Here is a 57671-nt window from a genome sequence, read left to right as displayed (position 1 = left end):
CTCTTTGTATATGTCCGAGAATGGTCGCTCTTGCTCCTATGCCTGTAACTTCTTCAATTTTACTTGCTATTTCATTTGCGCCTCCAACACCTTCTGCAACTATTATTAAATTATGCATTTTTCCACGTAGCTTACCTTCTAAAATAGTTTTACATAATGAATTTATGTCATATCCTTTTTCAGGAACTATTATACTTTCTGCTCCACCTGCAAGTCCTGCATAAAGCGCTATATCTCCGCAGTTTCTTCCCATAACTTCTACTATGCTTACTCTTTCATGAGAAGTAGAGGTATCTCTTAATTTATTTATAGCATCAAGTACTGTATTTACTGCAGTATCAAAACCTATAGTACAGTCTGTATAAGAAAGGTCATTATCAATTGTTCCCGGAATCCCTACCATCTTTATTCCATACTTTGATAACGCTTGCCCTCCATGAAAAGATCCATCTCCTCCTATAACTACTAATCCATCTATTCCAAAAGCATTTAATATTGCAACTCCCTTTTTTTGTCCCGCTTCAGTTCTGAATTCTTCTGATCTGGCAGTTCTAAGTATGGTTCCACCTCTATGTATGATATCAGCCACACTTCTTCTATCCATTTCGAAAATTTCTCCATTTATAAGGCCACTAAATCCTCTTTGTACTCCCATTACAGATAAACCTTTATCTAAACCTGTCCTTACCACTGCTCTTATGGCAGCATTCATGCCAGGTGCATCTCCACCACTGGTTAAAACAGCAATCTTTTTCATAACAATCCCTCCGCAGTCAAATTTTCAATAAGAATTTCTTCTAATATTATTGTTTCTATGTAAAATTATATCCACAATAACACTTTTTAAGCCGCTTGGACACTTTTCGTCCCACTATCTTTATAATGAAAACATCTAATACTACCTATAATTAATTTTAATAAAATTATGACTTTTATGCAATCTTTTCCTATAAATATAATTAAAAATAAGCAAAACATTATGAGATAATTATCTCCTAATATTTTGCTTATTCTTATTAGACTTTATACTACCTTAATATTTTCTATGCCAAATTGATTTTTTAAAAATGTAAGAAGTTCTTTTTCTCCATTTACCCAAAGTTCTTTATTCATTACAAAGGCTTTATTGATACTTTTTACATATAAATATATCGGAACATTTCCTTTATAACTTGGACATATTATCTTTAACTGTCTTAAACTAGGCTGAAGTTCTTCTTCTGTATCTATCCTAATATATACTTTTTCAATGCTGCTGACTAAAAGCTCACTTATGTCCTCACATAATATTTTAGGCGCTTCATCTTCTCTAATGGATACCCTTCCACTAGCCAGTATTATGGCATCTTCATTTATAAGCTGTCGAACTTTATTAAAGACTTTAGGAAATACCACAAGTTCAATAATTCCATATAAATCTTCTAACTCAACAAAAGCCATCATATCATTATTTTTAGTAAGCTTTTTATTTACAGAAGTGATTATGCCGCCTATTTTTACCTTTTGTCCATCCTTTACTTTCTTGTCCTGCACTAGTACTCCCTCACTATCTTCTTCTAAGGTTCCTGAGGAAATTATTTCTCCAATATTAATACTAGTCTTGTTCTTTAAAACTTCCTTATGCTCTTCCAAAGGATGTCCAGAAAGATATAAACCTGTCATTTCCTTTTCCATAAACAGCAAATGTTTTTTATCAAATTCTCTTATCTCAGGATATTTTATATCTATTGGATCTATTTGCTCATCTCCAAAATCTGAAAATAGGTTTATTTGACCTTGTATGTTCTTTTTCTTATCGCCATTTATTCCGTCCATTACCTTTTCATGTACAGCCAAAAGCCTTGAACGATATACTCCAAAGGAGTCTAAAGCTCCTGCCTTTATTAAACTTTCCACTGCTCTTTTATTTATTACACCTAGGTCCACTTTGTTGCAAAAATCTAGTAAATCTTTAAATTTACCCTTTTCACTTCTAACCTTTGCTATATTTTCAATAACATTAACACCTACATTTTTTATAGCTGCTATTCCAAATCTAATTTGTTCTCCCTGAACAGTAAACTTTGTGTAACTTTCATTTATATCTGGAGGAAGTATTTCTATTCCTCTTTCATTTGCAAATCTTATATAAAAAGCGACTTTTTCACTGCTTCCCATTACACTGTTTAGCATTGCTGCAATAAATTCTGTTGTATAATATCTCATCAAATATGCTGTTTGATATGCAACTACGGCATATGCTGCTGCATGAGATTTGTTAAAAGCATAACTCGCGAAATCCATCATTTGATCAAATATTTTATTTGCAGCTGCCTCACTAATACCATTTCTTAAACATCCTGGTACTTCTACATTGCCATTTTCATCTATAATTCCATATATGAAGTTTTTGCGTTCTTCTTCCATAACTTTGTGCTTTTTCTTAGACATAGCACGTCTAACTAAGTCCGCACGCCCCATGGAGTATCCCGCTAAATCTCTAACTATTTGCATAACCTGTTCTTGATATACCATTACTCCATAGGTGACATTTAGTATATGCTCAAGTTGAGGAGTTTCATATTCAACATTTTCCGGATGCCTTTTATTTTCAACATACCTTGGTATTTCCGCCATAGGACCTGGTCTGTAAAGACTTATTCCAGCTATTATATCCTCAAAAGAATCCGGTTTTAAATCCTTCATAAAGGATGTCATCCCCGAGGACTCTAGCTGAAAGGCTCCTACAGTTTTTCCTTCGCCAAGCATCTTATATACATTTTTATCATCAAAGCTTATACTATCTAAATCTATTTCTATTCCTTTATTTTCTTTTATCATATTTACCGCATCTGTCATAACAGTTAGTGTTCTAAGACCCAAGAAATCCATCTTCAAAAGCCCAAGCTCTTCTAAAGTTCCCATGGTAAATTGAGTTACAATGTTTCCTTCGTTTCTTTGAAGTGGCACATAGGTTACTAAAGGGTTTGAGGCAATTACAACTCCTGCCGCATGAGTAGAAGTATGTCTTGGCAGCCCCTCTAAAGCTCTTGCCACATCTATGAGATCTTTAGTTCTTGTCTCTTCTTCATAAGCTGTACTAAGTTCTGGATTTAACTCTAATGCCTTATCTATGGTTATGTTCAGCATAGTTGGAATCATCTTAGCTATTCTATCCACTTCAGAATAAGGATAGTTCATTGCTCTACCTACATCCCTAATGCATGCTCTTGCTGCCATAGTTCCAAAGGTTACAATTTGAGATACATTTTCTTTACCATACTTATCTACTACGTAATCTATTACTTCCTGTCTTCTTTCGTAGCAAAAGTCAGAGTCTATATCTGGCATACTTATTCTTTCAGGATTTAAAAATCTCTCATAAAGCAAATTATACTTAATAGGATCAATCTTAGTTATCCCCAATGTGTATGCGACTAAGGATCCCGCTGCACTACCCCTTCCAGGACCAGTTGGTATACCGCTTTCTACTGCAAATCTTATAAAATCCCAAACTATAAGGAAGTAATCCACATACCCCATTTGATTTATAACTCCAAGCTCATATTCAAGCCTTTGAATAAGCTCTTCAGTTATAGTTTCATATCTTTCCTCTAAGCCTTTTAAACATACATCCTTTAAATACTCATAATGATCTTTTCCTTCAGGCAGCGGAAAACTTGGAAGCTTGGATTTATGAAACTCATAATCAAAATTACACTGTTCTGCAATCTTAACGGTATTTTCCAGTGCCTCAGGTACGTGAGAAAACAATTGATACATTTCCTCAGGAGATTTCAAATAAAACTCATCTGAAGGATATCTCATTCTCTCCTCTTCATCTACAGTTTTTGCTGTTTGTATGCAAAGAAGTACATCATGGGATCTATAATCTTCTTTTTTAATATAATGGACGTCATTAGTTGCAACCAGTGGTATATCAAGTCTTTTCGACATTTCGATTATCTCTTTATTTACCTTAAGCTGTTCTTTCATGCCATGATATTGAAGTTCTAAGTAAAATCCATCTTTAAATATTTCCTTATATAGCAACGCTGTTTTCTCTGCCTTTTGTATATTATCCTGCAATATGTAGGCTTGTATTTCTCCACCTAAGCAGGCACTTAATGCAATAAGCCCTTCGCTATGTTCTCTTAAAACTTCATGATCCACTCTTGGTTTGTAATAAAATCCTTCTATGGATGCCTTAGACACTATCTTCATCAAGTTTTCATAGCCCTTTTCATTTTTCACTAAAAGAACCAGATGATATATGTCATTTTCTTTGTCATTTACTTTTATGTGCATAGACTTTGGTACTACATATATCTCACAACCTATTATAGGCTTTATGCCTTGCTCTTTAGCTTCTTGATAAAATTCTACACATCCATACATCACTCCATGATCCGTTATAGCAATGCTGTCCATACCTAATTCCTTAGTTCTTTTTATAAGATCAGGGATTTTTGCTGAAGAATCTAAAAGGGAATATCCCGTATGTTGATGCAAGCTTACCCACTGAGGCTGATTTACCGCTTGTTCCATAATACCTCTCCCTTCCTTAGTATATTTAGTTTAATTTAAAATTTAGCTTCTATTTTAAATCTCAAGTCGCCAGCGGCTAGCACCTGGTTACTGGTCACTGGTTACTAACTACGTATCGCCTTGGCCAGCATCATACATTTTGCTATTAAATCACCCTTGCCATTATTCATCTCCACTTCTACTTTATAAAAACTTCTTCCAACTATTTTACAAGAATTTCTTCCATAATCCATTATTTCAGCATATATATCTACCTTCTCATCCATCTGCAGTGGCTTTACAAAGTAAGTAGATACATTATCAACAATTAAATTAATGGTGTCTCTTTCCTTAATTGCAAGCATTCCCACTGTAGTTAATAGCATGTTTAATGCCCCCCAGGATGCAGTACCTATGGGATCAAGCATTTCAGGTACAATCTTACCCGAGAAACAAACTTTGTCCTCTCTCTTTTCACAATTAAACTTTTTAAGTATTATCGACTCTAAGTTTTCTCCCACTTGTAGCTGATTACTCACACGCTTGAGGGCTCTTATTATATTTTCCCTTTTTAATACACCAACTAGTTTTTTATTATAATTTACCGGACAAAACTCCATTGCTTGACTTTCCATTAAATGTGCTGCATATGCTGCAGTGTCGCCAATTTCCAAAAATAAAAAATTCTTATCCATTATTCTCTCTATCTTTTCATCATCCCCTATTTTAGATGAAAGATTTCTAAGTCCTACAACCCCCACCAGCTTCATATCATCATTTACTACAGGAAATAAAGCTTCTGAAGCCTCTAATGTAAGCTCCTTAAGTCTTGTTATTTTATCTTCAGTCTTTAAAAAAGGATACTGTATATCCATAACATCCTTTACCAATACAATATCCTTCTTAACCATAGTTTCAGACATGGCCTTATTTATCATAGTAGCTATAGTGAAGGTATCGTAAGGAGTTAATATTACTGGAAGCTTAAATTCATTCGCAAGGTCTTTTATATCCTCACTACACTTAAATCCTCCAGTTATTATAACACCACAACCTTTTTCTAAAGCCAATCTATGAACTATTTCTCTATTTCCTGCAATTATGATACATCCTTCATATATATACTCGCTTATTGCTTCGGGAGTCATTGCCCCTATTACAAATTGATTTAGAGTTTTATGGATTCCATCTTTGCCTGCAACTAAATTCCCATTAATTATATTTACAACTTCTCCAAAAGTCAGCATATGTTCACTTTTTCTTTCAAGCTTTTCTATTCTAACGGTGCCGATTCTTGGGATAGTTGTTACAAGACCTAATGCCTCACATTCCTTAATTCCCTTGTAGGCAGTTCCCTCACTTATATTTAAGTTAGATGCCATAGTTCTTACAGAAATCTTGGTTCCCACTTGAAGGGAAGTAATATAATTTATAACTTTATTGTGCTTAGACATATTACTTACCTTCCTTTCTCAATTCTTCTGCAATTTTTTCAATTCTTCTAAGCCTGTGATTTACACCAGATTTGCCCACAGGAGGATTTAACATTTCCCCTAATTCTTTCAGGGATTCATCTGGATATTTTAACCTTACCTCTGCAATTTCACGTAGGTTTTTTGCAAGTCTTTGAAGACCTACTTCCCTTTGTATAAGCTTTATACTTTCTATTTGCCTTACCGCTGCATTTACAGTTTTACTTAAATTTGCAGTTTCGCAGTTAACCAATCTATTTACGTTATTTCTCATTTCCTTCATAATACGTACATTTTCTAATTCTAAAAGAGATGTATGAGCTCCAATTACATTAAGAAGATCTATTATCTGTTCTCCTTCTTTTATGTAAATTATATAGCTGTTTTTTCTTTGTATAACTTTAGAATTTAGTCCATAAAAATTTATTATATCACTTAGTTTTTTTGCATATTCTTCATTATGTGTAACAAATTCTAAATGATAGGTTTTTTCTGGATTACTTATACTTCCTCCCCCTAAAAAGGCTCCTCTTATATAAGCTCTTTTAGTAGAATCATCTGGTATCATTTCATCAGAAATACCATAGTTTAAAGAAAGCATTCCTTCTTCCTCTATTAAAACCTCTGTTTTAGTTAAAATTCCTTTAACATCTGAATCTTCTGTTATAACTACAATGTATAAGTTATTTTTTTTAAAAGAATTACTTCTCTTCATCATTATTTTTGCATGAATATTAAAGTACTCCTTAAGTAATCTAAAAACAACTCTTGCAATAGCAGCATTTTCTGTGGTAATTTTAAAGCTTATCTTTCGGTTACTTCCAAAAGTTAATGTCCCACTTGCTCTCATTATTGCCGATAGCTCTGCTAAAGCTTCTTCCTCTGACAATTTTGTATATCTACACACTTCGTTTTTTACTTTAGCTGAAAATGACATATTTTTTACTCCCTATTCTTTTTTTCTTTTAATCTTTCAGATAAATAGAAGTATTCTATAATCTTCTTTTTATCGTACAGCAATGTTTTTTCCATTATAGTTTCTATTATCATAGATGCTAGCTTTTCAGAGTTATGTCTTATAAAACCATTTTTGATACTTATTAAATCCCCATCAATTCTTTTAATATTCATAGAATTTATCACATCTATATCTACATTAACCATATGTGACTCTTCTTCCTTATATTTTCCTTGAAGCCCCTCTTCTACTCCTCCATTATTTACTATTACATAGTCAATAACTTCATCTCCTGCATGTCTAAAAATAGATTTAATATGGTCGCTTACAGCATAATTATCAGTTTCTCCAGGCTGAGTCATTATATTGGAGACATATATTTTAATAGCAGTAGTTCTTTTAAGAGCAGAACTTATATCTTTAATAAGCAAGTTAGGAATAACACTTGTGTATAGGCTTCCCGGTCCTAGTATGATAGCATCAGCTTCTCTTATGGCATTTACAGCTTCCTTAAGCGCTCTAGCATCTTTAGGTTCTATAAAAACCCTGTTTATTGGGCTTTTCTGCCTTAATGCTTCCTCAGGAATCATAGACTCTCCTTCTACTATGCTTCCATTCTCAAGTTCAGCCTTTAATACCACATTCTCTAAAGTAACAGGGATAACCTTCCCTGTTACCGCAAGAACTGAGCTCATCTTTTGAACTGCCTCTTCAAATGTAGTTGATATGCCGTCCATAGCAGCTAAAAACAAATTCCCAAAACTTTGATTCTTAAGTCTTCCATCTTTAAATCTATATTGAAGTAGTTCCTCCATTAAAGGTTCTGTATCAGATAGCGCTAAAATACAGTTTCTTATATCCCCTGGAGGCAGTATTCCAAGGTCCTCTCTTAAGTCTCCAGAACCTCCCCCATCATCTGCAACAGTAACTATTGCAGTTATATTAGAGGTATAATATTTTAATCCTCTAAGCATTGTAGAAAGCCCTGTTCCTCCTCCTATTGCAACTATTTTAGGGCCCTTTACTAGTAATCTTTTTTCATATATTAGTGTTTCTAACTTTTTTGAATCTAAAGACACATTTAAATAACCTTTATTTATAAGTGCAATAATAGAGCGCATTCCTTGAGTTACAGACATATATAGTACAAATAGACCTAGTGTAATTAAAAACACATAAAAAGCCATATAATAAAAGCTATATAATCTATGTCTTACAAACTCTAAAAGAGCAAATGCAATAAAAAGTATTCCCATGGCCCCAAGTAATATCCATCTTTTCACCTTGATTCCCGGCCTAAGCCAATCTAGTATTTTCATACCTTTTTACCACCCTTATTGATATCTTCATTTATATCTCTGTGGTCTAAACTAGCCTTGTGTCCATCTTCTTTTAGCTTTTTATATATAGCATTTGCAATGGCAACTGATCGATGTCTACCACCAGTGCAACCTATTGATACAATAAGCTGTCTTTTTCCTTCCCTCTGATAATTTGGTATTAAAAAATTTAACATATCCTGTAGCTTCTCAATAAAATCCTTAGTTTCATTATATCCCATAACGTACTCTACCACAGGAGTATCATTTCCTGAAAACTCCTTAAGCTCTGGAATATAAAATGGATTAGGCAAAAATCTAACATCAAATACTAAGTCAGAGTCTACTGGAATTCCATATTTAAATCCAAAAGAAAGCACTGTAATCATAAGCTGAGTTTCCAGCTGTCCTTCTTCCCCATAGACCCTTGTGATTTCTTCTCTTAATACCATATTTGTAAAGTTAGAGGTATCTATTATATTATCTGCGTTATCCTTTACCTCTCTAAGTGCTTTTCTTTCCTCTACTATTCCGTTTAGGATTCTGCCCTCTGGTGCTAATGGGTGTTTTCTTCTGCACTCTTTAAATCTTTTTACTAACACCTCATCTGAAGCATCTAAAAATAAAATTTCATACTTATAATTTTGGCTTTTCAAATAACTTAAACTTTGAAATAAGTCATTGAAGAACTCTCCACCTCTTATATCAATTACTAATGCAATTTTATCTATCTTTCCCCTCGCCTCATAGCAGACTTCTGCAAACTTAGGTATGAGGGTAGGTGGCAAGTTATCTATACAAAAGTACCCTAGGTCCTCTAAATTTCTAATAGCTTGAGTCTTTCCTGCACCGGACATTCCTGTTACAATTACAAATCTCATTTCTAACCCTCCTTACATCATTTATAGAAATCCTTCATTACACTTCGCAATTTATTTAAATCTTTTATTATTTATTATAACATATTTCAATTACCAATTATGAATTTTAAGCTTTGAATTTAGTATGGAAATTTTATCTGAAATAGCTATTATTAATTGGTATAAATATGTATTAATATCTGTTAAAAATAAAAGTTAAGGATATATACATATGTACTTAATCCTTAACCTTTAAATGTAATATTATTTCTCTTCGCCTACTATCATAACTTCTGTATGAAGATCAACGTTGAAATTTTCTTTTACTGTTTCTTGAACCTTTTTAATCAAGTCTAAAATATCCTGAGCATTTGCATTTCCCTTATTTATAATAAATCCTGAATGCTTTGATGAAACTTCTGCATCCCCTATGTTTATGCCCTTTAGCCCACTGTCTTCTATTAGCTTTGCCGCAAAGTAACCCTCAGGTCTCTTAAAAGTACTTCCCGCAGAAGGATATTCTAGTGGCTGCTTTTCTGTTCTTCTTCTAGTCAAGTCATCTATTCTTTCATGTATCTTTTCACACTCACCATTTTGAAGCTCAAAGGTTGCTTCAAGTACCGTATATCCGTATTTAATAATGGCACTCATTCTGTATCCAAGTTGTAATTCTTCCTTAGATAACTTCTTTATTTCTCCATCCTTATCTATGACAAGCGCTTCTTTAATTATTTGGGATACTTCTCCATTATATGCTCCTGCATTCATAGTAAGTGCTCCACCTATACTTCCAGGTATTCCAATTGCAAATTCAAATCCTGTAAGGCATTCATCTGCCGCTGCCTTCGAAGTCTTTGAAAGTGATGCACCAGCCCCTGCTGTTACCTTATTCTCACTTATACTTATGTTATCAAGTCTTGTAAGTTTGATAACAATCCCTCTTATTCCGCCATCTCTTACAAGAAGATTTGATCCATTTCCTATAATGAAATATGGTATATGATTTTCATTACAATGTTTTATTAAGTATTGTATATGCGAATAATCCTTTGGAGTTACTAATATGTCCGCTGGACCCCCAACTTTAAAAGATGTATGTGATTTCATTGGTTCATCTATTTTTACATTTTCTTCACCTAAAATATCGTACAATTTTATAGCAAATTCTTTATAACAGCTCATAGTATATTCTCCTTAACATCAAAATTAATACATAAATAAGTATAAAGGATAAGCACCACTTAATCAATATTTATAAAGTCAATTAATAATGAATAAGGTGGAAATAAGTCATTAATGTGGAAACTAAGTTATCTGAATTTTATCCAATTTTATAGAATAATAATCAGCAGCTTCCACCCATTAATTATAACTATTAATTATACTATGCATTATCTTTAAAAAATTCCACTATATTTTGTGCGGATTTTTTATCTATAGATGGAGTTTCTAAAATTTCCTCATAACTTGCCTTTTTTATGCTTTCTACGCTGCCAAATTTCTTTAACAGTTCTTTTCTTCTTCTTTCTCCAACTCCTGGTATATCATCTAATATAGAATGAAAAGTTGTTTTATTTCTCAATGATCTATGATAGGTTATTGCAAATCTATGAACTTCATCTTGAATTCTGGTAATAAGTCTCATTATGTTAGAATATTTTTTAATAGGAAGCTCTTCATTATTATATATAAGCCCTCTTGTATTGTGTTTATCATCTTTTACCATACCACATACAGGAATATCTATATTAAATTCTCTTAATACTTCCAGAGCTATATTTACCTGCCCTTTTCCACCATCCATGAGTATTAAATCAGGAAAAACACAAAACTTTCCCGAGCTTACCTGGAGATTTTTTTCACTTATCGCCTTAATTTCATCTAGTCCATGCTGAAACCTTCTTGTAATAATTTCCCTCATACTTCCATAATCATTTGCTCCAACTACACTATTTATCTTAAATCTCCTATAATCACTATTTTTAGATTTACCATTTTCAAAAACCACCATACTTCCAACTGAGTCCATCCCTTGTATATTGGAAATGTCATAAGCTTCTATCCTCTTTGGAATGTCTTCTAAGTTTAGTATTTCACTGAGTTCTCTTAAAGCTACTTCATAAAGTTCTTTATCTTGAAGTATTTTAATTTTAAACTGCTCTAAAGTTATCTTTGCATTCCTTCGAACCATATCTAAAGTGTCTTTTTTATCTCCCTTTTGAGGAACTTTAATCCAAACTTTAGAACCACGCTTCATAGTGAGCCACTGCTCTAAGAGTTCTTGTTCATCAATATCCTCTACATATATGGACTTAGGGATAAATGCTGCTGCCCCATAAAAACTTTTTATAAAGTCCGATATTATTTCTTTATCTTCCATATCCGCTGAATTTTCTATAATGAAGTGTTCTCTTCCAACTATTTTTCCTTCTCTTAAGAAAAACACCTGAACGCAAACATCTTTTTCATCTTTGTAAAGACTTATAAAATCCTCATTTTCAAAGTTAGAAGTTATAATTTTTTGTTTTTCTGTTACTTTTTTTATGGCATTTATCTTATCTCTAAAAGCCGCTGCCTTTTCAAATTGGAGACTTTCTGCTGACTTTTCCATTTCAACTTCTAAATCTCTTAAAATACCTGCAGACTTCCCAGAAAGAAGACTTGTAATATCACTTATTATACTTTTATACTCTTCCCTACTTATAATCTTTGCACAAGGTCCTTTACAGAGACCTATATGATAATTTAAACAAGGTCTTACACTTTCTTTATCATCTTCTTTTATGACTCTTTTACAAGTCCTTATAGGAAATATCTTTTTTATAAGTTCCAATGTTTCATAAACCGCCGATACATCAGTATATGGACCAAAATATTTTGCTCCATCCTTTATAACATGTCTTGTTACAAATACCCTTGGAAAGTCTTCTGTAGTTGTTACCTTTATAAATGGATAGCTTTTATCATCTTTAAGTAATATATTGTATCGAGGTCTGTGCTTTTTTATTAAGTTACACTCTAATATAAGCGCTTCCATTTCTGAATCGGTAACTATATACTCGAACTCCGCTATATTTTTAACCATAGCCCTTACTTTTTCCGAATGATTACGTGAACTTTGGAAATACTGTCTTACTCGATTTTTAAGCACCTTGGCTTTTCCCACATAAATAACTTCGCCTAAAGCATTTTTCATTATGTAAACCCCAGGTTTATCTGGTAATACTTTTAAATGATATTCAAAATCAAACATCTTATCACCTCTCTTTTAGGTTTTAGGATAAAGGATTTAGGTGCTAGGTAATGTAAAAACTTTGCATAGCAAAGTTTCATCTAATCCTAGTACCTTTCACCTAGTACCTAATTAAATATTCTCGGAAAACTATATATAACATATAAAAGCCCCGCTACAATTATCAGAGTTTCTATAAAATTTCCTATAAAGGAATTAGTCTTAAATGTAATTGGAAGTTTAATGTTTTTTTCCTTGAAAGGATATAAAAGAGGTACTCCCCTATTTGTTGCCATGTCACAAAGTAGATGAAGACCATAACCTAGCATAAAGTAATAAATTAAATTTCTTATTTCATATGCATTTCCTATATATGCTATTTGAAATGCAAACAATATCATTCCCATAAGACTATGAGTAAGACCTTTTCTATGAGATGAAACAGCTATTAAAAGCAAAAATATTCCTATAGTCTTTATATAAGGTTCTTTATCATATAAAAAACTATACCATAAAAATATAATACCACTGCAAGCATATAATACAACCTTAGTCATCTTATTTTTAAAAGGCAGTATATATTGATTAATTATGCTTTTAGGGTGATCTATATCTGGAAGCAGTGATGCAAATGTTACTACAGCTAATCCAGTCAAACTAACCTTATCAGGTAATTTATTATAAAGCAGCAAATAAGTAACTATACCTACACCTGCATGTGTCTTTCCTTTCATAATTATCCTCTCTAATTTTCTACGACTTTGAATTATTTATTTTTTTGCTTATTTTAACCCTATTATACATAAACCCATTAATAATTAATAGCGAACATAGAAGATTTATGTTGAATACTTACTATTCAACAGTTAATAACTAATAAGCATTTCCTATATTTTCAAATGGTATATTGACATTTTATTATATTGGTGCTAAACTACCAACCATACAACAAAACTGCGACGAGAAGAAGTAGAAATCATATGTTTTCAACAGAAAGCTACCGGGTGATGAGAGGTGCAGAAAACAGATTTTGAATACATCTCTGAGTGGCACACTGAAAAGATTTTATATCTTAGTAGGCTGTTGCCGGGTGCGACCGTTACATCGCTAAGGTATAAGCACTTTTGTGCCGTACCCGATGAGGTTTACACAGTGATGTGTAAATAAAATTGAGGTGGTAACACGTGAGCAATTCTCCCGTCCTCTGCATAATGCAGGGAACGGGAGTTTTTTATTTTATATCAATTTATTGGAGAGGATGAACGTAATGGAAAATGCACAGGAACAATTTAAAATTATTATGAAAGGGGTAAGTCAGGTTGTTAGCAGCGAAAATTTGATGCAAAAGTTAGAAAAAAGTATTGCATCAAATACCCCCCTTATAGTTAAGCTTGGTCTAGATCCTTCTGCTCCAGATATACATTTAGGCCATGCTGTTGTACTTCGCAAAATTAAGCAAATGCAGGACTTAGGCCATCGTGCAGTAATTATAATTGGAGATTTTACAGGCAGAATTGGCGATCCATCAGGTAAAAGTAAGACACGCAAACCGTTGACTACTGAGCAAGTACTAGAAAATGCGAAGACTTATAAGAATCAGATTTTTAAAATCCTGGATAAGGAAAAAACTGACCTTAGGTTCAACAGTGAATGGTTATCAAAGCTAAATTTCGAAGACATACTAAAGCTTGCAGGTAAAGTTACTGTTGCTAGAATACTTGAAAGAGATGACTTTGAAAAAAGATATAAAAATAATGAACCTATTGGACTTCACGAATTTTTCTACCCACTGATGCAGGCATATGACTCTGTAGAAATAAAAGCAGATATCGAAATGGGGGGCACAGATCAAACTTTTAATATCCTTATGGGCCGAACCCTACAAAAAGATTATGGTCAGAATAGTCAAATTGCATTATTTATGCCCTTGCTTGAAGGTACAGATGGAATTGAAAAAATGAGCAAAAGTCTCGGCAACTACATTGGCATACATGAAAATGCGGTTGAGATTTACCAAAAGACCATGACTATTCCAGATAACCTTATTATTAAATATTTTGAACTTGCAACAGATATTCATCCAGATGAAATTGAATTAATTAAGATAGGGCTTAACAATCCAAATACTAATCCTCGTGATGTTAAAATGAGACTTGCAAAAGAAATAACAGCCTTGTATTGCGGATCAGATGAAGCAGAAATTGCTGAGGATCACTTTAAAACTGTTTTTCAAAAAAATCTAATACCAGATGATATAGCTGAATTCAATTTATCCTCTGATTGTCTTATAAGCCATGGCCAAATTGATCTTGTAAAAATCGTGGTTATAAATGGGCTTGCTAAGAGTAATAGTGAAGCCAAACGACTTATTACCCAGAATGCCATGAAAATAGATGGAGAAAAGTTTAATGAATTTATAATGGTAAATCCACATAATAGCTTCACCATTCAAATTGGAAAATCTAAGTTTATTAAAATAAAAATATAGGGAAATTGCAAAGCAATTCCCCTATATCTTATTCTCAATGGCATTTACAACTTGACTATCTATAATATCTGCCATATTTAAAAGTATATCCTCTATTCCCTTTGGTTCAAAGTTACCAAATTGACCATGATGAGAAAGTATTGAGTAACATATATCATCTAACTCTTCCTCTGAAAGAACATTGCCTACTTCTACATTTATTTCTCTTACATATCCTGCTCCAAGTACTAAGTGATCTAACTTTATGTCTTTTCTTCTTATTATTCCCTTATAATCATATTCCTTAGTTTTCATTATATCGTGAATAATCGCCTTAAGCATGAGTCTATCTTTATTAATTACCTTAGCTGCACTCATATAGAAGGGATTTGTTATATAATCCTTCACTACGTTCTCTACAGCTTTCATAACTCCCACCGTATGAAGGAACAGCCCCCCTCTTTTGTTGCCATGAAATTTTTCGGCTGCCACACAATTTATAAAGGCATCCCATCTCTCATCATTATAACCCATAGCTCCAGTGGCTGCGGTGGCTATCTTTTGATATTTTTCTTCCATATCTAACACCATATAATTAAAATAATCTATTAATTCTTCTGGTATATCATATTGTGGTACAAAATCCTCATAATCTACTCCTTCCATAGAAACGGAGTTTATCATTGGATTTCTTACTTGAACATTTCCATTAAATCTAGCTACGATACCTGTTACATTTATTAACGTATTTACCTCTACTATCGTATTTAATTTATCATAGTTGGTCCATACAGGGAAGGCTATACTTCCTGTGTTATCTTGCATTATAAGTAATAAGTAGGGGGTCCCATCTTTTTTATAACCAGTTCTTTTATCACTAACTAAGGCATTAAAATCCACTTGTTCCCCATTTTTAAGCTCTCCTATTTCCTTTATCTTCACCAAAATTCCCCTTTCCATAATACTTATTTTGATAAAGCTTCTTTTATAACTCCTGAAGCTATGCTTGCTGCTAAAACTCCTCCTTGACCACCATCTTCAACTATAACTGCCAAGGCTATTTCAGGATTCTCATATGGTGCAAATCCTATAAACCATGAATGAGGCTTTGCTCCACTTCCTTCTTCTTTATGGTCTGCAGTACCGGTTTTACCTGCTACCTTTATTCCGTATACAGATGCATTTCCTCCTGTACCTTGAGCCACAACTTCCCTCATATAATTTTTTATTATCTGTGCATTTTCCTTTGTTGTAACATCATCTATCTTCTGTGGTTTCACTTCACTTACTAAGCTGTTTTTACTATCCATAACCCCTTTTACTATATGAGGCTTCATCATAGTTCCATCATTTGCTATGGTACTTGCTACTAACGCCATTTCCATAGGAGTTGAAAGTACTGTAGACTGTCCTATAGCACTTTGAGCTATATTACCTTTTTCATAACTTTTAAAGGATGGAAATTTACTATTTTCAATTACAACTCCATCTGCTGGTATATCTTTGTTGAAGTAAAACTTTTCTGCGGTATCTTTAAGTTTGCTATTTCCAAGATCAATACCTAAACTTCCAAAATAAACATTACTTGAATGTATAAAGGCTTCTTTAAGACCTATATTGCCCAAAACTTCTCCATTATAGTTCTTTAGAGATTCCTTTTCATTAAATACCAGTACCCCTTTATCTTGAATTTTTTTATTCCTGATATCATCGATATTTTCCAACGCGCTTATCGCAGTTATTACCTTAAAAGTAGAACCTGGGGGATACATACCTGAAGTTGCCCTATTGAGCAATGGCCTATCTTTATTGGAATTAATATTTTTCCAATTCTCCTCAAGATTATTAGGATTAAAGGATGGCTTTGATATTAAAGCTAATATTTCTCCTGTTTTTGGATTCAGCGCTACCACTGCCCCCTTGTTATTTCCTAAAAGTTCATAAGCCTTCCTTTGTATATCAAAATCTAAGGTAGTTTTTAAATTACTCCCGTATTTCTCTTTTGTCTGTCCTGGTAATTTTAATATATTCAATAAAGTATCTCTTATGCTGCTTGTAGATAATTCTTTATCATATCTTCTTTCAAGTCCAGTAATTCCATACCTAACATCTACATATCCTAAGGCATGAGCAAATGCTTCTCCACCTTCATAGCTTCTCTTTTGAGTTTCGGTATCTACTCTAGTACTTTTAGAAAGCACCTTCATATTTCTATCAAATATACTTCCTCTTAAAACTTCATCTCTCTTCGCCCACATACGCGCATTATATTGGCTATTTACAATTTTCGGTGCAACCATTACTTGAAAATATGTTATGTATGATATTAACCCCACAAAACATATTAAAAATACTATCAATACTTTTTTTATATTATCTGATATATCCTTCATAATCTTATCTTCCCTCTTCAGAAACCTTTTGTATTATACCTAGTGCAAAAAACGTACTAAGCATGGAGCTTCCACCATAACTTACCATAGGCAGTGTTATACCAGTTAGCGGTATCAGGTTTATTACCCCTCCAATTATAACAAATACCTGGCAAGCTATCATCGCACTGTATCCAACTGTAATAAGTCTTGAAAAATCATCTCCTGCATATATAGCTGCTCTCATACACCTGTAAAAAAGTAAAAAGTATATAAGTATAATGGCAAATCCCATTAGTATTCCAAGTTCCTCACATATTACAGAAAAAATAAAATCTGTTGTCCTTACGGGTATATATTTAGGATACCCAAGTCCTAATCCTGATCCTGTAAGTCCACCCGATGCTATGGCTAAGAGAGACTGTACAACTTGATAACTTTTATCCGTAGCATATGGCCAAGGATTATTCCAAATCAAAACTCTAAGCTTTACATGGTCAAATAATCCATAGCTTACAACTGCTCCTAGTGCAAATAGTATCAGACAAACTAATACGTATTTAAAATTAGATGTAGCTATGTATAGCATAGTAATGGATATTCCAAAAAACATTAATGCACTTCCAAGATCCCTTTGCAAAACCATAAATCCTAAACTTAACATAACAACTATTCCTGGTTCTATTAAGTTTTTAAAGTCTTTATAATCCTTTAAGGACGCTGATAAATATGCAACTAAAAAAAGCTTTCCAAATTCTGACGGCTGGAAGGCAAATCCTGCAATACTTACCCAGTTTTTTGCCCCATAAGTCTCTTTTCCCATGAGTGTACCCATTGCCATAAGTATTACGGTTATACCCAAGTATACATACTTAAATTTTACGAATCTTTTTAAGTCTGGCAGGATTACAACTATTAATATAAAACCTGTAACCCCTATAGCAAACCATACTATTTGCTTTACAGCAGTTGCAGTATCTATTCTGTATAGCATTATAATCCCTATAACCGCTAAAATACTAGAGAATATAAATATAAATTTATCTCCTTCTGAAAAAAATCTCCTTATTATAAAATAGGAATATCCTATAAGAAGACAGGTTGCCAGTGCCATAAGCATTGCACCCTTATCAAAAGGCTCCTTTATTATTGTTAAATTAAAAAACCCTACTATACAAAGTAAATATGTATATTTTAAGAGCTTTTTTTCATCTTTTCTGGTATCCAAAAGACCACCATCCCAAAATTAAATTAAGAACTTAAGTACTGTATTTCCTATTTTTATAATGTCTCCTGTTTCTAAGTACTTCTTTCCTTCTATTTGATCATCATTTACCAAAGTACCGTTAGTACTTCCTAGATCTTCAATGATATAATCTCCAGACTTCGCATAAATCCTTGCATGTTTTCCAGAGACATAAGGATCGTCTAGCATAAATGTATTATCTTCTTTTCTTCCTATGGTTATTTGACTTTGGAGAGGGATTACCCCTCCTCTTTTTAAATTATAACTATTTCCAGGTTCTATGATTTCTAATCCTGCAGCCTTCTTTTGAGATTTTTTTCTTGTTCCACCCTTTATATCTTTATTCATTATTCTAAGGGCTGTAAAAATTATCATATAGACTATAGCTATTATAATTAAAGTAAATATTGGGCTTAGCTTAGCCAACAACATAAATCACCTTCTTTTTATCATTTCAACATCTTTTTAAGATAAAATCCTGTATAGGAGCCTACAGCTTCACTTATATCTTCTGGAGTTCCTGTTGCAATTATAGTTCCTCCCTTTGCTCCACCCTCCGGTCCTAAATCTATTACGTGGTCTGCACATTTTATTACATCTAAATTGTGCTCTATAACAACTACTGTATTTCCTGTATCTACAAGCCTTTGAAGTATAGTTATAAGCCTGCTTACATCATCTATATGCAGTCCTGTAGTTGGTTCATCTAATATATACAGGGTCTTTCCTGTACCTCTTTTTGAAAGCTCATAGGCAAGCTTAATTCTTTGCGCTTCTCCACCAGATAGCTGAGTTGAAGGCTGCCCAAGTCTTACGTATCCAAGTCCCACATCCATAAGTGTTTGAAGCTTATTTTTTACTCTTGGAATATTCTCAAAGAACCCTAATGCTTCCTCTACAGTCATACTAAGTAAATCATCTATATTTTTACCCTTATATTTTACCTCTAAAGTTTCTCTATTGTATCTTTTACCCTTACAAACTTCACAAGGAACATATACATCAGATAAGAACTGCATTTCTATCTTTATTATACCATCGCCCCTGCAAGCCTCACATCTTCCACCTTTTACATTAAAACTAAACCTTCCCGGCTTATATCCTCTTAATTTAGATTCTGAAGTATTTGAATATATTTCTCTTATTATATCAAACATTCCAGTATAGGTAGCTGGATTTGATCTTGGAGTTCTTCCAATAGCACTTTGATCAATATTGATTATTTTGTCGATATTTTCTACGCCTTCTATATCCTTATGTCTTCCAGGCATATCTTTAGAATTATTTAGTTTTTTGTTCAGCCCTTTATATAGTATTTCATTTACTAGTGTACTTTTACCTGAACCTGAAACCCCAGTAACACAAGTTAAAACTCCCAGTGGAAATTTCACATTTACGTTTTTTAAGTTATTTTCGTTAGCACCCTTTATGGTTATATAGTTACCTGAAGTTTTTTTTCTTTGACTTGGTAATTCTATTTTCTTTTTACCGCTTAAATATTGACCAGTAATTGATTTTTCATTTTTTATTATATCATCAATAGGGCCTTCTGCAACTATTTCTCCACCATGTTCTCCTGCTCCAGGACCAATGTCAACTATATAATCTGCAGCTTTCATGGTATCTTCATCATGTTCTACCACAATTAAAGTATTTCCTATGTCTCTTAAATGCTGTAATGTGGATATTAGCTTGTCATTATCCCTTTGATGAAGTCCAATACTTGGCTCATCTAATATGTATAAAACCCCAACCAAACTTGAACCTATTTGAGTTGCAAGCCTTATTCTTTGTGCTTCTCCGCCAGATAAGGTTCCTGCAGTTCTAGCCAAATCTAAATAATCAAGACCTACATCTATAAGAAAGTTTAATCTACTTCTTATTTCCTTTAATATTTGGTTACTTATTATCTTTTCCTTTTCTGTAAACTCTATTGAATTTATAAACTCCAATTCTTCTCTTATAGCCATAGTTGTAAATTCATATATATTTTTCCCTCCAACTGTTACTGCCAGAGGTTCTGGGCTTAGCCTTGCACCTTTACATTTTGGACAAGGATTATTACTCATATAGTTCTCTATGTCATTTTTCATAGCTTCTGAATTAGTTTCAAAATATCTTCTTTTTAAATTGTTAATAACTCCTGGGAAGGCATGATAAAAATCTGAAGTCTTACCATCCTTAGTGTATGTAACTTTTATCTTTTCTCCATTCAAGCCATATAAAAGCATACCTACTATTTCAGGAGAAAGCTCTTCTATTGGAGTATCTAATTTAAAGTTATATTCCCTTGATAAAGATTGTAATATACCGTAAGTCCAAGACTCTTCCTTTAATACACTGTTAGCCCAAGGCAGAACAGCGCCTTCCATGATACTTTTGCTCTTATCAGGAATTACTAAATCTTCATCAATTTCCAATAGTGTTCCAAGTCCATCACATTCATTACACTTTCCAAATGGCGCATTGAAGGAAAATGTTCTAGGAGATATTTCTCCAACGCTTATACCACAATCAGGGCAAGCAAAATTTTCACTAAATAAAATATCTTCTACATCAATTATATTTATGATAATAATACCTTCTCCAAGTTTTAAGGCTGTTTCAATAGAATCTGATAACCTGCTTCTTATATCATTCTTTACCATAAGCCTATCTACTACTACCTCTATGGTATGTTTTTTGTTCTTTTCAAGTTTTATCTCTTCATCCTCTAAATCCACAGTATTTCCATCTATTCTAGCTCTTACATATCCATTCTTTTTTATATTTTCAATTAACTTGACATGTTCACCTTTTTTACCTCTTATAATAGGACCTAAAACTTGTATTTTAGTTCTTTCAGGTAATTCTAATATTTTATCCACCATTTGATCTATTGTTTGCTTTTTTATTTCCTTACCACAACTTGGGCAATGAGGAATTCCAACCTTTGCATATAAAAGCCTTAAATAATCGTATATTTCTGTTACAGTTCCAACGGTAGATCTTGGATTTCTGCTAGTAGTTTTTTGATCTATTGAAATTGCTGGGGAAAGTCCCTCTATGTATTCAACATCTGGTTTATCCATTTGACCCAAAAATTGCCTTGCATAGGATGATAAAGATTCTACATATCTTCTTTGTCCTTCTGCATATAATGTATCAAAGGCAAGAGATGATTTTCCTGAACCTGAAAGTCCAGTAAAAACTATAAACTTATCCCTTGGGATTTCAAGGCTTACGTTTTTTAAATTATGAACTTTAGCATTTTTTATAATTATTTTATCAATCATAAATTTATTTCTTTCCTCCTTAGTGTACTACTCCTTCACTATTTTCTTTTTCAATTTATAAATCATATCTCTAAGTCTTCCAGCCTTTTCAAATTCAAGTTTCTTTGAAGCTTCTTTCATTTCATCTTCATATTTCTTTATAAGTGATTCAACACTATTATTACTTGCTTTAACTGCCTCTTCTAAACTATCATAAGTAGCACTGTCTTCTACAACCTGAGTTGCTTCAATTACTTCTCTTATATCCTTTATTATAGTTCTTGGAACTATTCCATGCTTTTCGTTATACTCTATTTGTATTTTTCTTCTTCTATTTGTCTCCTTAATTGCTCTGTCCATAGATTTAGTTACTGTATCTGCATACATTATAACCTTACTTTCTGAATTTCTTGCAGCTCTACCTATTATCTGAATTAAGGACCTATCTGATCTCAAAAATCCTTCTTTATCTGCATCAAGTATTGCAACTAGAGCTACCTCTGGAATATCAAGTCCTTCTCTTAAAAGGTTTATACCTACAAGTACATCATACTCGCCCTTTCTTAAATCACGAATAAGTTCCATTCTTTCAATTGTCTTTATATCTGAATGAAGATAATTTGTCTTTATATTCATTTCTTTAAAGTATGCTGTTAAATCCTCTGCCATTTTTTTAGTTAGAGTAGTAACCAGAACTCTAAAACCTTTATTAATAGTTTCTTTTATACTTGAATACAAATCATCTATTTGACCCTTTACTGGTTTTATAATTATTTCAGGGTCTAGAAGTCCTGTAGGTCTTATAATTTGTTCAGCTACATTTGTTGAATGTTCAAGTTCATAATTTGATGGTGTAGCGCTTACAAAAACTACCTGGTTTATCTTCTGCTCAAATTCCTCGAATCTTAATGGCCTATTATCATAAGCCGAAGGAAGCCTAAATCCGTAATTTACTAAGGATTCCTTCCTCGATCTATCTCCCGCATACATAGCTCTAACTTGAGGTAAAGTTACATGGCTTTCATCTATAAATAACAAGAAATCATCTGGAAAATAATCTATTAAGGTTTGAGGGCAAGTTCCAGCTGCTCTTCCATCAAGTATTCTTGAATAGTTTTCTATACCGCTGCAATATCCTACTTCTCTCATCATTTCTATGTCAAAATTAGTTCTTTGTTTAAGTCTTTGAGCTTCTAATACCTTATCCTCTGATAAAAGCTCCTTTACCCTTGCTTCAAGTTCTGCTTCAATTTTTCCTATGGCCCCTTCTAGTCTTTCCCTAGATGTAGCAAAGTGAGAAGCTGGAGTAATAGCTACATGTTTTCTTGTTCCAATTATTTCTCCTGTCAATGCATCAAATTCTCTTATTTTTTCAATTTCATCCCCAAAAAAATCTACTCTTATCCCCACGTTTGTGGATGAAGCAGGGAATATATCAAGAACGTCTCCCTTAACCCTAAAGGTACCACGTGTAAATTCTATATTATTTCTCTCATATTGAATTTCAATAAGCTTTTTTAAAACCTCATCTCTATCCTTCTCCATACCTTCTCTTAAGGAAATTGTAAGATTCTTATACTCCTCAGGATTACCAAGGCCATATATACAAGATACAGAAGCTACAATTACAACATCTCTTCCCTCTAAGAGGGCAGAGGTTGCTGAGTGTCTTAATTTATCTATTTCATCATTTATAGAAGCATCCTTTTCTATGTAAGTGTCTGTTTGTGCAAGGTAAGCTTCTGGCTGATAATAATCATAATAAGATACAAAATACTCCACAGAATTTTCAGGAAAGAACTCTCTAAATTCAGAGCAAAGCTGTGCTGCTAAAGTCTTGTTATGCGCAAGTATTAATGTAGGTTTTTGAACTCTTTCTATTATATTTGCCATTGTAAAAGTCTTTCCAGAACCTGTGACTCCAAGTAGCGTTTGAAATTTTTCTCCATTCTGAATTCTTTCTGCTAAATTATTTATTGCTTGAGGTTGATCTCCCGTAGGTTTAAATTTTGAATGTATTTTAAACTTTCTCATTACCTATTCATCACCATCTTCTTTATCTTTTTTTGCTTTATCTAATATATCAGAAAAATTCTCCTTCTCAAAGTCTCTCATTGATTCAGGTTTATCAACTTTTGTTGGAACAATAAGTATACCAAGTATAGTTTTCCCCTTTTGATAAGGATGTTTACTTGTTTCTCTTATCTCACCTCTTGGGTTTCTTATTTTAAAGAATATACTTTCAGGTTTAGAATTTAAAATTCTACTTATATCTTCCTCAGTTTTTACTTCTTCTTCATTTATTTCCACAATTGTATCTTCACCTTTAATTTCCAAAGCTTTTCCAATAGAATTTGGAGATACTTCAAGTACCATAATTCCATCACGGCTAACATATTTTGCTTCCATTGTATTCTCAAAATGAGCCTGAATTCTAATCATTGCTTCGTGCCCTACTGGTGCAAACACCACAGCTAAGGCCTGAAAAAATATATTTATATGAGCAAGTTGTGCCACTAAAAATAATGCCATGCTATAAGCTATTACAAATAGTCCAGACATTAAAGTCTTTTGATTTTTAGTTTGAGTAAAAGTATTTGACTTATAACCAAGCATACCATAGAAAGGTATAAGAGCTACTACTGATTTTTTAAGTATTTCACTTGGTATTGATGTCTTAACAATTGGCCACCAATTAGGCATAGGTTCTGTAGTACCTAAGTCTGCTATTAAGCTTGTATTTATCATAATAAATAAGGCTACTGGAACGATCCAATATCTCCTAAAGGCAAATCCACCTTGAATCTCTCCCTCAACCTTTCTAAACACTGGAATATTGCCCCTTTTTCCATCTATAATAATTAAAATACCTTCCACAAAATGAAGTACTGCTACTGTAGCTATTAAAGACGGTATATCTACTCTTAAGAAAGTATTTTCTCCTACTCCTGCATTTTGATAAACTACGGTAAGTATTATACTTAATGTACCTAAAATTGCAGCTGAATATGAAAAACATATAAATTTAGGACTAAATATAGCAAGGAATATAGATGTCATAAACAATATTTCAATAACTTCAGTACCATAATATATTACACCTAAGTAGGACATCATAATACTTGCCAAAATTCCTGCAAATATTCCAAGTACTAGCTGAGAAATTGTTAATTCAAAAGGGGAGTACAAGGGCTCCCCAATTATCATCTTTTGCATTATTGATATTTTTCTATTCCGTTTATAAAGCATAAATACTAAAACTGCTAAAAAGAATATATAATACGGATCTGTCAATGTAATTGCTAAAGTTCTTAAAGTATATATTAAAATATTCATTTTATTGTATTCCCTTCCTAGAGTTTTCCCTTTATTATTTCAAGAGCCTTTTTAAATTGAGGATCTGTAGTTCTATCATAAGGCTTCTTTAAAAGTTCCTCTGGATATTTCACTTCTATATCTGGCTTTATTCCTGTGCCATGAATATTTTCTCCATTAGGAGTATAATACTTAGATACTGTCACCTTTAAGGCTGTTCCTTCTCCTGTTTCAAGAACTGTTTGAACTACACCCTTGCCGAAGGTTTTTTCTCCTACCAATGTACCCGCTTTATAGTCTCTTATAGCTCCAGAAAATATCTCAGATGCACTAGCTGACCCTTCATCTGTTAAAAGTACTAAAGGTACTCCTACATATTTACCTCCAATTGAATTATATTTCTTTTCTCTTTTATACTTATCAATTGTTGAAACTATAACTTTATCCTTAGGCACAAAATTTGAAACCATATCAACACATTCATCTAAAAGACCACCTGGATTTCCTCTTAAATCAAGTATAAATGCCTTTGCTCCCTTTGAATTTAATGTATCGAGTTCCTTTTTAAAGTTTTTAGATGTGTTTTCATCAAACATACTTACAGCTACATATCCAATATTATTATCTAGCATTTCACCTTTAACTGTAACCATATTAATTTTAGCCCTTTTTAGCTTTACATCGAAGTTTCCCTTTTCTTCCCTAAATAGTGTAAGAGTTACTTCCGTTCCTTCTTGGCCCTTCATCATGGTTACTGCTTTATCAAGTTCTTTCCCACTTACAGCAGTTCCGTTTACCTTTTCTATTTCATCTCTTGGAAGAAGTCCTGCCTTTTTAGCAGGAGACTCTTCAAATATATCTACTATTACTATTTTGTTGTCCTTTGACTGTACTTGAAGACCAACTCCGCTATAATTCCCTTCTGTCTGAGTATTAAATTCGGTATATTCCTTTTTATCCATAAACACTGTATAAGGGTCATTTAAAGCTGAAGTCATCCCCTTTATTGCGCCTTCTTCAATAGCTCCATTGTCTATCTTTCCATCATATAATTCATAAAGTACATTTTTTATTTCGTAAAGCTTTGAAAACTCAGTAAAGCTATTATAATCATCCCTGCTAACTATAACTTTTCCATTGGGCATCATAAGCGATACTGTATTAGTTCCTAAAAATGTAATAGCATTAGTTACTATTACAATTAAAACCGTCGTTATTACCCACCTTTTCTTATTCATAAAACAATCACTCCTTATCCTTTCAAGTACAAACTATCTACTAACTCTTCTATATATATGTTTATATAAACTTAAGATAATTATAACACTAAATTTAAATAATAATTAGTAAATAATTGATGATAAATTCATCTTAATGAAACTTTTGCCTATAGTAAACTAGTATAAATCAAATTAAAGCCGCTTTACAGCGACTTTAATAATTATTAGAGTTATATTTTTCAGTTACTAGACTAAAGGTACTAGGTACTAGGATTGGATGAAGCTTTGCATAGCAAAGTTTCTATATTTCCTAGCTCCTAGCACCTTATTTCTTAATCCTAACTTTTATACTGCAAGGAACTTTCTAATTGCAAGTATACTTCCCAATGCTCCTATTACTATTCCTGCAATTACAAACTGCCATGATATAGTAGTTATCACATATATAGGCTCAACAAGTTGTATCATCATAAGGCTTGAAGACATTCTAATATATACTGCATTATATGCATAATAAAGTACACCACAAGCAACTACTGCACCGATAACTCCCATAAGCATACCTTCTATTATAAAAGGCCATCTTATAAACCAATCCGTAGCACCTATGTATTTCATTATGCCTATTTCTCTTCTTCTAGAATACACCGTAATCTTAATGGTATTTCCAATTAGGAACAAGGATACTCCTATTAATACTATAAATAAAGCTAAACCGACCCACTTAATGGTGCTTGTAATTTTAACTATAGTATCTACTATCTTTTTACCATCCTGTATTTCATATATACCTTCCATCCCCTTAACACTTTCTACTACTTTAGATACCATTTCAGGAGACTTTACCTTTACAACAAAGGCATCTGGTAGAGGGTTGTCCTTTTCGAGTCCTTCAACAAGAAGCTTATTTTCTTCTCCTATTTGTTCCTTAAATTTTTCCATAGCTTCTGCCTTACTTTCAAAAGTAACCTTTACTACTTCATCTAAAGAATCTATCTTCTCTTCTACTGCTTTCTTTTGTGCAATAGTTACATCTTGATTGAAAAACACCTTTGCTTCAACTCTAGATTCTACATCTTTTACTACTTGCTGAACATCTAATATTGTAAGCAAAAATACTCCTAATATGAAAAGAGTTGCAGCTACAGTTGCAGCTGATGCAATACTTATAGTTCTATTTCTTTTAAAACTTTTTAACGCATCTGAAAAAAAGTGTTTGCAGGTATTAATCTTCATATCCGTATGACCCCCTTTGTTCATCTCTTACCAAATTACCTTTTTCTAAAGCTATTACCCTTTTTTTCATATTGTCTACTATGTCCTTCGCATGGGTTGCCATTAATATTGTAGTACCTGCTCTATTTATATCATTAAGTATGTCCATTATTTCCATTGACGTATCTGGATCTAAGTTCCCAGTAGGTTCATCCGCTATAATAAGAGCTGGATTATTAACTAAAGCTCTTGCAAGTGAAACTCTTTGCTGTTCTCCACCTGATAACTCATGTGGAAATGCCTTATGTTTATTTGACAGTTTAACCATAGACAGAACTGCTGGCACCTTCTTTTTTATATCTTTCATAGGAGCTTCTATAACTCTCATTGCAAAAGCTACATTCTCATATACATTTAGGTTAGGTATAAGTCTAAAGTCCTGAAAAACTACCCCTATTTTTCTTCTATAATAAGGTATATCCTTTCTCTTCAAAGTAGTTATATCTACATTATTTACCACAACACTTCCAACACTTGGATCTACTTCCTTTAAAAGCGTTTTGATAAATGTGGATTTACCAGCGCCACTTGGACCTACCAAAAACACAAACTCTCCCTTATCTATACTTAGATTGATGTTTGACAGTGCCGGTATATTTTTTCCATACACCTTCGTAACATTCTTAAATTCTATCATTTCAACCTCTCCCTTATTTATACATATAGTAACATTCTTCATCATAATTTCCCTTAACATGCATTATTATTATAACATAGGTATATAAAATAAAAAATTAAATTACAATAAAAATTTCAGTTAATATTTAGTAATTAATAACAAATAATTCTTAAATCCTTATTCTTAACTGAATTCTTGCAAATAAAAAAAGTTTGCCAGGCAAACTTTTCTACCAATTACTTACTATTAATTAACTTAATCCTCTAAAGAAATATCCTGAAATCCCTCCCCAAGAACTTCATGCACTTCTCCCACGGTAATAAATGCCCTATTATCTATATCCCTTATATAATCCTTTAGCCTAATAAATTCTCTTCTATTTATTACAGTATATAAAATATCAATGTCAGCATTATTGTATCCGCCTCTGCCTTTAAAAATCGTACAACTTCTATCAAGTTCATTTATTATAAACTTTCTTATATTATCATGTTTAGAACTTATTATGACAACTTGCTTACAGACATTAAATCCTTCAATATACCAGTCGATTATCATTCCATTAAATATTACCGATAATAAAGAATACATTCCTACTTCAATTCCAAAGGATATTGCTGAGGATAGTGTTACTATGAAATCTACGCATAAAAGTGACTTGCCTATTGGAATATGTATAAATTTATTCATTATCTTTGCAATTATATCCGTTCCTCCTGTAGATGCTCTTTGATTAAATGTTATTCCCATTCCTATTGCAGATATTATAGTTCCAAAAGCTGAGGCTAAAAAAAGATCATGGGTCATAATACTCGGTGGAAACTCAATTTTACCCATTATCCATAGTATCAAAGACATAGCTAAGCTGGCATATATAGTTTTAGCTCCAAATTTCCCTCCTATAACTACAAATGCTACGATAAATAATACTCCATTCATCATTAAGGAAATAGTCCCTATTTCTAGAAAGGGAAAAAAGTGATTTACAATTATAGCTATTCCTATAACCCCTCCTGCTGCAATGTTATTTGGAGCATAGAATAGCTCCGCAGCCAAAGATACCAAAAACACTCCAAATGTAATTAAAAAATATTCTTTAAGTTTTTTCACAAATAACACCTTCTCCACATTCTTTTATTACTTGATAACTATTCATAATTCCGCACATGATTTATAGAAGCTTCTTACTTAGTTATAAGTCCCTGCAAATCAACTTATTGAGATGTTTGCATATTTATTATCTTACAAAAATTGTTTGCTATTCATACTTAAGCATTTGTTTATTTTATATATAAGAATAAGGGCTCACTCCGAGCCCTTACTATTATTTCAATCCTATATTCAATCCTATACTTATCAAAAGTGCTGCATCTACTTTTTTCATATCGCTATTAGACATGTGTCCAATTTTTTCTTTAAGTCGCTTTTTATCCAATGTTCTTATTTGCTCTAGCAATACCACAGAGTCTTTATTTAAACCATAATCCTCGGAAGAAATCTCCACATGGGTAGGTAATTTTGCTTTATTAATCTGTGAAGTTATTGCTGCTACAATTACTGTAGGACTATATTTATTTCCTACATCATTTTGAATAATAATTACAGGTCTTATGCCACCCTGTTCTGAACCTACTACAGGGCTTAAATCAGCATAAAATATATCTCCTCTTTTCACTATCGTTGTCATGGGACCAATCACACTCCGGAAGCTTCGCTTCATATTCTTTTAATTCTCTAATGTCACTTGCAAAGCCCATCTCTGCAAATTCTAGGTTTATATTTCCCATTTCCATGTAACCTTTTCTCATTAGCTCCATTTCTTTTGCTCTTTTTTTCTCCTCAATATATAGTATTATAGCTTCCCTAATAAATTGACTTCTTTTTTTGGAATCTTCTTTAAGTGCCTTATTAAATTCATTATTAAGTGTTTCTGAGAGGTTTACTACCAACTTTTTTGAATCTGACATTAAATCTATACCTCCTATTAACCTATGCAAAAGATATGTACAGAACAATTATATTACTATAATCATAGTCATGTCAAAATTTTTTTCTACTTTTTATTATTTACGCAATTGGTAATTTTATACATAACTTCTTATTTTAATAACTTTTTTATCTTTTACATAGACTCTAGGAACTCTTCTGCTTATCATACATAACACTTCATAATTTATAGTGCCTAATATAGATGCTAATTCATCTGCTGTCATTTTCGATTCACTATCTTCTCCCATAAGTATAACTTCATCTCCTAAGTTTACATCTGGTACATTTGTTAAATCAACCATGCATTGATCCATACATATTCTTCCTACCACGGGCACCAGCTTCCCGTTTATTATTACTTTAGCCTCTTCTCCTAAAGATCTTGTATAGCCATCTGCATAGCCTACAGGTAGAGTTCCTATAATACTCTCCCTCTCAGTTTTAAATTTTCTTCCATAGCTTATATATTCTCCTATTGGAACCTTCTTTAAGTGGACTATGTTAGTTTTTAAAGACATTACAGGTTTTAAATATACCTTTGTTTTATCCACCTCTTCTGAAGGATAGTAGCCGTATAATATAACGCCAGGCCTTACTGCTTCAAAATGTGTTTCAGGCATATCTATAATAGCTGCACTGTTTGCTATATGTCTTATATTTATTTGTATTCCTCTTTCCTGCAATATATTATAAAACCAATTAAATTTTTTTAATTGTTCATACGTATAATTTTTATCCTTTTCATCTGCTGTAGAGAAATGAGAATAAATCCCATCTATCTTTATATTGGGAAGCTTACTAATTCTCTCTACCTCACTTATATCTTCTTCTCTAGGCAAAAATCCTATTCTACCCATTCCACTATCAAAGGCTATATGAATTTTTGCAATTTTACTTCCCTCTATAGCTTTATCTGAAATTTCCTTTGCTAAATCATAGGAATATACAGTTTGTTCTATATCATACTTTATTAAAAGATCCAGTAAATTTGGAGGTGTATATCCCAAAATCATAATAGGACATTGTATCCCTCCCCTTCTAAGCTCTACTGCCTCATTTAAAACAGCTACTGCAAGTCTTGTAACCCCATTTTCAAGTAAGGTCGGAGCTATATCTAAAGCTCCATGACCATATGCATCAGCTTTAACTACTCCTATAATCTCTTTAGCTTTCGTTACTCTTATAATTTCCTTTATGTTATGAGCTAAATTATCTAAATTTATTTCTGCCCATACTGGTCTCAGATGTCTGAACACTTAAATTCCACCCTTCGCTTCTGTACTTAATAACTCTTCATTAAATTCTGCATTTGCTACAAAATTTTTATATAGCACTTTAAATTTAACCTTATTATTTAAATCATATACTTCAACAAACTCAGGAAGCTTAGTTTCAGTATTGATATAGACCTTTCCCTTGTCTAAATTTCTATTTAGATTTGATAAATATATCTCAAGCACTTGATATTTAATTCCGCTTATATCTTTAAAATAAGTCTTAGTTTCTTCATTGGTATAAATTAGCCTAATATACTCCCCTACGGAACTTAACTTTACAATATTTTCAAATTCTCCACTTAGGCTATACTTAAATCCACTTTTAGTATCATTCACATATATTTTATCACCTTTACATATATAAATCCTATCCGAATTTAATTCTAATCTAACTCCAATATTCTTTTTATAGTACTGTTTCATATCATATTCTATATTTTGCTTATCATTTTGCAATATAATGTGGGCATCACTAGTATAACTCTTTAAGGATTTTATATAATCTAGACTTTTCTGAGTTTTATCTATTTTGAAATAGCACCCAGCCAAAACCGTCATAAAAAAAGCAGCAATTAGTATTAATAATAATTTTTTCATAAAATTCCCCCTGAACTTTACTCTCTATTATTAATACTATTCCTGCCTTAATTTCATTATTCTAATTAAAACCAAATTATATCACTTAATTTCGGCCCAATTACTCCATCAGTTCTTTAATCGCATAGGGAAGTTCTTCTAAAAGTTGACTTGCATTTACACAAAACATTTTCTTTGAAAGCTTCTCCCCTGTGTATCCATGTATAAAAGCCGAAATGCTTGTTGCCTTTAGCGGTTCGTATCCTTGTGCTATAAAAGATGCAATTATACCTGTTAGCGCATCTCCCATACCGCCTGATGCCATAGCACTATTTCCTGTAGGATTTATAATAATTTTATACCCATCTGTGACTACGGTATTATATCCCTTTAAAAGTACTATGCACTTATACTTTTGCGCAAAGCTTTGTGCAATTTCCATGCGATTTTGTTTTATCTCTTCTATAGTTAATCCCATTAATTTGGACATTTCTCCTAAGTGCGGAGTAATTATTACCTTGTTTTTTGATTCTTTCAACAAATGCAGGTTTCCTTTAAGGACATTCAATCCATCCGCATCAATTACTACAGGACACGCTGCATTTAGCAAAGTGTCCATTACAAATTGCAATGTAGCTTCATTATTACCCATTCCTGGACCTATAGCTATGCAATTGCTGCTCTTTAATAGCTCTTTAAGCTTTTCCGTATCTTTAAAATTTAAAGTCATAGCTTCTATAAGTTTAGAACTTAAAATTGGCTGTATTTTTTCATCACAACACAGCGTAACAAGTCCCGCTCCACTTCTTACAGCTCCCTGAGTTGCTATATACGAAGCCCCAGTAAACCCCTTAGAGCCTGCAATAATGACAACCCTTCCATAGTCTCCTTTATGGCTATGCTTATTTCTTTTAATCATGCTTTGTTTCATAAAATTCTCATCCATTATATATTCATTTTCATGAAATTTATGAACTGCTTCCTTTGGTATGCCAATATCCTCTATTACCACTGCCCCTGTATATTTATCCACACCATAGTTTAAAAATCCCTTCTTATATAGCTGAAAAGTTACAGTTTTATTAGCTCTTATAGAATTTCCAAGCACCCTACCACTATTACATTCTAATCCTGAAGGTATATCTATAGATAAAATATAGGAATTGCTTTCATTTATTACAGATATAGCTGCACTATATATGCCTTCAACATTTTTATTTAAACCCGTTCCAAATATGGCATCTACAATAATATCGGCTTGTTCTAAGTACTCTCTCATCTCATTTATATCTTCCATATTATTTATAGATATTATTTTAACTCCCATGTTTAAAAGTATATTATAATTAATTTGAGAGTCTCCTGAAATTCCCCGCTCTCCTCCTAACAAAAATACACCTACATCTTTTCCTATTACATGAAGATGTCTGGCTACTGCTAGCCCATCTCCACCATTGTTTCCCTTGCCACATATAATCGAGCAATTCTGCACATTCTCAATATCAATATTTTTTACAACTTTAAGTGCAGCATTTTCCATAAGCACTATGCTAGGTATTTTTAAAACTTCTATGGAGTATTTATCAATTTTCCTCATAACTTCTGCAGTACCTATTCTCATATATTAATACACCTCCAAAACTGCATAGGCTATAGCATTTTCTCTACTATGAGATATTGATACATGGAGCTTATATGGCTCTTTTACAAGTTCTTTTGCACCTCCATGTAAAAATGCTACAGGTGCTCCAAGTTCATCACGAAGAATCTCTATATCCTTTAAGGAAAATTTTCTAAATCCAGTTCCTAACGCTTTTGCTATGGCTTCCTTTGCAGCAAAATTACCTGCAACCACCTCTGACAGTAAATTCCTTGATCTAAAGTAATCAATTTCTCTTTGTGTAAATATCTTATATATAAAATTATTATTTTTCATTACGGCATTCTTTATTCTATATATTTCAATTATGTCTATGCCCGTTCCCCCTATCATATTTGTCACCGCCTTTTTATATAAAAATAAAATAGAGATATATATCTCTATTTTATCATTAATTCTATATTAATTAATCCCCATAATAAATCCTATAATAAAATAATCAAATTTAAATTTTATATTTATGTTATCTGTCCACAACCATTTTTTTATTTCTGCTTCCTGGCTGTTGGCCTCTAGTTTTTTATTATTAGTTAGTTGCTATTTCTCTTAATACGTTATCAAAATCACTAATATACTCGTCTACATAATCCCCTGCTATATCTATAAGATGTATCGGTGACACAGTGTTGTCGTGCAGCACTTTCAAAAGGCTATGTACTTTATGTCTTTGAGGACTTATATTCTTTATATAATCTCTTTCTATATTTACTATATTTCCCTCTACCTTATCCTGTCTTTCTATTTCTATTCCATAGGATTGTACTTCTATTAGTTCATCTCCATAATTAAGATTAAATTTATCCTTTATCAATCTATAAAAATAAGTCTTTTCCATATCTTCTCCTTGATGAATTTTTGATAAATTTTCAACTATTATCATAATTCATTTCCCTCCACTCGCTAAGTTATATTAATATAATAACATTTAAGATGAAAGAAACCTGTCATTTTATGAACCATGGTTTGGACAAGTTATTTTCCTAATATGACAAAGAAGGTAAAAAACACTTCCTAATAGTGAATACTTATCCATGCAATGGGAATAACTGTATTTTTCTGGATTTTTTCATGTCGAATTATAGTGTAAATTAAGTTAATTTCTACTTTAAATTTTTTATGTAATATTTTACATTTGAGTATTATAATAGATTTAAAACTTACATTAAACCCCTGTTTGTTATTAATTATGTAATTATTACATTGATTTACTCTAATAAAATAATAGCAGCAGCTATAAAGAATAGTACAACTCTTACACTTGTTAGCAATATATTACTTTTAATAAGTTTAAGTATAACATATATCAGACGCCTATTTTTTTACATTAGATAAAATTATAATAGCACTTATAACAGACACTATTCCTAACCATTCTACAACGCCAAGTGGAACTCTTAGCCACAGTACGGATAAAACCGCAGCGGATAAAGGTTCCATAGAGGATAATACGCTTGCTTCTGTTGGCTGTATATATTTTAAACTTTCCAAGTAGCAATAAAAAGCAACAAGGGTGCCAAATAATACTACAAACATAACAGCAACCATAGAATTAATGGACCATTGTCCCACAAAGTTCCAGGGCTGATGGATAAAACTAAAAGCTACTCCACCAATAAGCATACTCCATCCAACTATAAGTGTAGATCTCCATTTACCAAGTAATTCATGGGGATATAACGTGTAAAAAGCTGATGTAAAAGCTGAACCAATTCCCCACAATAATGCTAATTTAGAAATAGATATGGTGTAGATATTTCCTTTTGTAATTATAAGGAATGTTCCTAACATGGCAAAGATAATAGCTAAGCTTTGCCTTATACTTGGAACTTTTTTAGTCCTAATAGCTAAATAGCAAGTAATTATCACCGGTGATAGGTATTGTAGTATAGTTGCTGTTGCTGCATTGCCATGTTTAATGGCAGCAAAGTATGTATATTGTACACCTAACATTCCAATAACACTAAAAATTATAAGACTGTAACAGTTATGTTTAGATTTCCAAATCTTCCATATGTCTTGTTTTTCTCTTATGATTGCGTATGTTAACAAAATTATTCCTGATACTAATAAACGAATTACAACAAGCCACTCAGGGCTAAACCCCTTTTGTTGAAACAAATATTGAGCAGCAGTACCTGATATTCCCCACAGCATAGCTCCTATGATAACAAGCAGTAATCCTTTTGTTCTTGATTGAAGTTTTATCATTTTCCATCCACCCCACTATGTTATTTTCCCATATTCTATATTATATTAGAAATTAAAAGAGTGCAAAATTCAATATAATTTTGCACTCAAAGTAATAACTTAGTTCTAATTATCAATTAAATTACTTTTTTTAGAGCCCCTGCCTCCATATTCTTTATCTTAGGGAATCCTAATGCTATTGCAATAACTGCAGATATCCCAATTAAATATGGATAGTACAAATACTTCATTATTAAAAATGGTGAAATGCCTGCAATACCTGATGCAACTAATAACTGTGCTCCATATGGTATAACTCCTTGAGCAAAGCATGAAAAAGTATCTAGTAGACTAGCTGTTTTTTGTGGCTCTATATTATATTTTGAAGATATACTTTTTGCTAAAGGTCCTGTAGTTACTATAGCTATAGTATTGTTAGCAGTACATGCATCTACTAAAGTAACTAAAAGTCCTATAGCAAGCTCGGCACCCTTTCTCGATTTTACCTTGCTTGTTATAAAATGAAGTAAGAAATCTATACCTCCATTGTGTTTAATAAGTTCTACAGTTCCTCCAATTACAAGTGATACTATCACTAGTTCTGACATACCTGCTATTCCCTTTGCTATAGACTGAAGAAAAGCTATAACTCCCATAGATCCAGTAGCAATTCCTACTATACCTGAAAGCGCCACTCCACCCACTAAAACTAAAATTACATTTACACCTAAAAGTGCTGCTATAAGTACAGATAAATAAGGAAGTACCTTTACAATACTATACTGATAGTTTCCAGATAAAGTAGCATTATTACCTGATGTAATTACTGCAAATATCACTGCTGTAATAATTGCCGCTGGGAGTACTATAAAGAAGTTAGTTTTAAACTTGTCCCTCATTTCGCACCCTTGAGTTCTAGTAGCTGCAATTGTTGTATCAGAAATCATTGATAAATTATCGCCAAACATTGCTCCACCAATTACTGATCCTAGCACTAAAGCCACTGATATTCCAGTCTTATCAGCTACTCCTACAGCCATCGGAGATAGTGCAACTATTGTTCCTACAGAAGTTCCTATAGAAGTGGATATAAAGCATCCAATTATAAATATCCCTGAAATTAAAATATTACTTGGAAGCACTTTAAGTCCTAAGTTAACAGTAGATTCTACTGCTCCCATATCTTTTGCAACTTGTGCAAAGGCTCCTGCTAAGATAAATATTAAGCACATAAGTACAATATTTAAATCCCCTGCTCCCTTGCAAAATATTTCAACTTTGTCATTTATACTTTCTTTTTTATTCATAAGTAACGCTACCACTGCAGCAATCAAAAACGGAACAGTAACAGGCATAGCATAAAAATCATTAGTAACTAATGCTATTGATAAATATATCGCTACAAAAACTATTAGTGGTAGTAATGCTGTCGCCTTACCTTTTCTTTCAACTGAATTATTCATTTAATATCCTCCCATAATGACTATTTAAAATTAATTTACAAAATAAAAAAACCCCTTGCCGACAGACACAAGAAGTTACACTTCTCCCCTTATCTGTCAGGTATTCACCTGCTGGATTTAGCACCTTCAAAACAAACGTATTAAAACAAATGTATCTGGGTTGCCGGGCTTCATGGGGCCAGTCCCTCCGCCACTCTTGATAAGAAGTTCCTATTAAATTTTAAGGATAGTTTATCATCAAACTAATCTATTGTCAATCCTTTAAAAATTACCACATTTTAAGATAATGTTGATATATAGTATGGAATTTTTATTTAGGAAAGCTTCACTTCGTAAAAAAGCTCTAATATTTCTGATGTTAAACCACCTAAGCCTTCTAAACTCACTATCGTTCAGACAGTAGAAGACTCTTAACGGTGTTTTGACATCAGAAATAAAGAGCTTTTAATGCTTGTTCAATGCTTTCTACAATGCAAATCCCATACTATAATATTTAACATTAAAAATGTAAGTAGCCCTGCTAAAGGAAGAAATTTCACCTTAGTGAAATTTCAATAATGACTAGTAACTATTCAGTATTAACCATCAATTAAACTTTTATCACAAAATTCTTTCAAGTTTACTTTCTTAATCATTATCTGATAATTATTAGTGTATAATAATCTTAGGGTTAAAATTAAACTATGGGGAGCTGAGCATATGAACAATAAAGCTAATGGTACAACTTTTATTATTATTGGAAATGGCGCTGCTGGATTTTATGCTGCAGATGCTATAAGGCAGAAAAATTCAAAAGCCTACATAACAATGATTTCAGAGGAAAGTTATTATAGCTATTATAGACCTTCTCTTTCTGAATATCTTGCTAATGAGATTCCTGATAAAAAATTATATTTAAAAAATAAAAATTGGTTTGAAGAGAATAGTATAAACTTAAAACTAAATACTAAAGTAGAGAGTATTCTGACCAAAGAAAATAAGATAGTTTTATCTGATGGCTCTTGTTTAAATTACGATAAACTTATACTTGCAAATGGTGCACGTAACTTCATCCCACCAACTGCTGGTACTGACAAAAATGGAGTATTTTCCTTAAGAACAATAAATGATGCAGATAAAATAATAAGTTATGCAAAAGATTGTAAAAAAGCTGTAGTTATGGGTGGCGGTCTATTGGGGCTTGAGGCTGCATGGGAATTACAAAATTTAGGACTTGATGTAACTGTAGTGGAATTTTTCCAAAGACTTTTACCTAGACAATTAGATGAAGAAGGTGCTGAAATTTTTAAGAATCAAATTAGTAATTGCGGCATTAATGTAATTCTTGGTGACTCCCTAGTTGAAATACTCGGAAATGATAATGTAACTAATATAAAACTAAAAAGTGGCACTATCCTTGATACAGACATGGTATTATTTTCTGTTGGAATAAGAGCAAACAAAGAATTGGCTGAAAAGTGTGGAATAAAGACCGATAAATCTGTAGTAGTAAATGAAAAAATGGAAACTAACATACCTGATATATATGCTTGCGGAGATGTAGCAGAATTAAACGGTAGAAACTATGGCATTTGGCCTGCTGCTGTTCAAATGGGCAAAGTTGCCGGTATAAATGCCTCTGGAGATGAGTTAATATTTAAAGATTTTGTTTCATCTACAATTTTCTCCTCAATGGATACAAATCTTTTTTCCTCCGGATATTTTGATGATGAATGTGATGTTTTATCTTATAATAATGAAGATAATCAGATATATAAAAAGCTTTTCTTTAAAGATAATAAACTAGTTGGATGTATACTTCTTAGGGATACCTCCTTATCTATAAAAATAGTAAAGGGGATTAGGGAGGGCTATTCTAAGGAAAAGATTATTTCATTAGGTTTAATATAAAAATTCTGTAAGAGCTCTTTACTAAAGCATCTAACTTTAAAACACTTTTAAGAATCTTAGGCTGTCTTAGCAACATCTAATGTAAAAAACTTAGGTGTTTTAAAGTTAGAAATATTACTCTTTTCATGTATCATCTTAAAATGTTTGGATTTTCCTTTACCTTTCTATCGAATGCTAACGCTGCATTTAATTCCCCACCAACCATTATAATAATGGAAGTCAAATATAACCACGTTAAAAGTATAATGACTGCTCCTATACTTCCATACAGCCTTGAGTAATTTCCAAAGTTGTTTACATAAAAAGAAAATCCAATGGATACAACTATCCACCCTATGGTTGCAAATATGGCACCTGGAATTACTTCTCTCCATCTAAGTCTTTTACTTGGAGTATATCTATATAAAAGAGCAAATACAAGTATCATGGAGGTTAATATGATAGCATATCTTACTATATTCCATAAAGACATAAATGATCCTGAAATGAAAAACTTCCACATTAAGAACCTTCCCAATGCTTCACCAAAAACTAACAAAAACAATGTTGCAACTATTATAAAAGTTAATCCTATAGTACATAAAATAGATATTATTATTACTTTTATTAAGGATCTTTTTTCCTTTTCATCATAAGCCTTATTAAGACCCTTTATAACACTTCTAAATCCAGTAGATGATGTCCATATGGAAAGAATAAATCCAAGGGATAAAAGCTTTACATTTCTGCCTTGCAAAACTTCTAATACTGTATCATGAACTAATTTATATGCACCGTCTGGTAGCACTTTACTTAATTCCCAAAGGACTAATTCTGTATCCAGAGATAGATATCCTATTAAAGTCATTAAAAAAATTAAAAAGGGAAAGAAGGACAAGATTAAACTATAAGATAATTCAGAAGCCAGCGCTGGAACTTCATCATCTATAATTCTTTTAATAATATTTTTAATGCCTATTTGTGATTTTACCTTCACTCTAATCTTCTCCCCTCCTTATATTTGCAAGCAGTTATACTCCACTAGATTTATAATTGTGATTTCTAAATAAAATCATCTTTATTTTACTTATTCAGTCCCTTTATGAATGCTGCATTTATATCATTAAAATCATCAATAATTATATCTGCTTTACTTAAATCTTGGTTCCCAGAGTTTATATTTTTGTATCCTATGCATTTCATATTAGCTTTCTTTGCAGCTAAAACCCCATTATGAGAATCTTCTATAACCACACATTCCTTAGGATCTACATCTAATTTTTCACCAGCATATAAAAATATATCTGGCTCAGGTTTGCTCTTACTCACATAATCTCCAGTTACTATGTAATCAAAGTAGTTTCTTATTTCAAACAAGCTCAGTACCTTTTCTATTACATTTAATGGTGATGATGATGCTACTGCTAATTTTATATTGTTTTTATGTAAATCAATTATGAGTTCTTTTACTCCATTTATTGGTTGTAAATCTAAGGCATCATTTAAAAAATCTAAATATGTATTCCTATCTAATTCTACCAATTCCTCTAGACTCTCGGTTAAATTATGATTAGTTTTTATCTTATCCCACATATAATGTGAAGTAGTTCCTATAAATGTATTGTGTTCTTCATATGCTATAGATATTCCTAGTTTTTTAAATATATCTTCCTCAATGCTTAAATGAAGTGGTTCACTATCTATTATTATTCCATCCATATCAAATATTACAGCCTTCACCATAATGATTATCTCCCTTCATTAGTTATTAATAGACTTTATTATATCATACGAGATTTATAAAATATTATTACTTTTTATTTCATTGGGAATACTATTTATAAACATTTAACTTTTATTTAACTAAATGCTGATTTTATTTTTAAATTTCAGCATCTTTTCTATGAAAAAAATTAAACTAAGAGGTGAATTAACATGAAAATAATAAAGATTAGAAAAAACAATGATGGTGATATAACCAATGTACTTACAGACGATAATATACAAAGAAGCCTCACAGAAGCAGTAGCTTTGGCTAAACGTGGAAAACTCGATTCTATAATTGTTCAGAAAAACCAAAATGGAGTGAATACCATAGCCTCTTCTCCTAAATCTAATGAGGAAAATAACTTGAATAACTTACCTACATTTTAAGTAGAACTGATTTAAAAGCTTAAAAGTCGCCATTTCAAAAGGCGACTTTTAATTGTTATTATCCAAATACTACAACTAGCATCATTTTAAATCTTTCTGTTGCATGTAATGCATGAGGTATTCCTGCTGGCATTACGATACATTCTCCCTTTTTAACTGCAAACTTTTCTTCACCAATTGTTATCTCTGCTTCTCCATCTAAAATGTTTACAAAAGCATCTCCACCTGAAGCATGTGAGCTTATTTCTTCTCCCTTATCAAATGAAAATAGTGTTAAACTCAAGTGTTTATTTTGAGAAAGAGTTCTACTTATCACTTGACCTTCTTGATAGGTTACAAGATTCTCTAAATTTAATACCTTTGCAAAATCAATGTTCTTAATAAAATTTTTATCCATATTAATATCCTCCATTGTAGTATATTTAAGATTAATACTATATTTTAAAATTTTCATGTTCCAATTTTACTATCTAAATAAATTATAACCCAAAATATTCCTCATATCTGTTTCATTTGTTACCCTTCATTAATTTCACTAATAACTATTTTATTTCTTCCAGTTTTCTTCGCCTTATAAAGATTTTCATCTGCACATTTAATAAAGTCCTTAGCATTTATTATGCCTCCTTCTTTTAAACAACAAACTCCAAAACTGGCAGTGATATTTATTTTATTGCCTTCATACATAAATTCTGTATTGCCTAGTAATGTCTTTATCTTATTTGAAACCACCATAGCTCCTTCTTTATTTGTATTATTAAGGACAATTAAAAACTCTTCTCCACCATATCTACTAACCCAATCCGTAGATTTTCTAATGGATTCCAATATAAGTTTGCCAAACTCTTTTAAAACATAGTCTCCAGCTAAATGTCCATATGTATCATTTACTTCTTTAAAATAATCAATATCCAAAATTATTATACACATCGGTAATTTATTAACGGCATTTTCATTTATATCTACATATAGCTGCTCATCAATAAATCTCCTATTATAAATTCCTGTTAAAGGGTCTGTTATCATAGCATAATTTAATCTACTAATTAAATCATTAATTTTTTCCACGTTTTTATGTTCTGATTGTACAACGAATGCTTTCATTGTTATATCTTTTATTAGTTCAACCACATATGTACAGTCATTAATATTTACTGGTGATGCTATAGTTAAAAAAACTCTTTTTTCTTTATACTCTATTTTTATAAAAGTATCATTTTCTCCAAGAGCTCTTATACACACACAATTTTCGCAGGTACTATTTTTATTCCAAAACTCATAGCAAGTACTAGTTACATCAACATTATAATTCTCATCATTATATATAACCTTTTTATTAACCGGATTAATAACTCTAATAACATCATAAAGATTTTTAAATATAGATAATCTATCTTTAATTTCACTTAAAATGCTCATTTGTACCCCTCCGTTTTTAGGAGCTATAAATACTACTTTTTAGTTTGCTTACCTTTTATGGTTTTAATACAAAAATATAAAAATAAAGCTATAAATGAGCATTAATTTACTCAAATACAGCTTTAAATTAATAAATTTATTTAGTTATTAGAAGCTATTTTAAATTGACCTATAAATTCTGAAACTTTTTCTACTTTATTACTTAATTCTTCAGCTGAGCGCGCCACTTGACTGGACGAAGCACTTAGTTCCTTAGATGAAGTTACTATTTCTCCAGTAGATACTGAAACTTCTTCTGACACTGATGAAGCAACCTCAACTCCTTGTAAAATTTGTACCTTTTCATTGTTTATCTCATTAACATATTGATTTATGTCCTTAATTTTAGGAAGTATTCTCTCTATGCTTATAATTATGTTTCTTAGAGTATTCATTGAATTATCAAGAACTTGTGATTGCTCATCTAATTTGGCATTCATATTATCTGAAGTCTCCACTACCATACTACTCTCCATGTATATAGCCTGGGTCAAATTATTAATACTTGCAGAAGATACTTTCGATTGTTCTGCAAGTTTTCTTATTTCTTCAGCTACTACAGAAAATCCCTTTCCCGCTTCTCCTGCCCTTGCAGCTTCAATTGCTGCATTGAGAGCTAAAAGATTAGTTTTATCAGCAATTCCATCTATTAAATTTGTAATTTGATTTATTTCAGATAACCTAACACCAAGTCCCTGTATTTTATTCCTTACATCTTCAAAGGAACTGTTTATATCACTCACAAACTCACCAAGTACCTTTAAATCTCTATTTCCTTCCTTTGCACTTACACTAATTAAATCTGCATCAGAATACACGCCCTCAACTCTTATAACAGTTTCGTCAACTTTCATTCCAAAACCCTGTAATGTTTTATTTATACCCAAAAGCTCTTGTGCTTGAGAATTTGACCCTTTTGCTATTTCTTCTATAGTGCAATCTACAACTTCTGAAGAGGATGCCATCTCCTGCGAAAGCGCTAGAAGATTTTCAGTTTCTTCTATAGTTTTATTAGAAGCCTCCTGTACAATTTTAAAGGCCTCAGATATCTTTACTCTGAATCTATTTATTTCTTTAGCTATAATTTCAAATTCATCATGGCTTTTTATTTCCAGCTCCTCTGTTAAATCTCCATCAGCCATTTTTCTTAAATTATCTTTGATACTATTAACGTTATTAGATAACTTTTTTGAAAAGAAAATGCTTATACCTATTGATAAAACCATAATGATTACTGCCGCTATTATTACATCTAATAAAATTCTATTTTTTATACTCACAAATTCTGATACTTCTTTGTCAATACCAATTATAGCAATTATATTTCCACTTGAGTCTTTTATAGGTGCATATGCAGATATAAAGGTTCCCAAATCATCCTTCATTGGTTTTTTATTTACAGATACTTGTCCATTAAAAGCATCTTTCATTTCATCTTCTAATGGATATTCTTCTCCAATTTCATCGGAATTAACTATTGATCCATCAACTATAAAGTGAGCATTATCTTCAGCTTTAGATAATGTATATACATATGTTACATCCTTATCATTTTTCCACTTAATCATCGCTTCTCTAATTTCTTTATATTCAATACTATTCATACTTCCATTATTGATTACATTGTTGAGCTTATCTCCGTCTATTATCCCTTGCGCCTCCTGTACATAACTTTTAGCATCATGCTGCAATTTAGAAAACATATTCCTAAATTCAATCAAATTTAGCGATATTAAAATCAGCATGGATATCAAAGATACAAAGCCCATAAGTCTTAGTATCTTCGTTGATAGACTTTTCATATTATTTTCCTCCACTTATTATAAATTGTTCCTCTATTTCTCCCAATATTTCAACAAATCTTATTATACTATACTTTTATTCTCGTTTATACTATAAATTTACAAATTGATAACTTTCTTCAAAAAAATAAAACTTGTTTGTACAAGCTTTATTTTTAGAAAATACACTATATTTAGTTACTTTTATATAAACTATTTATGAGTACCTTTTTTGAATGCTCATAAAAATTATAGGAATTCCCACCATTCTTCTTTGTATAATACATGGCGTTATCTGCACAGTTCACAAGTTCCTCTATGCTATGTCCATCACTAGGAAAAATGCTAATACCTATACTAATATTAATATAATGCTCATTATTATTCAAATTAATTGGTTGAGACTTAATGTTATATAGTATCCTATCCATAAGACAGATAATATCCTCTTTATTCTTAATAAACTGCTGAATTATTAAGAACTCATCTCCTCCTAGTCTCCCAAAAACATCTGTATTTCTAATAGATTTCTTTACTGCATTTGCTATAGTTTTTAGCATCATATCGCCCTCACAATGACCATATGTATCATTAACATTCTTAAATTTATCAACATCAAATAATATAACCGCAATTATATATTTATGTTTTTTAGCTTCTTCTAAAGCTATATTGAGTTTAGACATTAAACTTGCTCTATTATATACATTAGTAAGTGGATCATATTTAGCAAGATATACAACTTTTTCTTCTATCTTTTTACGTTCTGTTATATTTCTTATAATTCTTATTATTATCCTCTCATTATTTACAATAATAGAGTTTGTACTTATTTCTGCTGGAAAAGTAGTGCCATCTTTTCTTATGTTAATTGTTTCAAAAACGCTACCTTCACTATCTATATCGCCAAGGTCTTTTGAAGAATCCAGTGTTCTAAGATTCTTTAAATTTTTAGTTTTCAATTCATTGTAACTATATCCATACTCCATTACAGCTGTTTTGTTTCCATCAATAATTTGTCCATTTTCTGTTGTATATAATATTATATCATGTGCATTTTCGAATAAAATCTTATGTTTCATAGATGTCTCTTCTAGCTTTCTTAAGATTACAACTGCAACTGCGATCATAAATATAATAATTATTATATCTATAATAAATTTATACTTCATATAATTAAATACTCCAAAATCCACATCTACACCCACAATTGCAATGACTTCCCCATGTGAATTTTTTATAGGTGCATAAGCTGATACAAACGTACCTAAATTATCCCTTACAGGATGTGGTGTGTAAGTTACTTTTCCATCAAACGCTTGCCTCATTTCTTCTTCAAAATTATATTTTTGCCCAAGTGGTTCTGGCTTAACTAATGCTGAATCTATTAGGAAATGAACAGTATCCCTTTCTCTATACATTGTATAAAAATATTTTACATCTTTATCATTTTTCCATTTTATCATTTCTAGTTGAATTTTTTTGTACTCAGTACTATTCATAGATTTATCTTTTATGACCTTAACTAATTTATCTCCATCAATCACTTTTACAGCATCAGCCACATTTGCTTTTACACCAGCTTGAAATTTATTTATAATTATTCTATAAAATGCAAGATTTACAATTAATAATATTATGATGGTTAGAATGAATATATTTTCTACGATCCTTAAAGACTTTAACTCTAAGTTTTTCATAAATTAGCCCCCAAAGTTTAATTTAAAACCATTAAAATTAAGCCAACTTTAACGTTTCAAATATCCCTTTTTAATAGAATCCTCTATAATTTCCTTAGCATATTCCCAAATTTCAGGAGCATTTTCTTTTAATAATTCATTTCTCTTTAATACCATTTCACTAGTTACTCCTGGCCTTCTCCAAGTATGGCCATTAGTATTATAGTTAAGAATTAGTGGTTGAACTCTATCAAGACAAGCAGCAAACTTAGCTTCTGAAGTTTTTAATTCTTCAAACTCACGCCAAAGATTCCAAATTTCCTCTGACTGATCCCCTGGTAACATTCCAAAAAGCTTTTCAGCTGCTCTCTCTTCTCTTTCTGCTTTATCTTCATAGCCCTTTTCATCATAACAATATGTATCTCCTGCATAAATTTCAACAAGATCATGTATTACAACCATTTTAATTACTTGTAATACATCTACAGGCACCTTTGAATACTCATAAAGCATCATTGCCATAATAGCTAAATGCCATGAGTGTTCTGCATCATTTTCATTTCTTGTTGTTCCTGTAACAATATTTTGCCTAAAGATATGTTTTAATTTATCAATTTCTAAAATAAACTGTATTTGCTTTGAAAGTCTTTCATTAAGCATACTTTCTTCCCCCATTATTTATAATTAATGATTTATGTTTATGCCCTAATATGTATGAAAGCCATCTATAGGACAGCTTTCTATAAAAAAATTATACTCTTTGGAAATTATAAAATCAATGAAACTTTCATACTAGCCATATGCTAATTAAGAACCGAAAATTTCTTTGATCTGGAACATCATTATATTACATTCTCTTATAGAAACAAAAAAGTTGCGAAGCAACTTTCTGCTACACAACTTTATTTTATAGTCTTCTCTCTAACAACCTTATAAGTTTTATCATCTTGCATTGTTACATATATAATTTGTATTTCTTCCTTATTGTCCTTATTAACTTTAAATATCAACTCAAAATCCTTATCATTTATGATATTATAAAATTCAAACTCAATTCCATATTGATCTATATGTTCTTTTTGAAATTTACTTGCTATATAATATATTCCACATTCAACAGGATGTGTTTTTGCAAATGACTCAGAAGGAAGCTTTCCTTTATTCTTTTTTGCAAAATCTTCTCCTTCCTTCATGGCTTTTTCTATTTCAGGAAGAACATTGTATTCGTAACTAGCTATGAACCACTTTTCATCTTTATTAACCATTCTTAACTTAATTTCTTGGTAAATAGGTTTGCCATCTAAAATATAATCAATTTTAAAATTTAATACATATGACTTATATTCTTTGTTATCAATTTTAATGTTTTCCTCTATTTTGCTACCAAGCGTAGATAAAATATATGTGGATACTTCATTTTTTGATTTTATGATTTTTACTTGAAAATCCTTTCCATCTAAAATATCCTTTGGATTTAAAAAGTAAGAAGATGCCTTGTCCAGCACTTCTCCAATAGTATTTGGATTGTATGTGAAGTATTCCTTTACAAACTCTTCTGCAGCTTGTTGAGCTTTTGATATATTATTTTCCTCACTACTTATCTCTGCTATATTACTACTTGTACTAACAGCAGCTTGCTTACATTGTATAAATATTGCTCCTGATACTATTACGCTCATAAGTAATGCTAATGTCTTTTTCATACGTATTCTCCCCCTTTTTTTATCCCCGAGGTGACTCTACTTTTTACAAATGCCTTATACAAAATAATATGCTAAATCTCTTGTTATTATTCTAGCTTTTAAGTGAATTTATTGTATATATAATTTAATCATTGCCTTTTTCCTTTTTATTACCTTTTGAATCCTCTTAGCTTTTTCCATATTCCCGTACTTAATCTCATCATCTCTCCACTCTACAAGCTCTAAATATAACTTTGAAAACTTATTCTTCATATAACTTACCCCCTAGTTTAATATCTTTAAATAATACATTCTTATTATTTATAAAATTAAAATAGAACAATATCGCTTAGTAATTTTATGTATATTTTTATTATTGACCAATCTCCATAGAAAAAAGTCACAAAAATAGATAATCTATTCTTATGACTTTTTATTATATACGCTATGATCTTAATATTCATAAAAGCAAACACGCTAAAGATTAACTTCCTTTCACAATCTTTAGCGTGCCTCACTTTAAAATGCCTTAAACATATCTTTTTTTACACCACACACTGGACACTTTTCCACATTGTCCCCAATTTCTGTATATCCACAAACTGGACACACATAAATAGTATCTATTTCAATATCTTTTCCTTCTTTAGCTTTATCCTGAGCGTCTTGAAACAACTTAGCATGGATTTTTTCAGCTTCTAGAGCATAATGAAATGCCTTTTCAGCATCTTTTTCATTTTGAAATCTTGCAGTTTCAAGATATACTGGATACATTTGATCTACTTCATGAAGTTCTCCGTTAATTGCTCCTTGAAGATTATCAACTATATTAGTATGACCAAATACCGCTCCCGCTGCAACCGTACTATCTCCTACTTGCTCTTTAAGTACATTAAAGTGATTTTTAGCATGAGCCCATTCTGCATATGCTACTCCTTTAAAAAGCCTTCCTATATTAGGGAAACCATCCTTTTCTGCATATTCGCCCCATATAAGGTATCTCATATGTGCCATACTTTCTCCACCATATGCCGAACGTAAAAAATCAGCAGTCATTGCATTGTTTAGTGCCATAATAAACACATCCTCTCTTATAATTTATTCCAAGTATATTATTATGCCTAAGTTAAATTTATATACCATTTATAAACTACACCTTAAAACTTTCTATCTTTTCATTAAGTTTTTGAGACAATTTATTAAGTTCTTCTGAAGTCTTTGAAACCTCATAACTAATTGCTAGCTGCTCTTCTGTAGATGCCGATATTTCTTCAGTAGAAGCTGAGGTTTGCTCCGAAGATGCTGCTATATTCGCCATTACCCCTACTATTTCATCTTTTTTGCTAGTCATTTCATAATTTAGCCTAACAATCTTTTCTACTTCCCCACTTAGCTTGTTGACCATATTAGTTATCTTAGTAAATATATCTTCCGTTTTTACCACTGCATTTGATTGTTGGTTAGCTATTTCATTTGCAAACTCCATGGTGTTAACTGCATTTTTTGATCCTGATTGAATTCCCATTACTAAATCTCTTATCTTACTTGTTGCATCCTTTGATTGTTCCGCAAGCTTTCTTACTTCATCAGCAACCACGGAAAATCCACGACCTGCTTCTCCCGCTCTAGCTGCTTCAATGGAAGCATTTAATGCAAGTAAATTTGTTTGTGCTGAAATTTTTTCTATTGTATCTATAATACTTCCAATTTCATCTGATTTGATATCAACTTCATTGATTACTTTTGAAACCTTTTTGGCAGCATCATCGTTTTCTTTAGTGCTTTTAGTTAACATCTGGACTACTTCAATACCCCTTTCGCTTAAGCTATCAACTTCATCAAATATCTCCTTTGAATCATTAATAGCACCGGCAACTAATTGAATACTATTTGACAATTCTTTAATCTTACTAAGTGCCATATCAGTTCCTTTAGCTTGCTCTACTGTTATATTGGAAACTTCTCCAATAACTCTTGTAATTTCTTCTGTAGAAGCACTGCTTTCTTCTGACATTGAGGCCAAGCTATCTGCCGCTGAAGTGACTTCAGTTGATACATTGCTTATATCCTTTATCAATTCCCCCAGATTTTCAGACATGGAATTAAGATTTGAAGCAAGTATACCTATCTCATCATTACATTTAATAGCACTTCTTATTGTTAAATCACCACCACCAATTCCTTTCATATCCTCCACTAATTTATGCAAAGATATAATCATTGGTTTCGAGAAAACCATTCCCAGCATTGCGGCAAGTATTATAATAACAATTCCGGCTATGGATATTACCTTAAAAATAACTGATAAACTTTCCTGTATTTCAGAGTAGTTCATTTCTCCTACTATACTCCATCCTGTCTTATTATTAGTAGTAATAACAGCAAAGCTATTTTTACCATTATAACTGTAGTCAATAGTATCTGACTTTTTACTTATCACTGCATCTAAAATATCTTTAACTGGTATTTCTTTATTATTAAACTCCTTATCTGTATGAGCTAATATATTCCCTGTATTGTTAGCTATAAAGAAGTTTCCCTCTTTTCCTAACCTAGTTTCACTAACAAGTTCAGATAACACATCTAATGATATGTCAGCTCCAACTACGCCTATAAGTTCACCTTTAGAATTCTTTGCAGGCTTTGCAACTGTAACAGTCAATTTCCCTGATGCTTCATCCAAGTAAGGTTCTGTCCAAGTCATTTTACCTGCTTTCATAGTTTCTTGATACCATGGCCTAGCTGTTGGATCAAACCCCTTTGGCAAATCAACCTTTGGATAAACAAATAACTTTTTATCATGCGTTGCAATATAAACCGCCATTGAATCTGGATGCACTTCCTGATAACTTTGCAGTGCATTATATGTATAAACAAGTTCTTCAGGCTTATTATTTAAAACATTCTTTATGTTTAAATTATTACTTAACATATTGATATTGTTTTCATTTTCTGTAATATAAGTTTCGATAATTGAACTAAGTTTTTCAGCCATCTGCATAGAGTTTTTCTTAAACTCAGACTCTAATACATGCTTTGCATTTGAATAAGTAATAAGTGCTAAAGTTACAATAGGAATTACTATAATTCCTATAAGCAAGAATATCAATTTATCTTTTATAGATCCATTGAGTCTGCTATTCCTTGATTTTTTCATGAATTGTCCCCCTTGTAGATATTTATTTTCATGTTAGAAAAGGTCTCGCCCCTTACAGACCTTTCTAACATCAATTTACATATAATCTTAACTTCCATCGTTATTCGCTAACGATTGTTATAAGTATAAATATTTTAATGGTATCACTTCGGTTATTTTATGTCAATAAACAACTTTACACTTCAGTCATCATTCCTTATATTATGACAATATAAAAGGCATATCTCTTTCAAGATATGCCTCTTACAAATATGAAATTTATATATTATTTTATTTGTTTTAATACCTCTAAGAAGTACTTATATGTTCTTTCAGTTGAGGAAATACTTAACTTTTCCTCAGGGGTGTGCACATCATACATATTTGGTCCAAAGGAAATCATATCTATATCCCCAAGAATATCCTTTAGTATTCCACATTCAAGGCCTGCATGTATTGCTGTTACCTTTGGTTCTAAACCATACATATCCTTATAGACATTTTTAAATACTTCTCTAATATATGAATCTTCCCTGTACTCCCATGCTGGATAATCAGATTCTAAATTCATAGTTGCACCAACAACCTTACATATGCTTTCAATTTGTCTCACTATACTATCCTTTAAAGTTTTCACAGAACTTCTTATAGCACTTTCAAATGTTATCTTATCATCTTCAGTTGTAACTACACCTAGATTTGTAGAACTTTGAACTAATCCTTTAATATCCATGCTCATAGTTTGTACTCCTTGTGGCATTAACATAAGTACTGTAATAACCTTATCCGTTAGTTCTTTAGAAAATACCTTGTCTATCTTTATATCCATTTCTTCTAACTGTACAGTTATTCCTGAATCTGAAGCCCTAAGTTCATTTTTTAAGGTATCTTGCCACTTTTTAATTATTTTATTTAGAGTATTTTTATTTTCTTCTTCAATAAGGATTATAGCTTCAGCTTCTCTTGGAATTGCATTCATCTTTGCTCCACCATTTATTTCCGCTATGTATAATTCCATTTGTGAATTTATATCATTTAAAACTCTTCCTATAATCTTGTTAGAGTTCCCTCTTTCCTTATCGATATCCATCCCTGAATGTCCGCCCTTTAGGCCCTTAACAATAAACTTATAGAGCATAAAACCTTTTTTCTTTTCCTCTAATTCTAACTTAATGCTAACTTTATTTCTAACACCACCAGCACAGGAAGATAAAAGTTCCCCTTCTTCCTCTGAATCAATGTTAATTAAAATCTTTCCAGAAAGATTTTTTCCCTTAACACTTGAGGCCCCTCCCATTCCTGTTTCTTCCTCAGTTGTAATTAAAACTTCTATAGCAGGATGTTCTATATCGCTACTTGCAAGTATAGCTAAGCAATAAGCTACTGCTATACCATTATCTGCTCCTAAAGTAGTTCCAGTTGCTTTTATAAAATCGCCTTCTACTTTTAGCTTAATAGGGTCTTTTTCAAAATTATGCTCTGTTTCATTGTTTTTTTCACAAACCATGTCCATATGGCCTTGTAAGATTACAGTTGGAGCATTTTCATATCCTTTAGTTGCATCCTTTTTAATTATTACATTTAATGCTTCATCTTGTATTACCTCTAAATTATGTACCTTTGCAAATTCAACTAAATAATTGCTTACAGCTCTTTCGTTTCCAGAACCCCTTGGTATTCTACTTATCTCCTCAAAATATTTAAATACTAAACTTGGAGATAAATCCTTAAGTATGTTATCCAAATTAATCATCCTTTCACGCCTTAGTTTCATTTATCTATTATAGTAATTTTAACATATGAATTAAATTTAATACATAAAAAAGGAAACTACGACGGTTTTGATGCTTAGGTTCCTACTTATATACTGAGTAATATTAATCAATATTATTTTTAACTTTAAAATCTAAATTTCATAATAATTGCTTGTAGATTCTGAGCTAAATTTGATAGACTCTCACTAGAGCCTGCAATTTCCTCTATAGAAGCAGATTGCTCTTCCATGGAGGCTGTTGCTTCTTCAGTTGCAGCAGCATTTTCTTCGGCAATTGCTGAAAGTTTTTGTAAAACATCTAGTATTTCACGCTTTGTTCTCTCCATTTCTTCCCCTGAAACATTTAACTGCTTAACTGCTTTTTCCGTTTCCTTCATAGCTTCATCAATTAACATATATTTATCTTTGCTATTAACTACACTATTTACTTGTTCTTTAGATATATTAGATAGTCTTTCCATGGTTTTTACAGCATCTTTGGCATTGCTTTGTAATTCATTAACCATCCCATCAATATCCTTTGTAGACGTTGAGGATTGCTCTGCTAATTTTCTAATTTCCTCCGCTACTACTGAAAAACCTCTTCCTGCTTCTCCCGCTCTTGCTGATTCTATTGCTGCATTTAGTGCTAATAAATTAGTTTGTTCTGCTATAGAGGCAATCACGCTGCTTGCTTGGCCAATTTTATTAGAACTATCATTAGTTTTTAATATAACTTCGTATATTTCTTGTGTTGCATCATTGCTTTCTTCTGTTATTTTTGACAGATTGTCAATCTCTTTTAATCCCTCATTAACAACTTCTATTACCTTATTTGAAGCATTATTTAATGCTTTTACATGCTCTTGATCTTTTTCAATTATTTCTCCTAATAGAGCAGCCTCTGAAGAACCATTTTCTGTACTTCGTGCTTGATCAGATGCTCCCATTGCTATTTCTTCAACTGTTCTTGACACTTCCTCTGCAGAGCTTGCTGATTGTTGTGAAGTGGCTGTCAATTCTTCTGAAGCAGCAGACACTTGTTCTGCTGAATTACTTATTTGACTAATAATTTCTCTAAGACCATTAATTATATCTTGAAGCGCTTTTGCTAAGGCCCCAATTTCATCTTTCTTCTTAAGAAATATTTCAGGAATATCTTCTGTAACATCCAGATTAGCTATTTTTTCAGAATGTTGTATAGTTGCAATGATTGGTTTTACCATTGAATTGCTAATTAAATATGTAATGGCAATACTTATTAATAAAATAACAATCGTAACTATAATATTTGTTGCTTGTAATGCAGGAATTGCAGATAAAACTTCTTTTTGATTCGCAGTAATAATTAGCATCCAGTCAGTACCTTCAATAGGTGAATATCCAGCATACAAATCCTTTCCCTCAAAAGAATAATCACTAATTCCAGTCTTTTCTGTCAATGCTTTTTCGAGCAATGCCGCTACTGACTTCTGACTTTCATCGTTCTTTGCTTCCTCAATTGGATTATATTGATTTAACACCTTTTCTCTATCTGGATGCCCAATCACAGTTCCATTGATATTAATTATGTAGCTATATCCTTCATTACCATACCCTATATCATCTGCACTGTTACTTAAGGAAATTCCATCTCTACGGCCTACCAATGCCCCTACAACTTTACCTCCATTTTTAATAGGAGTAGCATACATTAATACAGGTTCATTGGTTACACTGCTAACTAACAAATCAGATATGTTAGTTTCACCACTTAAAGCTTTTTTTATATAATCTCTATCACCTAATTGGCTGGTTGTTCCATCACTATAATAGGCAGTACCATCAAGATGAACAACAGCAATATCAATAAAATTTGTTCGTTCTATTTGCCTTTGCAGCACAGGTTTTTGTATCTTCCAATCCATGCCTTGGATATCTGCTCTCAATGCTATCATTTCCAATGTTAGCTTTTGAGTTTCAATTCTACTTGCTATTACTTTTGATCCTTGAATAGCTAGTGAGCTAAGTGACTTTTCTGCTTCTTTTCTAAGAGAATTGCTTGCTCTTTGTAAAGAAATAATACTCAAAGCAGTAGATGACAATAAAATTAATATAGAAAAGTAAACAATTAGCCTTGTTTTAATACTTTTCATTTCAAATCTCCATTTGAATCCTTTTTCATTTTTCATTCTAAACCCTCCATTTAATTCTTTAAATCGATAGATCAATACATGATGTAAAACTTTATGAAAATAAACCCCCTTTATTTTTTAAAACACAAATAAAAGGGGGTTGCTTAGCAATATTGTGCAGCTGGCTACCATACTACATGTTACTTTGTAACTTAGGCCCTTGGCTTTGCGTCCTTACCTTTCGGTAAGTTTGCCCTTTTAATTAATGTATGTAATTTTTTATTTTTGGTAATTTATTATTTATGCTACATTTTTATATAATGTCTTATGTTTTAAAAGGCAAATAGGTTTATTTATTGGATACTAATGTAAAATATTCCTTTTACCTCCCAAGTTATATTATAACAAATTATGTTATAATGCAACATTTTTAGAGTATATTCTACAAATAATGATAATTTTATCACATATTAACATCAAAATCTGTATAGAATAGTACACAATAGCCTTTTGTATATAACTGCTTCTACTCAATGCACAATATAATAAAAAAATTGTGAACAAGTGCCGCGTAAACTCTGCACTTTATCCACAATTTTTATCACAAATTCATTTTATATATTAGATATCAATCTAACTTTGTACATAATTCAATTATATTAATTAATAATTTTGTTGTCCAAATTTATATTAACTTTGTTCTTTCCATTAGCATCTTAATCTTAACTGTTTGTTCTTCATTTGCTTGAATGAATGGAATCGTACAATATTCCTCCATTTCGATTCCTCTTAAAATCATTGCTTTCTTAACGATAGGAATAAATGGCGTCCCTATATCGTAAATTGCCATCATTTCATTAATTGTCTTTTGAACTTCGCAAGTCTTTTCAAAGTTTCTTTCATCGATAGCCTTTACCCAAGCAGAACATACCTCAGGTGCAAGGTTTGAAAGTCCACCAATGCATCCAGCTCCACCACTTAAGATATTATGCGCAAAGTTTTCATCAAAACCTGAGAAAACTTCGAAATCTGGGAACTCTTTATTCATTGTAGTTATAAGAGCTCTTGTATGGCCCATTTCTGTAACTGTGTCCTTATATCCAACGATATTTTTATGCTTTCTTACTAAACTTAAAGTAAGTTCTGGTGTTAAATCATATCCAGTTCTATCTGGGAAGTTATATAAATAAATATTTGCCTTAGTTCCATCTGCTACCATATCATAAAAAAGTTCAATACTTTCTCTTGAAAGACTGAAGTAATATGGGCTAATAATCATAACTGCATCTGCACCTACTTCATGAGCATAATTTGAAAGCTCTATAGTTTCATCTGCAGACATACAGCTTGTACCAATAAAAACTTTAGTTCTCTTATTAACATATTCTACAGCAAGCTTAATAAGTTCTTTTTTCTGCTCCATAGTCATTGTAAAGAACTCACCAGTACTTCCCATTACAACAATACCATCTATTCCACCATTTATTAAATGATCATAAACATTTTTATTTGCCTGATGATCAATATTTCCATCTTTATCAAATGCAGTAACCACAGGGGTTAACCATTTTGCTTTCATAAATATATACACTCCTTTTATTATTTCTTAAAATGCTTCTCATTCTACTATATTTCTTAATACACCAATATTTTGAACTTCACATTCTACTACATCTCCAGCTTTCATAAAGCGTGGAGGCTTAAATCCCAATCCAACACCAGCGGGAGTTCCTGTAGCAATTATGTCTCCAGGTTCTAAAGTAATCCCATTAGAAATTTCAGATATTATAGATGGGATATCCGCTAGAAAATACTTAGTGTTAGAGCTCTGTCTTAATTCCCCATTCACTCTGCTGCAAACATTTAGTTCAATCGGAAATGGTATTTCGCTTTTATGCACTATAGCTGGTCCTAGGGAGGTAAAGGTATCTAAACTTTTTCCTCTATACCATTGCAGATGCTGCTGCTGTAAATTTCGTGCAGAAATATCATTCATAATTGTATAGCCGAATATATAATCTTCCACCTTCTCCTTAGAAATGTTTGTACCCTTTTTGCCAATAATAACTGCAAGCTCTACTTCATAATCCAATTGTTCATCAAGTTCTAAATGTCCTATAATAACACCCTCTGGTCCAATAGTTTCTGATGCTCGTTTTGAAAAATAAACAGTCCTTTTAGGCTCGCTAAAACTTCCTTTACTAAAACTTTCCTTTGTCTCGTTTAAATGTTCTTGGTAATTTACCCCTACACAAATAATATCGTGAATTGGTCTTTTAATTGGGGAACAGAGCTTAATCTCATCTATTGGATAAGCCGTGAAACTTGTTGTATCATTTTCAAGTAAACTATTGTGAATTTTTTCAATATCATAATGGGGTATATTCCCTATTAAGTCATTCATATCATTAAATTCTTTACTTAGCTTAATGCTTGATAATTCTATTGCTAGTGTACCATCTTTAGAAAGTACACCTAATTTTTCTTTGCCTGATTTCTCAAAACATATCAATTTCATTATGCATCACCTCTAATAAATTACAGTACCTATTCTATTCTTCTTATATTTATGCTATCCTTCTAAATAATTCAATTAACTTTTCCTTACTAAAGAATACTGGATTTGCACCTGCACAAGCATCCTTCATGGCATTTTCAGCTAGTAACTCAAAGTCTGGATTTTCTACTCCAACTTCCTTTAAGGATTTTGGAATTCCAACTTCTTCTGAAAGAGCTTTCATTTTACTAATTACAAAGTCAACACACTCTTCATCTGAT

General features: G+C 31.8%; 48 protein-coding genes, 2 riboswitches and 1 other annotated feature (1 of these 51 running past the window's edge). Of the genes, 3 read left to right on the top strand and 45 right to left on the bottom strand.

Annotated features, from left to right (window positions below):
* From pfkA to DP68_RS11095, 9 genes are all read right to left on the bottom strand, one after another.
* Positions 1-757, bottom strand: the 5' portion of a protein-coding gene (gene pfkA, locus DP68_RS11135; RefSeq protein ID WP_035309498.1) for a 6-phosphofructokinase. Its footprint begins 203 nt before the window's first position; 757 of the gene's 960 nt are visible here — the first part of the coding sequence; its start codon is at positions 755-757; its stop codon lies off the left edge, out of view.
* Between the two features lie 266 nt (positions 758-1023).
* Positions 1024-4527, bottom strand: a complete 3504-nt coding sequence (locus DP68_RS11130) for a DNA polymerase III subunit alpha (protein WP_035309496.1) — start codon at positions 4525-4527, stop codon at positions 1024-1026.
* A gap of 104 nt (positions 4528-4631) precedes the next feature.
* Positions 4632-5960 carry a DRTGG domain-containing protein gene (locus tag DP68_RS11125; protein ID WP_035309494.1) on the bottom strand — a complete coding sequence of 443 codons (1329 nt, stop codon included), beginning with the start codon at positions 5958-5960 and terminating at the stop codon, positions 4632-4634.
* Position 5961: 1 nt separating this feature from the next.
* Positions 5962-6915, bottom strand: a complete 954-nt coding sequence (gene whiA, locus DP68_RS11120) for a DNA-binding protein WhiA (RefSeq protein WP_035309492.1) — start codon at positions 6913-6915, stop codon at positions 5962-5964.
* Between the two features lie 5 nt (positions 6916-6920).
* Complete coding sequence (locus DP68_RS11115; RefSeq protein ID WP_035309489.1) at positions 6921-8255, bottom strand: gluconeogenesis factor YvcK family protein; 1335 nt, start codon at positions 8253-8255, stop codon at positions 6921-6923.
* Positions 8252-9136, bottom strand: coding sequence for an RNase adapter RapZ (gene rapZ, locus DP68_RS11110; RefSeq protein ID WP_035309487.1), 885 nt, complete (start codon positions 9134-9136; stop codon positions 8252-8254). Before rapZ ends, DP68_RS11115 begins: the two co-directional genes overlap by 4 nt.
* A gap of 243 nt (positions 9137-9379) precedes the next feature.
* Positions 9380-10297, bottom strand: a complete 918-nt coding sequence (murB, locus tag DP68_RS11105) for a UDP-N-acetylmuramate dehydrogenase (protein ID WP_035309486.1) — start codon at positions 10295-10297, stop codon at positions 9380-9382.
* A 202-nt stretch (positions 10298-10499) separates the two neighbouring features.
* Positions 10500-12368 carry an excinuclease ABC subunit UvrC gene (uvrC, locus tag DP68_RS11100; protein ID WP_035309484.1) on the bottom strand — a complete coding sequence of 623 codons (1869 nt, stop codon included), beginning with the start codon at positions 12366-12368 and terminating at the stop codon, positions 10500-10502.
* A 107-nt stretch (positions 12369-12475) separates the two neighbouring features.
* A complete protein-coding gene (locus DP68_RS11095; protein WP_035309482.1) occupies positions 12476-13081 on the bottom strand; it encodes a metal-dependent hydrolase in 606 nt (201 codons plus the stop codon).
* A 213-nt stretch (positions 13082-13294) separates the two neighbouring features.
* Positions 13295-13555: a binding site (T-box leader), on the top strand.
* 59 nt (positions 13556-13614) lie between these two features.
* On the opposite strand from DP68_RS11095, the gene tyrS reads away from it, so the two are divergent.
* Positions 13615-14835 carry a tyrosine--tRNA ligase gene (gene tyrS / locus DP68_RS11090; protein ID WP_035309480.1) on the top strand — a complete coding sequence of 407 codons (1221 nt, stop codon included), beginning with the start codon at positions 13615-13617 and terminating at the stop codon, positions 14833-14835.
* A 21-nt stretch (positions 14836-14856) separates the two neighbouring features.
* Here tyrS and DP68_RS11085 read toward each other — a convergent pair whose 3' ends face one another.
* From DP68_RS11085 to DP68_RS10990, 20 genes are all read right to left on the bottom strand, one after another.
* Positions 14857-15756, bottom strand: coding sequence for an HD domain-containing protein (locus DP68_RS11085; protein WP_035309478.1), 900 nt, complete (start codon positions 15754-15756; stop codon positions 14857-14859).
* Positions 15757-15779: 23 nt separating this feature from the next.
* Positions 15780-17207 carry a penicillin-binding protein 2 gene (locus DP68_RS11080; protein WP_035309477.1) on the bottom strand — a complete coding sequence of 476 codons (1428 nt, stop codon included), beginning with the start codon at positions 17205-17207 and terminating at the stop codon, positions 15780-15782.
* Between the two features lie 4 nt (positions 17208-17211).
* Positions 17212-18414, bottom strand: a complete 1203-nt coding sequence (locus tag DP68_RS11075) for an FtsW/RodA/SpoVE family cell cycle protein (RefSeq protein WP_035309476.1) — start codon at positions 18412-18414, stop codon at positions 17212-17214.
* Between the two features lie 18 nt (positions 18415-18432).
* Complete coding sequence (locus tag DP68_RS11070; protein ID WP_035309475.1) at positions 18433-18864, bottom strand: FHA domain-containing protein; 432 nt, start codon at positions 18862-18864, stop codon at positions 18433-18435.
* Positions 18865-18881: 17 nt separating this feature from the next.
* Positions 18882-21707 carry an excinuclease ABC subunit UvrA gene (gene uvrA / locus DP68_RS11065; protein WP_035309472.1) on the bottom strand — a complete coding sequence of 942 codons (2826 nt, stop codon included), beginning with the start codon at positions 21705-21707 and terminating at the stop codon, positions 18882-18884.
* Positions 21708-21734: 27 nt separating this feature from the next.
* On the bottom strand, positions 21735-23720 hold the full coding sequence (gene uvrB / locus DP68_RS11060; RefSeq protein WP_035309470.1) for an excinuclease ABC subunit UvrB: 1986 nt from the start codon (positions 23718-23720) through the stop codon (positions 21735-21737).
* Positions 23721-23723: 3 nt separating this feature from the next.
* Positions 23724-25022: a hypothetical protein gene (locus DP68_RS11055; protein ID WP_035309469.1), complete on the bottom strand. Its 1299-nt coding sequence runs from the start codon at positions 25020-25022 to the stop codon at positions 23724-23726.
* A 17-nt stretch (positions 25023-25039) separates the two neighbouring features.
* Positions 25040-26239, bottom strand: coding sequence for a S41 family peptidase (locus tag DP68_RS11050; RefSeq protein ID WP_035309467.1), 1200 nt, complete (start codon positions 26237-26239; stop codon positions 25040-25042).
* Positions 26240-26566: 327 nt separating this feature from the next.
* Positions 26567-27457, bottom strand: coding sequence for a permease-like cell division protein FtsX (gene ftsX, locus DP68_RS11045; protein ID WP_035309465.1), 891 nt, complete (start codon positions 27455-27457; stop codon positions 26567-26569).
* Positions 27447-28133, bottom strand: coding sequence for a cell division ATP-binding protein FtsE (gene ftsE / locus DP68_RS11040; RefSeq protein ID WP_035309606.1), 687 nt, complete (start codon positions 28131-28133; stop codon positions 27447-27449). Before ftsE ends, ftsX begins: the two co-directional genes overlap by 11 nt.
* Positions 28134-28370: 237 nt before the next feature.
* A complete protein-coding gene (locus DP68_RS11035) occupies positions 28371-29225 on the bottom strand; it encodes a YitT family protein (RefSeq protein ID WP_035309463.1) in 855 nt (284 codons plus the stop codon).
* Positions 29226-29439: 214 nt separating this feature from the next.
* Entirely contained in the window at positions 29440-29802 is a 363-nt protein-coding gene (locus tag DP68_RS11030) for a type II toxin-antitoxin system PemK/MazF family toxin (protein ID WP_035309460.1), read from the bottom strand.
* On the bottom strand, positions 29762-30082 hold the full coding sequence (locus DP68_RS11025) for a hypothetical protein (RefSeq protein WP_035309459.1): 321 nt from the start codon (positions 30080-30082) through the stop codon (positions 29762-29764). The genes DP68_RS11030 and DP68_RS11025 overlap by 41 nt, the downstream gene beginning before the upstream one ends.
* A 117-nt stretch (positions 30083-30199) precedes the next feature.
* A complete protein-coding gene (alr, locus tag DP68_RS11020) occupies positions 30200-31360 on the bottom strand; it encodes an alanine racemase (RefSeq protein ID WP_035309458.1) in 1161 nt (386 codons plus the stop codon).
* Positions 31361-31978 (bottom strand): germination lipoprotein GerS-related protein, encoded by a 618-nt coding sequence (locus DP68_RS11015; protein WP_035309457.1) that lies wholly within the window; start codon positions 31976-31978, stop codon positions 31361-31363.
* A 100-nt stretch (positions 31979-32078) separates the two neighbouring features.
* Positions 32079-33578: a bifunctional ADP-dependent NAD(P)H-hydrate dehydratase/NAD(P)H-hydrate epimerase gene (locus tag DP68_RS11010; protein WP_035309454.1), complete on the bottom strand. Its 1500-nt coding sequence runs from the start codon at positions 33576-33578 to the stop codon at positions 32079-32081.
* A gap of 3 nt (positions 33579-33581) precedes the next feature.
* A complete protein-coding gene (gene acpS, locus DP68_RS11005) occupies positions 33582-33950 on the bottom strand; it encodes a holo-ACP synthase (RefSeq protein ID WP_035309453.1) in 369 nt (122 codons plus the stop codon).
* Between the two features lie 193 nt (positions 33951-34143).
* Positions 34144-34497 (bottom strand): DUF6514 family protein, encoded by a 354-nt coding sequence (locus tag DP68_RS11000; RefSeq protein ID WP_186431414.1) that lies wholly within the window; start codon positions 34495-34497, stop codon positions 34144-34146.
* A 431-nt stretch (positions 34498-34928) separates the two neighbouring features.
* Positions 34929-35825, bottom strand: a complete 897-nt coding sequence (locus tag DP68_RS10995; RefSeq protein WP_035309451.1) for an EamA family transporter — start codon at positions 35823-35825, stop codon at positions 34929-34931.
* A 116-nt stretch (positions 35826-35941) separates the two neighbouring features.
* Positions 35942-37267 carry a Na+/H+ antiporter NhaC family protein gene (locus DP68_RS10990; RefSeq protein WP_035309449.1) on the bottom strand — a complete coding sequence of 442 codons (1326 nt, stop codon included), beginning with the start codon at positions 37265-37267 and terminating at the stop codon, positions 35942-35944.
* A gap of 86 nt (positions 37268-37353) precedes the next feature.
* Positions 37354-37473, bottom strand: a riboswitch (SAM riboswitch).
* Between the two features lie 493 nt (positions 37474-37966).
* Between DP68_RS10990 and DP68_RS10985 the strand changes: the two genes are divergently transcribed.
* On the top strand, positions 37967-39157 hold the full coding sequence (locus DP68_RS10985; protein WP_035309447.1) for an FAD-dependent oxidoreductase: 1191 nt from the start codon (positions 37967-37969) through the stop codon (positions 39155-39157).
* Between the two features lie 130 nt (positions 39158-39287).
* Here the strand turns inward: DP68_RS10985 and DP68_RS10980 are convergent, their stop codons facing one another.
* Positions 39288-40133, bottom strand: coding sequence for a YihY/virulence factor BrkB family protein (locus DP68_RS10980; RefSeq protein WP_035309445.1), 846 nt, complete (start codon positions 40131-40133; stop codon positions 39288-39290).
* An 86-nt stretch (positions 40134-40219) separates the two neighbouring features.
* Positions 40220-40879 carry an HAD family phosphatase gene (locus DP68_RS10975; protein ID WP_035309443.1) on the bottom strand — a complete coding sequence of 220 codons (660 nt, stop codon included), beginning with the start codon at positions 40877-40879 and terminating at the stop codon, positions 40220-40222.
* A gap of 192 nt (positions 40880-41071) precedes the next feature.
* On the opposite strand from DP68_RS10975, the gene DP68_RS10970 reads away from it, so the two are divergent.
* A complete protein-coding gene (locus DP68_RS10970; protein WP_035309442.1) occupies positions 41072-41290 on the top strand; it encodes a DUF3892 domain-containing protein in 219 nt (72 codons plus the stop codon).
* A 58-nt stretch (positions 41291-41348) separates the two neighbouring features.
* On the opposite strand, the gene DP68_RS10965 is transcribed toward DP68_RS10970, so the two are convergent.
* From DP68_RS10965 to DP68_RS10905, 14 genes are all read right to left on the bottom strand, one after another.
* Positions 41349-41687 (bottom strand): cupin domain-containing protein, encoded by a 339-nt coding sequence (locus DP68_RS10965; RefSeq protein WP_035309440.1) that lies wholly within the window; start codon positions 41685-41687, stop codon positions 41349-41351.
* A gap of 119 nt (positions 41688-41806) precedes the next feature.
* On the bottom strand, positions 41807-42709 hold the full coding sequence (locus DP68_RS10960) for a GGDEF domain-containing protein (RefSeq protein WP_035309438.1): 903 nt from the start codon (positions 42707-42709) through the stop codon (positions 41807-41809).
* 140 nt (positions 42710-42849) lie between these two features.
* Positions 42850-44550: a methyl-accepting chemotaxis protein gene (locus tag DP68_RS10955; protein WP_035309436.1), complete on the bottom strand. Its 1701-nt coding sequence runs from the start codon at positions 44548-44550 to the stop codon at positions 42850-42852.
* A gap of 173 nt (positions 44551-44723) precedes the next feature.
* Positions 44724-46229, bottom strand: a complete 1506-nt coding sequence (locus DP68_RS10950) for a sensor domain-containing diguanylate cyclase (protein ID WP_035309434.1) — start codon at positions 46227-46229, stop codon at positions 44724-44726.
* A gap of 48 nt (positions 46230-46277) precedes the next feature.
* Positions 46278-46868 (bottom strand): HD domain-containing protein, encoded by a 591-nt coding sequence (locus DP68_RS10945; RefSeq protein ID WP_035309433.1) that lies wholly within the window; start codon positions 46866-46868, stop codon positions 46278-46280.
* 242 nt (positions 46869-47110) lie between these two features.
* A complete protein-coding gene (locus tag DP68_RS10940; protein ID WP_035309432.1) occupies positions 47111-47911 on the bottom strand; it encodes a hypothetical protein in 801 nt (266 codons plus the stop codon).
* Positions 47912-48019: 108 nt separating this feature from the next.
* On the bottom strand, positions 48020-48163 hold the full coding sequence (locus DP68_RS19610) for a hypothetical protein (RefSeq protein ID WP_291548660.1): 144 nt from the start codon (positions 48161-48163) through the stop codon (positions 48020-48022).
* 246 nt (positions 48164-48409) lie between these two features.
* A complete protein-coding gene (locus DP68_RS10935) occupies positions 48410-48964 on the bottom strand; it encodes a rubrerythrin family protein (RefSeq protein WP_035309429.1) in 555 nt (184 codons plus the stop codon).
* A 76-nt stretch (positions 48965-49040) separates the two neighbouring features.
* Positions 49041-51047 carry a methyl-accepting chemotaxis protein gene (locus tag DP68_RS10930; RefSeq protein ID WP_035309426.1) on the bottom strand — a complete coding sequence of 669 codons (2007 nt, stop codon included), beginning with the start codon at positions 51045-51047 and terminating at the stop codon, positions 49041-49043.
* 265 nt (positions 51048-51312) lie between these two features.
* Positions 51313-52779, bottom strand: coding sequence for an aminoacyl-histidine dipeptidase (locus tag DP68_RS10925; protein WP_035309424.1), 1467 nt, complete (start codon positions 52777-52779; stop codon positions 51313-51315).
* 146 nt (positions 52780-52925) lie between these two features.
* Positions 52926-54914 (bottom strand): methyl-accepting chemotaxis protein, encoded by a 1989-nt coding sequence (locus tag DP68_RS10920; RefSeq protein WP_035309602.1) that lies wholly within the window; start codon positions 54912-54914, stop codon positions 52926-52928.
* 152 nt (positions 54915-55066) lie between these two features.
* Positions 55067-55158: riboswitch (cyclic di-GMP riboswitch) on the bottom strand.
* Positions 55159-55578: 420 nt separating this feature from the next.
* Positions 55579-56472, bottom strand: coding sequence for a dihydrodipicolinate synthase family protein (locus DP68_RS10915; protein WP_035309422.1), 894 nt, complete (start codon positions 56470-56472; stop codon positions 55579-55581).
* 39 nt (positions 56473-56511) lie between these two features.
* Entirely contained in the window at positions 56512-57411 is a 900-nt protein-coding gene (locus DP68_RS10910; protein ID WP_035309420.1) for a fumarylacetoacetate hydrolase family protein, read from the bottom strand.
* A gap of 49 nt (positions 57412-57460) precedes the next feature.
* A partial coding sequence (locus DP68_RS10905; protein ID WP_035309418.1) for an iron-containing alcohol dehydrogenase occupies positions 57461-57671 on the bottom strand: 211 nt, incomplete at its 5' end.

Source organism: Clostridium sp. HMP27 (assembly GCF_000765165.1).
Taxonomy (GTDB): domain Bacteria; phylum Bacillota; class Clostridia; order Clostridiales; family Clostridiaceae; genus Clostridium_AK.
The sequence above is the reverse complement of the archived record's forward strand: the minus strand, read 5'-3'. Positions and strand labels throughout refer to the sequence as shown.

Coding starts and splice junctions, on each gene's coding strand:
- DP68_RS10975 (WP_035309443.1), bottom strand. CDS start 40,879: ATGGTGAAGGCTGTAATATTTGATATGGATGGAATAATAATAGATAGT.
- uvrC (WP_035309484.1), bottom strand. CDS start 12,368: ATGTTTGATTTTGAATATCATTTAAAAGTATTACCAGATAAACCTGGG.
- whiA (WP_035309492.1), bottom strand. CDS start 6,915: ATGTCATTTTCAGCTAAAGTAAAAAACGAAGTGTGTAGATATACAAAA.
- DP68_RS10950 (WP_035309434.1), bottom strand. CDS start 46,229: ATGAAAAACTTAGAGTTAAAGTCTTTAAGGATCGTAGAAAATATATTC.
- uvrA (WP_035309472.1), bottom strand. CDS start 21,707: ATGATTGATAAAATAATTATAAAAAATGCTAAAGTTCATAATTTAAAA.
- acpS (WP_035309453.1), bottom strand. CDS start 33,950: ATGATAGGGGGAACGGGCATAGACATAATTGAAATATATAGAATAAAG.
- DP68_RS11125 (WP_035309494.1), bottom strand. CDS start 5,960: ATGTCTAAGCACAATAAAGTTATAAATTATATTACTTCCCTTCAAGTG.
- DP68_RS10960 (WP_035309438.1), bottom strand. CDS start 42,709: ATGAGCATTTTAAGTGAAATTAAAGATAGATTATCTATATTTAAAAAT.
- DP68_RS10940 (WP_035309432.1), bottom strand. CDS start 47,911: ATGAAAAAGACATTAGCATTACTTATGAGCGTAATAGTATCAGGAGCA.
- DP68_RS10945 (WP_035309433.1), bottom strand. CDS start 46,868: ATGCTTAATGAAAGACTTTCAAAGCAAATACAGTTTATTTTAGAAATT.
- DP68_RS11095 (WP_035309482.1), bottom strand. CDS start 13,081: ATGAAAGGAAAGACACATGCAGGTGTAGGTATAGTTACTTATTTGCTG.
- DP68_RS10925 (WP_035309424.1), bottom strand. CDS start 52,779: ATGATTAATTTGGATAACATACTTAAGGATTTATCTCCAAGTTTAGTA.
- DP68_RS19610 (WP_291548660.1), bottom strand. CDS start 48,163: ATGAAGAATAAGTTTTCAAAGTTATATTTAGAGCTTGTAGAGTGGAGA.
- DP68_RS10985 (WP_035309447.1), top strand. CDS start 37,967: ATGAACAATAAAGCTAATGGTACAACTTTTATTATTATTGGAAATGGC.
- DP68_RS10955 (WP_035309436.1), bottom strand. CDS start 44,550: ATGAAAAGTCTATCAACGAAGATACTAAGACTTATGGGCTTTGTATCT.
- ftsE (WP_035309606.1), bottom strand. CDS start 28,133: ATGATAGAATTTAAGAATGTTACGAAGGTGTATGGAAAAAATATACCG.
- ftsX (WP_035309465.1), bottom strand. CDS start 27,457: ATGAAGATTAATACCTGCAAACACTTTTTTTCAGATGCGTTAAAAAGT.
- DP68_RS11010 (WP_035309454.1), bottom strand. CDS start 33,578: ATGAGAATAGGTACTGCAGAAGTTATGAGGAAAATTGATAAATACTCC.
- murB (WP_035309486.1), bottom strand. CDS start 10,297: ATGAGCTGTTATAAAGAATTTGCTATAAAATTGTACGATATTTTAGGT.
- DP68_RS11055 (WP_035309469.1), bottom strand. CDS start 25,022: ATGAATATTTTAATATATACTTTAAGAACTTTAGCAATTACATTGACA.
- DP68_RS10910 (WP_035309420.1), bottom strand. CDS start 57,411: ATGAAATTGATATGTTTTGAGAAATCAGGCAAAGAAAAATTAGGTGTA.
- rapZ (WP_035309487.1), bottom strand. CDS start 9,136: ATGAGATTTGTAATTGTAACAGGAATGTCCGGTGCAGGAAAGACTCAA.
- DP68_RS10990 (WP_035309449.1), bottom strand. CDS start 37,267: ATGAATAATTCAGTTGAAAGAAAAGGTAAGGCGACAGCATTACTACCA.
- DP68_RS10930 (WP_035309426.1), bottom strand. CDS start 51,047: ATGAAAAAATCAAGGAATAGCAGACTCAATGGATCTATAAAAGATAAA.
- DP68_RS11015 (WP_035309457.1), bottom strand. CDS start 31,978: ATGAAAAAATTATTATTAATACTAATTGCTGCTTTTTTTATGACGGTT.
- uvrB (WP_035309470.1), bottom strand. CDS start 23,720: ATGAGAAAGTTTAAAATACATTCAAAATTTAAACCTACGGGAGATCAA.
- DP68_RS11130 (WP_035309496.1), bottom strand. CDS start 4,527: ATGGAACAAGCGGTAAATCAGCCTCAGTGGGTAAGCTTGCATCAACAT.
- DP68_RS10965 (WP_035309440.1), bottom strand. CDS start 41,687: ATGGATAAAAATTTTATTAAGAACATTGATTTTGCAAAGGTATTAAAT.
- tyrS (WP_035309480.1), top strand. CDS start 13,615: ATGGAAAATGCACAGGAACAATTTAAAATTATTATGAAAGGGGTAAGT.
- DP68_RS11070 (WP_035309475.1), bottom strand. CDS start 18,864: ATGTTGTTGGCTAAGCTAAGCCCAATATTTACTTTAATTATAATAGCT.
- DP68_RS11025 (WP_035309459.1), bottom strand. CDS start 30,082: ATGTCAGATTCAAAAAAGTTGGTAGTAAACCTCTCAGAAACACTTAAT.
- DP68_RS10935 (WP_035309429.1), bottom strand. CDS start 48,964: ATGGCACTAAACAATGCAATGACTGCTGATTTTTTACGTTCGGCATAT.
- DP68_RS10915 (WP_035309422.1), bottom strand. CDS start 56,472: ATGAAAGCAAAATGGTTAACCCCTGTGGTTACTGCATTTGATAAAGAT.
- DP68_RS10995 (WP_035309451.1), bottom strand. CDS start 35,825: ATGATAAAACTTCAATCAAGAACAAAAGGATTACTGCTTGTTATCATA.
- DP68_RS11030 (WP_035309460.1), bottom strand. CDS start 29,802: ATGACAACGATAGTGAAAAGAGGAGATATATTTTATGCTGATTTAAGC.
- DP68_RS10970 (WP_035309442.1), top strand. CDS start 41,072: ATGAAAATAATAAAGATTAGAAAAAACAATGATGGTGATATAACCAAT.
- DP68_RS11000 (WP_186431414.1), bottom strand. CDS start 34,497: ATGATAATAGTTGAAAATTTATCAAAAATTCATCAAGGAGAAGATATG.
- DP68_RS11050 (WP_035309467.1), bottom strand. CDS start 26,239: ATGAATAAGAAAAGGTGGGTAATAACGACGGTTTTAATTGTAATAGTA.
- DP68_RS11080 (WP_035309477.1), bottom strand. CDS start 17,207: ATGAAGGATATATCAGATAATATAAAAAAAGTATTGATAGTATTTTTA.
- DP68_RS10920 (WP_035309602.1), bottom strand. CDS start 54,914: ATGAAAAGTATTAAAACAAGGCTAATTGTTTACTTTTCTATATTAATT.
- DP68_RS11115 (WP_035309489.1), bottom strand. CDS start 8,255: ATGAAAATACTAGATTGGCTTAGGCCGGGAATCAAGGTGAAAAGATGG.